The sequence below is a fragment of the Catonella sp. genome (assembly GCF_057250765.1).
Window position 1 is genome coordinate 57,672 of record NZ_DBHIEC010000001.1, and the last position, 57,671, is coordinate 115,342.

Annotated in this window: 52 protein-coding genes and 2 pseudogenes (2 of these 54 cut by a window edge); 3 read left to right on the forward strand and 51 right to left on the reverse strand. The window is 38.6% G+C overall.

The genetic code is table 11. From position 1 onward, the window contains the following. The 12 genes and pseudogenes from ACO6HM_RS00235 to ACO6HM_RS00290 form a co-directional block, all read right to left on the reverse strand. Positions 1-217, reverse strand: the start of a protein-coding gene (locus ACO6HM_RS00235) for an ROK family glucokinase (RefSeq protein WP_485389215.1). 728 nt of this gene lie to the left of the window's left edge; only the first 217 of its 945 coding nucleotides appear in the window; the start codon lies at positions 215-217; its stop codon lies off the left edge, out of view. A gap of 110 nt (positions 218-327) precedes the next feature. Continuing rightward, on the reverse strand, positions 328-1,260 hold the full coding sequence (hprK, locus tag ACO6HM_RS00240) for an HPr(Ser) kinase/phosphatase (protein ID WP_485378674.1): 933 nt from the start codon (positions 1,258-1,260) through the stop codon (positions 328-330). A 71-nt stretch (positions 1,261-1,331) separates the two neighbouring features. Beyond that, the gene (locus tag ACO6HM_RS00245; RefSeq protein WP_485389216.1) at positions 1,332-2,255 is read right to left on the reverse strand and encodes an SGNH/GDSL hydrolase family protein; all 924 of its coding nucleotides are present in this window, start codon (positions 2,253-2,255) and stop codon (positions 1,332-1,334) included. An 8-nt stretch (positions 2,256-2,263) separates the two neighbouring features. Continuing rightward, positions 2,264-3,835 (reverse strand): MBOAT family O-acyltransferase, encoded by a 1,572-nt coding sequence (locus ACO6HM_RS00250; protein WP_485389217.1) that lies wholly within the window; start codon positions 3,833-3,835, stop codon positions 2,264-2,266. A 2-nt stretch (positions 3,836-3,837) separates the two neighbouring features. Then, the gene (locus tag ACO6HM_RS00255) at positions 3,838-4,065 is read right to left on the reverse strand and encodes a phosphopantetheine-binding protein (RefSeq protein ID WP_485389218.1); all 228 of its coding nucleotides are present in this window, start codon (positions 4,063-4,065) and stop codon (positions 3,838-3,840) included. A 299-nt stretch (positions 4,066-4,364) separates the two neighbouring features. Further along, complete coding sequence (locus ACO6HM_RS00260; protein WP_485389219.1) at positions 4,365-6,062, reverse strand: AMP-binding protein; 1,698 nt, start codon at positions 6,060-6,062, stop codon at positions 4,365-4,367. A gap of 5 nt (positions 6,063-6,067) precedes the next feature. Further along, positions 6,068-6,298 carry a DUF3791 domain-containing protein gene (locus ACO6HM_RS00265; RefSeq protein WP_485389220.1) on the reverse strand — a complete coding sequence of 77 codons (231 nt, stop codon included), beginning with the start codon at positions 6,296-6,298 and terminating at the stop codon, positions 6,068-6,070. Continuing rightward, positions 6,292-6,372, reverse strand: a complete 81-nt coding sequence (locus tag ACO6HM_RS00270; protein WP_485389377.1) for a DUF3791 domain-containing protein — start codon at positions 6,370-6,372, stop codon at positions 6,292-6,294. Before ACO6HM_RS00270 ends, ACO6HM_RS00265 begins: the two co-directional genes overlap by 7 nt. A gap of 193 nt (positions 6,373-6,565) precedes the next feature. Further along, the gene (locus ACO6HM_RS00275; protein WP_485389221.1) at positions 6,566-7,636 is read right to left on the reverse strand and encodes a hypothetical protein; all 1,071 of its coding nucleotides are present in this window, start codon (positions 7,634-7,636) and stop codon (positions 6,566-6,568) included. 214 nt (positions 7,637-7,850) lie between these two features. After that, a pseudogene (locus tag ACO6HM_RS00280) lies at positions 7,851-8,203 on the reverse strand (IS1380 family transposase); the annotation flags it as partial. Positions 8,204-8,604: 401 nt separating this feature from the next. Next, positions 8,605-8,831, reverse strand: a pseudogene (locus tag ACO6HM_RS00285) (IS3-like element ISRgn1 family transposase); the annotation flags it as partial. 245 nt (positions 8,832-9,076) lie between these two features. Beyond that, positions 9,077-9,724, reverse strand: coding sequence for a HEPN domain-containing protein (locus tag ACO6HM_RS00290; protein WP_485389222.1), 648 nt, complete (start codon positions 9,722-9,724; stop codon positions 9,077-9,079). A 719-nt stretch (positions 9,725-10,443) separates the two neighbouring features. On the opposite strand from ACO6HM_RS00290, the gene ACO6HM_RS00295 reads away from it, so the two are divergent. Then, the gene (locus ACO6HM_RS00295) at positions 10,444-11,226 is read left to right on the forward strand and encodes a ZIP family metal transporter (protein ID WP_485389223.1); all 783 of its coding nucleotides are present in this window, start codon (positions 10,444-10,446) and stop codon (positions 11,224-11,226) included. A 41-nt stretch (positions 11,227-11,267) separates the two neighbouring features. On the opposite strand, the gene ACO6HM_RS00300 is transcribed toward ACO6HM_RS00295, so the two are convergent. From ACO6HM_RS00300 to ACO6HM_RS00370, 15 genes are all read right to left on the reverse strand, one after another. Then, positions 11,268-12,521: a type II toxin-antitoxin system HipA family toxin gene (locus tag ACO6HM_RS00300; protein ID WP_485389224.1), complete on the reverse strand. Its 1,254-nt coding sequence runs from the start codon at positions 12,519-12,521 to the stop codon at positions 11,268-11,270. 2 nt (positions 12,522-12,523) lie between these two features. Then, entirely contained in the window at positions 12,524-12,838 is a 315-nt protein-coding gene (locus ACO6HM_RS00305; RefSeq protein WP_485389225.1) for a helix-turn-helix domain-containing protein, read from the reverse strand. Positions 12,839-13,158: 320 nt separating this feature from the next. Continuing rightward, a complete protein-coding gene (locus tag ACO6HM_RS00310; protein WP_485389226.1) occupies positions 13,159-15,015 on the reverse strand; it encodes an ATP-dependent helicase in 1,857 nt (618 codons plus the stop codon). Positions 15,016-15,028: 13 nt separating this feature from the next. Next, a complete protein-coding gene (gltX, locus tag ACO6HM_RS00315; RefSeq protein ID WP_485389227.1) occupies positions 15,029-16,492 on the reverse strand; it encodes a glutamate--tRNA ligase in 1,464 nt (487 codons plus the stop codon). 48 nt (positions 16,493-16,540) lie between these two features. Continuing rightward, positions 16,541-16,843: a DUF1292 domain-containing protein gene (locus ACO6HM_RS00320; protein ID WP_485389228.1), complete on the reverse strand. Its 303-nt coding sequence runs from the start codon at positions 16,841-16,843 to the stop codon at positions 16,541-16,543. Positions 16,844-16,915: 72 nt separating this feature from the next. Continuing rightward, entirely contained in the window at positions 16,916-17,773 is an 858-nt protein-coding gene (locus tag ACO6HM_RS00325) for an Rpn family recombination-promoting nuclease/putative transposase (protein WP_485389229.1), read from the reverse strand. Between the two features lie 274 nt (positions 17,774-18,047). Then, positions 18,048-18,269, reverse strand: coding sequence for a hypothetical protein (locus ACO6HM_RS00330; RefSeq protein ID WP_208429521.1), 222 nt, complete (start codon positions 18,267-18,269; stop codon positions 18,048-18,050). A 9-nt stretch (positions 18,270-18,278) separates the two neighbouring features. After that, positions 18,279-19,808 carry a 4-alpha-glucanotransferase gene (gene malQ, locus ACO6HM_RS00335; protein ID WP_485389230.1) on the reverse strand — a complete coding sequence of 510 codons (1,530 nt, stop codon included), beginning with the start codon at positions 19,806-19,808 and terminating at the stop codon, positions 18,279-18,281. A 117-nt stretch (positions 19,809-19,925) separates the two neighbouring features. After that, positions 19,926-22,196 (reverse strand): glycogen/starch/alpha-glucan phosphorylase, encoded by a 2,271-nt coding sequence (locus ACO6HM_RS00340; RefSeq protein ID WP_485389231.1) that lies wholly within the window; start codon positions 22,194-22,196, stop codon positions 19,926-19,928. Continuing rightward, on the reverse strand, positions 22,196-23,905 hold the full coding sequence (locus ACO6HM_RS00345) for a GGDEF domain-containing protein (RefSeq protein ID WP_485389232.1): 1,710 nt from the start codon (positions 23,903-23,905) through the stop codon (positions 22,196-22,198). Before ACO6HM_RS00345 ends, ACO6HM_RS00340 begins: the two co-directional genes overlap by 1 nt. A gap of 157 nt (positions 23,906-24,062) precedes the next feature. Then, positions 24,063-25,190, reverse strand: a complete 1,128-nt coding sequence (locus ACO6HM_RS00350) for an FAD:protein FMN transferase (protein WP_485389233.1) — start codon at positions 25,188-25,190, stop codon at positions 24,063-24,065. Between the two features lie 188 nt (positions 25,191-25,378). Continuing rightward, the gene (locus ACO6HM_RS00355; RefSeq protein WP_485389378.1) at positions 25,379-26,407 is read right to left on the reverse strand and encodes a 3-deoxy-7-phosphoheptulonate synthase; all 1,029 of its coding nucleotides are present in this window, start codon (positions 26,405-26,407) and stop codon (positions 25,379-25,381) included. A gap of 131 nt (positions 26,408-26,538) precedes the next feature. Then, positions 26,539-27,174: a methionine ABC transporter permease gene (locus ACO6HM_RS00360; RefSeq protein WP_485389234.1), complete on the reverse strand. Its 636-nt coding sequence runs from the start codon at positions 27,172-27,174 to the stop codon at positions 26,539-26,541. Continuing rightward, entirely contained in the window at positions 27,174-28,139 is a 966-nt protein-coding gene (locus ACO6HM_RS00365; RefSeq protein ID WP_208429527.1) for a methionine ABC transporter ATP-binding protein, read from the reverse strand. The genes ACO6HM_RS00360 and ACO6HM_RS00365 overlap by 1 nt, the downstream gene beginning before the upstream one ends. Before the next feature lie 278 nt (positions 28,140-28,417). Next, positions 28,418-29,251 (reverse strand): MetQ/NlpA family ABC transporter substrate-binding protein, encoded by an 834-nt coding sequence (locus tag ACO6HM_RS00370; protein ID WP_485389235.1) that lies wholly within the window; start codon positions 29,249-29,251, stop codon positions 28,418-28,420. A gap of 327 nt (positions 29,252-29,578) precedes the next feature. Here ACO6HM_RS00370 and ACO6HM_RS00375 point away from each other — a divergent pair, with 327 nt between their 5' ends. Then, positions 29,579-30,940, forward strand: a complete 1,362-nt coding sequence (locus tag ACO6HM_RS00375) for a citrate/2-methylcitrate synthase (RefSeq protein WP_485389236.1) — start codon at positions 29,579-29,581, stop codon at positions 30,938-30,940. 112 nt (positions 30,941-31,052) lie between these two features. Here ACO6HM_RS00375 and ACO6HM_RS00380 read toward each other — a convergent pair whose 3' ends face one another. From ACO6HM_RS00380 to ACO6HM_RS00435, 12 genes are all read right to left on the reverse strand, one after another. After that, entirely contained in the window at positions 31,053-31,352 is a 300-nt protein-coding gene (locus ACO6HM_RS00380; protein WP_328706801.1) for a hypothetical protein, read from the reverse strand. A gap of 107 nt (positions 31,353-31,459) precedes the next feature. Beyond that, positions 31,460-32,908, reverse strand: coding sequence for an N-acetylglucosamine-specific PTS transporter subunit IIBC (gene nagE, locus ACO6HM_RS00385; RefSeq protein WP_485389237.1), 1,449 nt, complete (start codon positions 32,906-32,908; stop codon positions 31,460-31,462). 43 nt (positions 32,909-32,951) lie between these two features. Beyond that, complete coding sequence (locus ACO6HM_RS00390; RefSeq protein WP_485389238.1) at positions 32,952-33,215, reverse strand: HPr family phosphocarrier protein; 264 nt, start codon at positions 33,213-33,215, stop codon at positions 32,952-32,954. Between the two features lie 70 nt (positions 33,216-33,285). After that, positions 33,286-33,756 carry a PTS sugar transporter subunit IIA gene (locus ACO6HM_RS00395; RefSeq protein WP_485389239.1) on the reverse strand — a complete coding sequence of 157 codons (471 nt, stop codon included), beginning with the start codon at positions 33,754-33,756 and terminating at the stop codon, positions 33,286-33,288. 44 nt (positions 33,757-33,800) lie between these two features. Next, positions 33,801-34,637, reverse strand: a complete 837-nt coding sequence (locus ACO6HM_RS00400) for a PRD domain-containing protein (RefSeq protein WP_485389240.1) — start codon at positions 34,635-34,637, stop codon at positions 33,801-33,803. A 225-nt stretch (positions 34,638-34,862) separates the two neighbouring features. Continuing rightward, on the reverse strand, positions 34,863-34,943 hold the full coding sequence (locus tag ACO6HM_RS00405; RefSeq protein WP_408610927.1) for a DUF6219 family protein: 81 nt from the start codon (positions 34,941-34,943) through the stop codon (positions 34,863-34,865). Between the two features lie 66 nt (positions 34,944-35,009). Further along, positions 35,010-35,615, reverse strand: a complete 606-nt coding sequence (locus ACO6HM_RS00410; RefSeq protein WP_485389241.1) for an HAD family hydrolase — start codon at positions 35,613-35,615, stop codon at positions 35,010-35,012. After that, on the reverse strand, positions 35,615-36,394 hold the full coding sequence (locus ACO6HM_RS00415; RefSeq protein WP_485389242.1) for a response regulator transcription factor: 780 nt from the start codon (positions 36,392-36,394) through the stop codon (positions 35,615-35,617). Before ACO6HM_RS00415 ends, ACO6HM_RS00410 begins: the two co-directional genes overlap by 1 nt. Then, on the reverse strand, positions 36,387-38,087 hold the full coding sequence (locus tag ACO6HM_RS00420) for a cache domain-containing sensor histidine kinase (protein WP_485389243.1): 1,701 nt from the start codon (positions 38,085-38,087) through the stop codon (positions 36,387-36,389). The genes ACO6HM_RS00415 and ACO6HM_RS00420 overlap by 8 nt, the downstream gene beginning before the upstream one ends. A gap of 8 nt (positions 38,088-38,095) precedes the next feature. Beyond that, complete coding sequence (locus tag ACO6HM_RS00425) at positions 38,096-39,742, reverse strand: ABC transporter permease (protein WP_485389244.1); 1,647 nt, start codon at positions 39,740-39,742, stop codon at positions 38,096-38,098. Next, the gene (locus ACO6HM_RS00430; RefSeq protein ID WP_485389245.1) at positions 39,735-40,799 is read right to left on the reverse strand and encodes an ABC transporter ATP-binding protein; all 1,065 of its coding nucleotides are present in this window, start codon (positions 40,797-40,799) and stop codon (positions 39,735-39,737) included. The genes ACO6HM_RS00425 and ACO6HM_RS00430 overlap by 8 nt, the downstream gene beginning before the upstream one ends. Positions 40,800-40,893: 94 nt before the next feature. After that, positions 40,894-41,931, reverse strand: coding sequence for an ABC transporter substrate-binding protein (locus tag ACO6HM_RS00435; protein WP_485389246.1), 1,038 nt, complete (start codon positions 41,929-41,931; stop codon positions 40,894-40,896). A gap of 186 nt (positions 41,932-42,117) precedes the next feature. Here ACO6HM_RS00435 and ACO6HM_RS00440 point away from each other — a divergent pair, with 186 nt between their 5' ends. Continuing rightward, positions 42,118-43,533: a phosphohexomutase domain-containing protein gene (locus tag ACO6HM_RS00440; RefSeq protein WP_485389247.1), complete on the forward strand. Its 1,416-nt coding sequence runs from the start codon at positions 42,118-42,120 to the stop codon at positions 43,531-43,533. 213 nt (positions 43,534-43,746) lie between these two features. Here ACO6HM_RS00440 and ACO6HM_RS00445 read toward each other — a convergent pair whose 3' ends face one another. From ACO6HM_RS00445 to ACO6HM_RS00500, 12 genes are all read right to left on the reverse strand, one after another. Then, positions 43,747-44,550, reverse strand: a complete 804-nt coding sequence (locus tag ACO6HM_RS00445; protein WP_485389248.1) for a hypothetical protein — start codon at positions 44,548-44,550, stop codon at positions 43,747-43,749. Next, positions 44,535-45,242, reverse strand: a complete 708-nt coding sequence (locus ACO6HM_RS00450; RefSeq protein WP_485389249.1) for an ABC transporter ATP-binding protein — start codon at positions 45,240-45,242, stop codon at positions 44,535-44,537. The genes ACO6HM_RS00445 and ACO6HM_RS00450 overlap by 16 nt, the downstream gene beginning before the upstream one ends. A 16-nt stretch (positions 45,243-45,258) precedes the next feature. Beyond that, positions 45,259-45,618, reverse strand: coding sequence for a GntR family transcriptional regulator (locus ACO6HM_RS00455; protein WP_485389250.1), 360 nt, complete (start codon positions 45,616-45,618; stop codon positions 45,259-45,261). A 420-nt stretch (positions 45,619-46,038) separates the two neighbouring features. After that, positions 46,039-47,421: a glycoside hydrolase family 32 protein gene (locus ACO6HM_RS00460; protein WP_485389251.1), complete on the reverse strand. Its 1,383-nt coding sequence runs from the start codon at positions 47,419-47,421 to the stop codon at positions 46,039-46,041. A 91-nt stretch (positions 47,422-47,512) separates the two neighbouring features. After that, the gene (locus ACO6HM_RS00465; RefSeq protein ID WP_485389252.1) at positions 47,513-49,315 is read right to left on the reverse strand and encodes an extracellular solute-binding protein; all 1,803 of its coding nucleotides are present in this window, start codon (positions 49,313-49,315) and stop codon (positions 47,513-47,515) included. 74 nt (positions 49,316-49,389) lie between these two features. Continuing rightward, a complete protein-coding gene (locus tag ACO6HM_RS00470; RefSeq protein WP_485389253.1) occupies positions 49,390-50,289 on the reverse strand; it encodes a carbohydrate ABC transporter permease in 900 nt (299 codons plus the stop codon). Positions 50,290-50,304: 15 nt separating this feature from the next. Then, positions 50,305-51,279, reverse strand: a complete 975-nt coding sequence (locus tag ACO6HM_RS00475; protein WP_485389254.1) for an ABC transporter permease — start codon at positions 51,277-51,279, stop codon at positions 50,305-50,307. Between the two features lie 234 nt (positions 51,280-51,513). Further along, a complete protein-coding gene (locus ACO6HM_RS00480) occupies positions 51,514-52,485 on the reverse strand; it encodes a LacI family DNA-binding transcriptional regulator (protein ID WP_485389255.1) in 972 nt (323 codons plus the stop codon). Between the two features lie 351 nt (positions 52,486-52,836). After that, the gene (locus tag ACO6HM_RS00485) at positions 52,837-53,793 is read right to left on the reverse strand and encodes a 3-hydroxyacyl-CoA dehydrogenase (RefSeq protein ID WP_485389256.1); all 957 of its coding nucleotides are present in this window, start codon (positions 53,791-53,793) and stop codon (positions 52,837-52,839) included. A 224-nt stretch (positions 53,794-54,017) separates the two neighbouring features. Then, positions 54,018-55,043, reverse strand: a complete 1,026-nt coding sequence (locus ACO6HM_RS00490; protein WP_485389257.1) for a branched-chain amino acid aminotransferase — start codon at positions 55,041-55,043, stop codon at positions 54,018-54,020. 287 nt (positions 55,044-55,330) lie between these two features. Then, positions 55,331-56,572, reverse strand: a complete 1,242-nt coding sequence (gene hflX, locus ACO6HM_RS00495) for a GTPase HflX (RefSeq protein ID WP_485389258.1) — start codon at positions 56,570-56,572, stop codon at positions 55,331-55,333. A gap of 8 nt (positions 56,573-56,580) precedes the next feature. Continuing rightward, on the reverse strand, positions 56,581-57,671 hold the 3' portion of the coding sequence (locus tag ACO6HM_RS00500; RefSeq protein WP_485389259.1) for a tetratricopeptide repeat protein. 88 nt of this gene lie beyond the right edge of the window; 1,091 of the gene's 1,179 nt are visible here — the last part of the coding sequence; the start codon falls outside the window, past its right edge; it ends in the stop codon at positions 56,581-56,583.

Here is a 57,671-nt window from a genome sequence, read left to right on the forward strand (position 1 = left end):
CTGTTACAGGTCCCGGCACATCTATACCTATACCCTCACAGTCCTCTTTTGGATATTCATCACTAAATCGGTCTTCTATCGACCTTGCCACGTCTGAAAGCACGCTCTCAGGCAGGGTTGGGATTTCCCATTTGTTGATAAGATCCCCCTTCATGGTAAACATACCAAGTTTAACTGAGGTTCCGCCAATGTCTACTCCAAAACAAAATTTATCCATAGTTTTCTCCTTCAAGTATCTGTCTGATTTAACTGCCCATACGATTAGACTTCGCTTTGCTTATCAGAAGCCTATTTGGGGTATATGGCAGTATGTTACCATTTAATCGTCTAAATATCTCTGTTTTTCATTATATTAGATGTTACCCTGTCATAGAACTCCTTAGCCGCATTGTAGCCCATCTTCTTCTGACGGTTGTTAACAGCCGCTGCCTCACAGATGATGGCAAGGTTTCTACCCGGGCGGATAGGTATACTGTGGCTTATGAGGTTGACTCCGAGAATCTCTGTATACTGCTCCTCAAGTCCAAGTCTGTCAAACTCATAGTCCTTGTTCCACTCCATAAGCTTTACTATGAGGTCGATATTCTGGAAGTTCTTTACACTTGCAAAACCGAAAAGGGTTCTAACATCGATGATTCCTATACCTCTAAGCTCTATAAGATGCTTGGTTATCTCAGGAGCTGTACCCACAAGGGTATCCTCACTTATCTTTTTAATCTCTACCACATCATCGGACACAAGACGGTGTCCACGTTTGATAAGCTCCAGAGCAGCCTCACTCTTACCTATGCCGCTCTCTCCCATAATGAGGACACCCTCGCCATAGATATCTACAAATACACCATGTATGGATATCCTTGGAGCAAGCTGGTGGCGCATATAACGGATGGCCTCAGCCATGAAAGCAGAGGTTGCCTTGTCTGTCCAAAGTACAGGAACTCCCTTTTCTACTGCCACCTCAAGAAGCTTCTCAGGGACTTCTATTCCCCTACAGAAGATGAGGCAGGGAATCTTGTAGTCCATAAGCTTGGCAAGAACCTTAACTCCGTCATCCTCGTCCATCCTCTTAAGATAGGCATGCTCTACATTTCCAATTACCTGAATACGCTCTGAATCAAAGTAATCAAAGAAACCTGCGAGCTGAAGTGCAGGACGGTTTACGTCTATATGTTTAATCAAAATGTTCTCTGTATCTATTCCCGGTGTCAGATTATCAAGACTCATTTTCTCGATGAGTTCTGACAATGGTACACTGTACATACCTTCCATGCTTTTGCTCCTTTTTATAAGAAATATTGGTGATTTCAGTATAACATGAAGCGGGGGGTTATTCAATAAAAACCCCTCAACAACTTCCCAAAATACCTGCTCATTTTCTCTGCCCCATAGAAATTTAGATGAAGCCCTCCGTCATAGGTATCCTTGGAATAATCAATCCCCACCTCATCTTGTTTATCAAGAAAATTGATGTACTTTAAGCCATTTTCCCCTGCATAATCCCTAATCTGCTCATCCCACTCTTTGTACCAGTAAGGATAAAGAATTGGTGCCTTCATAAGGATGAGCTCTACATTGTTTTCCTTACATAGCTTCACCATCTTGTCAAGATACTCGTAAGATATGTCAGGCAGTCTGTAATCAGAAAGAGGCTTCCCTACAGGAATCTTATCCACAGGATACACCCCTTTATTCACAAGGTAGCCGTCCTCAGACACCTTTGGCTTAGTAAAAATGTACTTAAAGTCCTGACTCGAAAGCTCACTCCAGCGTGAATGGAAACGAAGCAGAGGAAAGACATAGGTAATAAACTTCTCCTCAGGAAGCATAGAAGCCTTGACTGCCTCCACCTTAGAAGCAGACCACCTCATACCGTCAAGAGTCATGCGGTTGTAGCTCTCCTTTTGAGGCCTAGCGTACTTCATAGCAAGCACATTGTAAACTACGGTCTTTGGCTTCTCATACTTAAGCATTTCTTCAAGAAGATAGTAAGACTGCCATATAAGCTGGTTGGCACTTCCCCTTATATAGGACTTGATGCCATATTCCTTCCTCAAAACCTCTGGCGAAAAGCTTTCATAGACTTCGCAGTCCCCTACAAAGAGCAGGTCGTGGTCTTTCTCCACGTCATAATACTCACTGATAAGCGCTCCTTCAGGATTGTCCTCCACATACTTAGGAAGGAGCAGTTTCTGAATAAGAAAAAGAATGACAATTGTAAGACAAACGGTAGAAATTATATATATTTTCCTCTTCATTCCTCCTCCTAAAACCTGTTGTATATGAACTGTGAGCTGTCATAGCCTATGCCATAGACTCCAAAAATCAGAACCGTTACAAAAAGCAGGGCAAGCACGGGGTACCAGACAATCTCATTTTTAGCTAATATCCTGTCTCTTATGTCAGTAGTCCTTGAGGCAAGACTTACCACAAATAAAATAACTACCCCCACAGCTAAAACGAGGTAGTCAGCTGTAGTTATTCCAAGGTCGGTAACTACCGCCTTTCCCCAATTATTTACCCAAAATATACTAAAAAATGCCTTAAAAGTCACTCCTACATCACCGTAGCAGTCAAGCATCCTGATACTGCTCATTATAAATACGGTGCGGATAGCTGAAAATGCATCATAAGTCCTAAAAGGCAGCTTCTTTATCGGAATAAGCTTATGAAAAGCCGCAAAGACAGGCTTAAGTTCGTCAGATATCAGTATGCAAAGCCCATTTAGAAGTCCCCATACCACAAAGTTCCATCCTGCTCCATGCCAAAGTCCTGTAAGGAACCAGACCATAAGTGCTGAAATGTAGACAGGCACACGCTTTCCTATGCTTTTCCCAAGGTGCTTTCTGGAGAGCTTTGACAACCTCAGCATAAATGACGATACGGAAAGTGGATAAAATACATAGTCTCTAAACCAGGCTCCCATGGTTATATGCCAACGGCGCCAGTATTCCTTAACATTTTTTGAAAAATACGGTCTGATGAAGTTCTCCTCCACCTTGATTCCAAGCATTTCCGCTATGGCTATGGTGATGTCTATTCCGCCTGAAAAGTCCGCATATATCTGCACCGCATAAAACATGATTCCCATAAGTGCAAAGGCTCCGTTATAGGTCTTATAGTCAGAAACAATGGTAAGAACTGCCGGTAAGATGCGGTCTGCGATTACCATTTTCTTAAAGTATCCCCATAACAGCCTGTAAAGCCCTCTGATAAAGTCTTTGTGATTGTAGCTATGCTCTGTAAAAAGTGACTCAGAGATATGGTCAAACCTGCTTATAGGGCCTTGGATTAGTTGTGGGAAGAATGATATATAAAGGGCAAACTTGAAAAAATTTCTCTCGGCCCTGTATTTTCTGCGGTATACATCCACAAGATAGCTGATGCTCTTAAAGGTGTAGAAAGAAATTCCCATAGGTAAAATGAGGTTAAGGAACTTAAATCCTCCACCGCCTGTAAGTGCATTTGATACTATGTTAATATTGGCAATGACAAAGTCAGCATATTTTACCACTATGAGGGTTCCAAGGCTGAAAATAAGACCGAAGTAGAGCCATTTTTTCCCCTTACCCGAGGCAGTTAATCGGTGCTTTTCCTCCGCTTTTAACTCTGAATTACTTTTAGATATATTCACATAGATGTCGTCTATTTTAAGGCTTGCAAACCAGACTCCGGCAGTAACCAGAGCCATATATATGAGATATACTTTGTCTGCATAGAAGTAAAATGAAAGGCCCGCAAAGAGCAAAAACTGCCACTGAAACCGCTTAAATACAGTATAATAGCAGATGATGAACGCTATTAAAAAGGCTATAAATCCATAAGATACGAATAGCATCTCTACTCCAATTCCTCTAAAAGGGTAATAATCGCTTCAAGTGAGTTAAAGTTGTCGGGCGTAATCTCATTGGCAGGCACCTTTATATCGAATTCTTCTGAGATTTCCGATACTAGGGTCACTATGTCAAATGAATCAAATATCCCGCTATCTATGAGGCTTTTCTCCTTTTCATAATCAACCTCAGGGTGGATGTCCTGCAAAATATCAAGTAATTCAGTCTTATTCATAAAGGCTCTCCTTAAATAACCTGTGATATGGGATTGCTATGGTTCTCCCATTTACTTTTAAAATGATGTGGGTGTCAAAAGTATTTGACACCCATTGATACAGGATTGCTACAGCTGCGCTTTTCGCAATCCTTGCAAAAATATTCGTAATCCGCTCATTTTTTACAAAAATGGCTGCTTACTCATATTTTTTTCGTGTCAAAAGTTAATAAATTCTCTTGCAAGCAAGCTTGCATCGAATTTCTATACTTTTGACACTTGTATCTTAAAATATAACTATAACACTTTAGCGAATATTTTTAAATGAGTTTTGATAAAGCCTTCCTGTCTATCTTGCCTCCTGCCATAAGCGGAAGCTTATCAAGCTTAACCACCTTGCCCGGAACCATATAGGAGGCAAGTTTATTTCTAAAATTCTCCTTTACCTTGGCTTCTTCTATTCTACCCTCGTAGAAAAATGTTATAACCTCCTTTTCAGGGTTATAAATACAGCAACCTCTGTCAACTCCCTCAAATGCACCTCCACAGGCCTCTATCTCCTCCAGTTCAATCCTATAGCCTCTGTGCTTTATCTGATTGTCCCCTCTTCCTGTAAAATAAAGCTCTCCATCCTCTCCAAAGTAGCCTATGTCGCCTGTTTTGTAAAGGAGTATAGACCTACCATCTGTTAATGGGTAGTTTACAAATTTCTCCTTTGTCCTCTCTTCATCTTTGTAGTAGCCAGAAGAAAGCCCTGTTCCACCTATGCAGATTTCGCCTCTATGCCTTAAATTCTCCATTTCAGCAGACTGTTTTACTATGTGGCTGTATTCTTTATCGCTGAGAAAAGTCTCAGCATTAGGAAGCCGTTTTCCTATTGATAAATCTATTTTGCTATGCCCAAAAATCTCCGTATCATCAGGTTTTGCTATATGGCTGTCTTCTTCATCCTTAGAAAAAATTCCTGCACCAGGATGCGGATTTGCTATAGGGTTACCTTCCTCATCCATTAGAAAAATCTCCGTATCGGAAAGCGGTTTTCCGATGGGTATGCCATTTTCCAGTTTCTCCATATCATGAACCACATAATAACAGCTCATTCCTGTACACTCAGTTGCACCGTACAGATTGATAAATCTTGCCCCAGGACAGGCTTTCATCCACTGTTTCAAGTGGCTAATAGGCAATACTTCACCGCCAAAGGCAATAACCTTTAGGTACTCAGGCTTTGCTATGTCAAAGGCTGATAGCTTGGTAAATATGGTAAGGGCAGAGGATACAAAGCAAATAGTGTTTATCTTATGTTCATTGAGGTATTCTATCAGATTAACCGGAGACATAAATAGCTTTTTAGGAATAAAATATGTAGCAGCCCCGTATTTTAGCGTGGTATAGACATCCTTTAGGCTTGCATCAAGGTAGAGTGGCGCCTGATTGCCAAATACAGTATTCTCATCACACTCTAAGACCTTGCCAAGCCCCTCTATGTAGTCAATCACATTTCTATGGCTTGCCACCACTCCCTTTGGCACCCCTGTAGAACCTGAGGTAAATACCAGGTAAATAGTGTCTGTCTCTTTCGCTTTATGGCTTATATCCCGCAATAACGCAGCATTAGTTTGCTTGCTTAGAGCTTCCTCATAGCTACAAATATCTCCACTAAATCCAAGGCTTTTAGCCTTTTCCTTAGTATGTCCGTCAACTATCATAAGCTTTGCTTTAGTCATATCTATGATGGCATCAAGCCTTGTCTCAGGCATATCAAGGTCTAGCGCCACATAAAAATTCCCCGAGCGGACTACTCCCAAAAGGGCAGAAACCTCATCAGGGGACTTCTCCATAAAGACAAGTATAGGCTCGTTATAGATATTTTTATCAGCTATGAAACTTCCTACAGCTTCGGTATTTGATTTAAGCTCCAAAAAGGTCAAGGCGGAAGCTTCTCCTATAAAGGAGGGCTTGTCGGGATAGCTGGTGGCAGTTTCATCAAGGTAAGTGAGTATATTGGTTGGTTTCATAATGTTTATTCTTTTCTAAGATTGTGGGGAGGTTTATTTTCCCTTAAAATAAGTTCTTCGACCAGATAGGCATCGCTCATACAATGCATATCGGATATTCCCTGACTCATAAGTGTGTAAACTATAGAGTGATAAAAGTAATCTAAGGCTTCTTCAACCGTTTTATTGCGCTCCTTTGCGTAGGCTACTACAATTCTTGCATATTTCTTCTGTAAAAGGATTGGGTGTGCTAGCATATTTCTCCCCCTTTTCTCTTCATAAGCTCTATTATGTCATTTACAATATAATCCTTCCCTTGGGTGTGGAGCACATCGTAACAAGCAAAGATGTATTCGTGTGAATTACCATATTCGCCAGCAAGGCAATTAAATGTTCTTCCATCTTCAAATTGCAGGCGTGCAATTCTATTCTTGAACTCTGTTCATGATGTTACTCATTTGTAGCATACTTCTATTGCCACTTAGATTATATCTTTTTAGTACGGAGTGTTATAACTATATTGGCTAATGGCGAATAATTGATTTCAGTTTTGAAATAGTTATTATACTAATGATATACGATTTTTTACATTTCTTTTTTCTCATTGTTATATTAGTCGTATACATTATTTTGTTTATTTCTCCTTCTTTATATTCAGTTATCTTTTCTTTTGTATATTCTTCAATATTCACTTTATGTTGAAGTATTTTATCATAATATAATTGATTGGATAACACACAAAATACTATTAATATAATATTGGGATAAATTTTAAAAAATAATCCATTTACGGATGCTAATTCATTCCATAGCCCATTACTTATGGTATAAATCAATACCATAACACCCCCTATTGCAAAGATAAAATTAACAATTACTCTGTAACTTTCATTTATCTTTGAATATTGAATTACATAGTAGGGTTGTTCCCCAGATATTTCAACCCATTCTCTTTGAAGGTGAAATGTCATTAATTCCTTATATTTCTCATTTATCTTCTTCTCACAATCTTTAATGCTCTGATTTAATTTTATTGATAAAAAATTTATTTCACTATGCTCAAGTTCTCCTAATACTAGATACAATATATTAACAAGTCCAACTAAAATCTGTACCACGAATATAATATTATTATTTATACTTTCACCACATAAGATATAAGGAATAAAACCAAGAGCACAAACAAATAAAGATAGTATTGCTATTAGTTTTATTATTCTATTATACTTATCATAAAATAAATCATACCTTATATATTTGCCATCAATATTAATTTCTACAGATTCTGAAATACTATTACTAGGTAATGTGATAGCATTTATTTCGTCTAAGTTTAATAATCGTTCTGTTTTTCTTTGAATTTTATATTTTTGTAGTATACGAATCATGAAGTAACTATATAAAACTAAAGAATTTATGCAGTAGGTACTATATGCCGCTCCAAACTTCATAATATCAAATAACATCACACCTGGTCCAGTTGTAAAACCAGTATATAAACTTACAATATACGTTAATACAACAATCATTAGACCTATTGCCACTAATAAAATTAAACAAATTTTATCGCATCGTTTCTTTATACATTTTTTCATAAAAACATAATCCTCCAAATCGTTATTATTTTAACCTAAATCCGTGATGTTAACTTTTAATTTAAAACCAGCACATAAAATGCAGGTTATAGACATTGAAAATATTGTTGGCAAGTTAAAATTTAAACTTTAGCATGTTATCATCATTTTTTGTAGTTATCCACAAAAAAGCGTACAGCAAACAAAGCCTGTTTAAGACTTATGTAATTATACGTTATGCATTTATGGCTACATTATCCCGACAAAAATCAGCAAAAATATGCCTCCATACATGGATTTTTCCTAAACCCATAATGAGTTGCCTGGCATGGCTGGTTATATAGCTTGCCATCATTATAAAATCACTTATTACAGTACGTAAGAGCCTGCGCTTGACATATCTCTTCTGTCTTAAGGCACGTTTTCCTATAGCGCCATGCTAAGTCTACGGAGTATGTTGTCGGATATAACAGTAAGCTCCAGCACAAGTGCATTGGTTTCAAACTTACCTGACGGAAGTCTTTCAACGTCCATATCATTCTTTACCTCGCTGTGGTACTGCTTGCATGCACCATGTGCGTGATAGAGTTAAACGATTTCATGGTCACTTTTAGCTTGCCAATGTATATAAGGATAATATCTCCATTCTTAATCTGGTGCTAGGAACAATTCTTAGTCACATCCATTTGGTTAAATTTTTTTGTAAAATTGCTCTTGCCAAGTAGTATTCCTATAACAGCAAGGCCACTATCCGGAATGATTCGCTCGTTTTTATATTTGACAATTATGTTACTGTTTTCAAGTGTAATATGACGGTTATGATTCTTGATATTTTTTCTCCTGAAAACATTGATTTGCAGGACTATTATATCATATCATGAAATGGCTTCACCTTACAGGTGAATTGTAATTAAATATAAAACTTTTAATAAGCCACGGTATTTTAGACATTTTCGTAAAAGTTAGATTTTTAACTTCACGGATTCAGGTTAAATATAAGCATGTGGTCTGGCATTGTTATAATAAACATAAGCAAATTTCTCAAGAGTAGCATAAAGCTATTTTTCAGTATGATAGCAATGCTGATAAATTAGGTCTGTTTTAGCGTATTAAAGTATCTTTTCATCGGAGCATTATCATATAGATAACCTGCTTTACTCATAATTTACGCTATTACAAGTTTTTCGCAAATTTTGGTGTACTCTTCAGAAGTGTACTAAATACTACTGTTTAAATGAAACTATAAAACTTTATCAATTTTCTTATGTATTATGCCTCCACTTTTTAAAAAAATAATTTTGCTTTTGAATCTCAGATATTTGTTTTTTAAATTACAGTTCTCCTTCATGTTCCTGTTCTTTAACTCTAGTTTATAATGTTTACTCACTCGTTACATATCTCTTTTCCTATTCGCTTATATATTTTTAGAGCGAGGTGTTGCAACAATATTATATCAAAACACTAAGCACCATATGTATGGAATATTATTGTATCGTACACAGCAATCCAGATTTTTACAACATATAAATCTAATTTGTATGAATTTGTAATATATTCCTTACCTTCTTTGTCTGTCCTATATCTAAAATCCATTGATGTGCTTCCATCGGGAAAGATAGACTTAATTATCGAGTCTATAATATCTACATCTTCTTCGTTTACTGTTTTACGCAAAATGGGCTTTGTATCATTCCACAAATCACTGATATCATGAATGTATTTTACCGTTTGATTGTTTTTTGATAATATATTTTTTAATGTTAGCTCCAAATATTGCATATAATTAAACATTACGGAGAAAAACATGTAGTCGGCGATAACATCCTTTGAATGCTCAACTAATATATCTCCCGCACGTTTAAATGACATGATATAACCTACTTCCTTCGTAGTTAAAGGAAAATTGTCTAGCCATTCTATTGAAACCATATACCCCTTATTAATATTCGTTGAATCTTTTATTAATTTCGATATATCATTTTTATTTTTATATAAAAATTCTAGAATTTTTTTATCGGTATCAAAGTCTATATCTCCAGTATACATATTAGGTTCCCATGAATTTTTCTTGATATAAGTGTCTATTAGTATTTCTAATTCTCTATCCATATATCCTTGTGCGATAACTATGAAAGTAATTATCACTTACTCCTTCCTTTTTAATATTATAGTTATATTATATCCGATACATCATGCTTCTGATTTTGTCTCTTATCTTTGCTACTTACCCAATATCCTTTGCCCAAATAAGCTATTTCATCGATATAATATTTAAAAACAGTGAAATAATCCTCTAGCAAAGTAATTCATAAATAACATTGATGGCTTCCACCCGTTATCTTTCAAACTAAAATAATCTGATACACAAGCACCATCATAAGCTTTTAATGGCACAACACTACTTTAATAACTCAGATATCTTAATATTTACTTTATAAAGTGTACACTGTAAAAGAAACACCTCCTCTTTACAATATTGTTTATGTTCAAAGGCTCATTCGTCCAAATATCAAAAAATAAAGTTCTTAAAAAACAATCAAGTTACTGAGTTTATACTGTTTTATAGTATTTTGCCATTTACAGGTGTAATTTTAACATGTTTTTTAGTCGAAATCTACTATAATTTTGTATTTATTAAATATTTATTGGGCAGTATTGGAAGTTCTTAAAATTTCAGATACGCTTCTCTTCTCATATCACATTTTTATCTGTTCAACCTACTATTCTACAAAAATTAATCTTGCAAATCTCCCACTCTTGCATTACAATTAAATTGTACAAAATACAACTGCATTAAATCAAATCATTTTCAACAAAGGAGACATTATATGTATATAAATACAATGATAGGAATACTGATACCATTCCTCGGCACCTCCCTTGGTGCTGCCATGGTATTTGTCCTAAAAGATAATATGAGCGAAAAGCTACAAAAAGCTCTAACAGGCTTTGCTGCTGGGGTGATGGTGGCAGCCTCCTTTTGGAGCCTGCTGGTGCCTGCCCTTGAGCAGTCGGAGTCTCTTGGAAAGTTCGCATTTATTCCTGCTGCCGTAGGCTTTCTAATAGGAGTTGGTTTCTTACTTCTTTTAGATGAAATCACCCCTCACATGCACCTTGACCTTACAGAAGAGGGCCCTAAAGGAAGCCATTTCAGCCGTTCTCTTAAGCTGGTCCTTGCAGTTACACTCCACAATATACCTGAGGGTATGGCGGTAGGTGTAGTCTATGCAGGCTGGCTTAATGGCAATGAATCTATTACCTACTTTGGAGCCCTGGCTCTTGCCATAGGTATTGCCATTCAGAACTTCCCTGAGGGTGCCATTGTATCTATGCCTCTTAGAGCCGAGGGCATGCCTAAGTGGAAGACCTTTGTTTACGGGGTTTTGTCAGGACTTGTAGAGCCTATCGGTTCAGTCCTAACTATTCTCTTTGCTTCACAGGTCGTGCCTTTGCTCCCATATTTCCTAAGCTTTGCAGCCGGGGCAATGATGTATGTAGTAGTTGAAGAGCTTATTCCTGAGATGTCTGAGGGAAAGCACTCCAACATAGGCACAGTCCTTTTTGCAGTGGGTTTTGTGACTATGATGATTCTTGATGTATCGCTCGGTTAAGAGGTGTTTTGTAAACAATGCAAAGCGTTTGACAAAACACCTCAATCCTCACATGCCCTAAAGGCCGCTTTCATCCTATCAATCTCACTTCTGCCTATACCATATTTTTTTGCCAACTTTTGCCAGTTGTTTCTAACTATATCTTTAATCAATGCTATAAGCCTAACAGCCTCATCTTTGTCTAAACCGTAATATTTAGCTGACTCTATCGCTAAATCAAAACTAATGTCGGCATTATAAGAGTCTACATTTAAGGACAAGTATTCTCCGTATATATCCGGATTTACATCGTAGAGCGGAGATAATTCCCAGCCATCTTCCGACAAAATAAATCCGTGATTTCTAAAATGATCATCTGTATTAGACACAGCCATGCTAAGTACAATCCTCTTCCATAGCTCTACCAAATCAGCTTGTGGCCTAACACCATTGGCTTTTAAGAAGGAGACTATTTCAAGATAACTGCTTCCATCCGCCATATCGGCACCATCTTTTTTGCCAAGCATTGTCATTGCAGAGGAAAAATGTACACGCTGACAGCCTTTTCTATCAAAGCGTTTAACAAGAAAAGTAGTTCCTAATTTTGAAAACTTTTCTATCTTAGCTTCGGGAACATTTAATCCAAACATAGCAGCCAGCTCATGTACAACCATCTCCCAAGCACCTGAGTTAAAATCATCGTGTTTAGATGGGAACTTAGCTATCCAGAGTGAGCCATCCTGAGCCATTACAGATGCCTTAGGTCTCGCTCCTCCTAAAGATGAACCAGGTGCAAGCAATTGTTTTAACCATTTTTCATTCAGACTATCAGTATCATTTTCAAATGCTATAGATGCCTGCTCCAACTCTCTAAGCGAGGTCCAGGGAGGAGTTGCAAATTCTTTATCATCTGATAAAAAATTCCCATCCAATTCTGTTTTAAATCTAAGTCCTCCCATTCGTGCTTCATCATATACCCCAAGCAGGTAGTCACTTTCTAAGAGTTTTTCAGGTTTTACTCCTTCCTTTTTTGCTCTTATCTCCTCTCTTCTTTTCATTAGCCGTCTTCCCCACCTGTCTGGGCAAGAGTCTGCAAATACTCCAAATATGTTTTTATCATCAGTTATATACTGTCTTCCTTTATACAACTGCAAATCAGGGTCAAGGAGCATTTTCTTATGTTCAAGCCAATTTTCGTTGTACTCAAAAGAATAAAACTCCTTGCCTCTAGTTTGAGAAACATACATTGTCCCTACCAACTCATTGGAAAACGATAAAAAATCTGCAAACACATATATCTTTTTTTCTTTTTCCATTCCTATCCCTTCCTCACTCTCTTATTTACCATAAGTCCCAAGTCCTGTAGTTTTCTTCCAAGTTCGTCATCTTTTGCTACCAGCAACAAGTCCTTGTCCATATAGTTAAGTGCATGGAGTACTGCTGCATAGCAGCCTATAGCTACAGATGGTGCTCCTTTTTCTATAGCGACAAGGGTTGCCCTGCTTATTCCTGCTCTTTCTGCAACCAGCGTAGCTGATATCCTTCTTCGCAGTCTTGCTAACTTTATCTGCTCTCCCATCTGAGCAAGTATATTTTCAGTTTCAGGCAATAATACTACTGATTTTTTAGGCATAACAAAACCTCCTTATGTCAATAATATTAAACATAAAGAGGTGTTTTGTCAATTTTTATTTACTTTATCCATCACTTGCAATTCTATCGATTATAATCGAAACTTTTATCTTATTTCAAAATCTGTCAGTTATAACCGATGCTTTTCTTATTTTCTAATTTTTGTCAGTTATAATCGACAGATTCAACCCATACAAATACCCGTTCCCAGCTCTAAATTCTCTCTTTACTAATCCCGCCACAGACGGCTCGCAGGCCACTCCTGCATAAGACGCAGGGAGTACGCCACTTGCACCTAGCCATTCAAGCTGCCTACACCCCTTACCTCAGATACTCCCTCAAAAACGGTGAAACCTCCTTGTCCTTTCCGTACAGGCTCTTCGGATAGGTAATCATAAGCTCCTTCTTGGCTCTGGTAATAGCTACATAGAAGAGCCTTCTCTCCTCTTCTATATCCGACTGCCTGATAGCTTTTTTGTAAGGGATAATGCCTTCCACCGCCTCAGGGATATAAACCTTCTCAAACTCCAGCCCCTTACAGCCATGCATTGTTGAGATTACTACGGCATCCCTATCGGAATTCTTATTCTTTTCAAACTCTTCCTTTTGCTTCTTATTGAACTCTTCTATGCTCTCCTTCCATTCTTTGAGGGTGGAATAAGGCTTCGCTGCCTCCTCTATTTCCTCCAATATGTCAAAGAGCTCTTCAGCATCTATATGTCTTTCATCTGCGTATTCTGTCAAGAACCTGTCATAGCCAATAGCCTTTCTTATGTAGTGAATCGCACCAAATGGAGAAAGTTCAGCTAGCTTTGCAAGATGAAACTGAAGTGTATTGATTCTTTCGGCCATCCAGTTCCTTCCCTTATAGGCATCAGTCCACCTGATAAAGCTCACATATTCAACCTTATCTCTGTTTAGGGTTACTGCATCAGCAAGGCTTTCTCTTGTCAGATAGCGGTTTGGGCGGTTCATTATATTTAAGAATCTGCTCCTTGACCTGTCTCCGTTAGCTATTTCAAGGTAGTCCATTATATTTTTAGCTATAAAATGGTTGTAAATGCTTGGAGCCATCTCCTTCATAATGAATGGAATGTTGTACTCTATAAGCTTTGTAACTACAGGCCTTGCCGCCACATTTGTCCTATATACAATGGCCATTTCAGAAAATGGTATTCCAGCCTCGTGAGACTTTATTATATCCTTTACTATGGCAGTATCCTCAGTTCTTCTATCCGGAAAGCTCTTTATCACAGGCAGACTTCCCGCCACGCCCTTTGCAGCCACTATTTTCTTGTCAAAACGCTGTTTATTTTTATGTATCACGCTCCCTGCGAAGTTAAGAATAGCTTCTGTAGAACGGTAGTTTTCATTTAATATAACCTTTTTGCAATTCGGATATATCTTCTCAAAGCCCAGCATAATCTCAGGCTTTGCACCTCTGAAGCGGTATATACTCTGGTCGTCATCTCCCACTATAAAAATGTTGTTAAGGGGCTTTGCCATCTTGCTTACAAGCTCAAATTGAAGCCTCGACACATCCTGAAATTCATCTATGAGGATGTATGTAAACTTACTCTGCCAAGCCTCAAGGATATGAGGATAATCACTAAAAAGCTTGTCACAGAGTATCATCATATCATCAAAGTCAATCAGCCCTCTCTCTTTCATGAAGGCCTCATAAGACCTGAATATATCCCTAAAGGCTTCCTCCGGACAGCTTATGGAATAATAGTTTTCTATATCCACTCCCTCTGATTTTACCCTGCTTATCTCTCCAATTACATTTTTGATAAAATCCTTTTCATCCCCTTCTTCAAGGTCCAGTGTTCTTATTTTTTCTTTTAGGAAATTCCTCGTCATTTCCTCACTAATTATCCGGTCTACTCCGTAACCATAAGAAACTCTTAATATCATAAAAAATATCGAATGAAAGGTGGCAAACTGCACTCCCTTTGACTCTCCCATTAGTTTTACAAAGCGCTCCCTCATCTCTGTAGCAGCCGCCTTTGTGAAGGTTATAACAAGGATGGTCTGAGGGGCAATCTTCATCTCTTCAAGAAGATAGCGCACCCTTCCAGTAATTACTGCTGTTTTTCCTGAGCCCGGCCCTGCAAGCACCATCATAGGGCCATCTACGTGTCTTACTGCTTCTAACTGTGGCTTACTGTACTCCACACTTCCTCCTAAATTAGCCTTCAACAGCCTTACTGAGCTTTTCTATACCTATCCTAACTCTTCTTAAACTCTCTTCTTTTCCAAGAATCTCCATTATCTCATAAGCCCCGCCAGGTGTCATCTGTTTGCCTGAAACAGCGGTTCTTATTGGCCAGAGTCCCTGACCGTTCTTGATACCTTTATCCTGTATGTAGCCCATAAGTACAGCCTCAACACCTTCTCTTGTGTAATCGTTGCTTGCCTCAAGAAGTGGAAGGAGGTCACGAAGAACTGCAAGCGAGCTCTCAGAGGTTGTCTTCATTTTCTTGTGAGTATACATAGCTATATCATAGTCTGGAAGCTCCTCAAAGAAGTCAATATGCTCCTTAAGGTCAGGCAATACTTCGATTCTTGTCTTCACAAGCTCAGCTATTTTCTTAAGGTCGAGGTCTTTTGTAATCACCTCTTTGATGTATGGAAGAGCGAGCTCATAGAACTTGTCAAGGTCCATAGCCTTAAGGTACTCTCCGTTCATCCAGCGGAGCTTAACCATATCAAATACAGCAGGCGACTTATTTATTCTGGTATAATCAAACTCTCTGATTAGACCTTCCAGGTCAAATATCTCAGTTCCGCTCTCAGCGCTCCAGCCAAGAAGTGCTATGAAGTTTACAACTGCCTCTGGTACAAAGCCCTGCTCGATAAGGTCTTCATAAGAGCTGTGTCCGCTGCGCTTTGATAGCTTCTGATGCTCTTCATTGGTAATAAGCGGGCAGTGGATGTAGGTAGGGATTTCCCAGCCAAATGCTTCGTAGAGCCTGTTGTACTTAGGCGTAGATGAAAGATACTCATTTCCACGTACTACATGTGTGATTCCCATAAGGTGGTCATCCACTACATTGGCGAAATTGTAGGTAGGGTAGCCATCAGACTTAATAAGAATCTGGTCATCAAGCTCTGAGTTTGGAGCTGTTATCTCTCCATATACCTCATCCTTAAATGTGGTAGTACCCTCTCTTGGAATATTCTGTCTGATGACATAAGGCTTGCCCTCAGCCAGGTTTTTCTCTATTTCTTCCTTAGAGAGGTGTAGGCAATGCTTGTCATAGACCATAACCTCTTTCCCGTCTATAGTCTGCTTAAGGCTTTCAAGCCTTTCCTTGTCACAGAAGCAGTAATAGGCCTCACCCTTTTCTATGAGCTCTTTGGCATACTTTAGATAGATTCCTGTAGCCTGCCTCTCACTCTGCACATAAGGACCGCAATCACCGCCTATATCCGGGCCTTCATCATGCTTTAGTCCCGTCTCCTTCATTGTCTTGTAAATGATGTCAAGGGCTCCCGGTACAAATCTTTCTCTGTCTGTATCCTCTATCCTAAGTAAAAATGAGCCTCCTGCATGCTTAGCTATGAGGAACTCATAAAGAGCTGTTCTTAGGTTACCTACGTGCATTCTTCCTGTTGGACTTGGTGCGTACCTTGTTCTTACCTGTTTCATTTTCTTATCTCCTATATATCTTAGCAATCCCTCTAGAAATTGCATATTTTACTCTTTTTCGTCTATTACAGCATCTATTTCAGCAGACTCCACCATTTTGTTAAAGGCATCCTCCACCAACTCAAATTCCTTATCGTCCTCGATATCCTCTATGTTGAATTCTTCATCCCCAACCGGGACAAATCTATACAGCCATATATCGCTGTCGTCATTGTCTTTATCAATAAGGGCGATGTACTGCTTACCCTCTACCGGAAAGATAGCAAGTACTTCACATTCTATCTGGGTTCCGTCTTCCATATCAACGGGAATCACCATATAAGGTAAGTTCTCTTCCTGCTCTATAGCCATAAACACCTCCACTTAATTTGATGCAATAATAGTATATCACAAATATTTGATTTGGAAAATAAAAATCACTTATTACAGTGCTTCTACCTGCTCCTTTGTAAGTCCCGTTGCCTTCACTATAACCTCTATGTCAACCTTACTGTCCTTAAAATTCTTTGCTATGCGGAATGTCGCCTGTTCTTCACCTTTCTCCATTCCTTGTTCTATTCCTTTTTCCATTCCTCTCTTCTCAAGTTCGTCTAAAAATTCACACATATCAACCTCTCTCCCTTCTGTTTTGATTCGTACAATTTCACTTTTCATCTGCTTAAACCTGTCATCACCTAATACCGCATCAAGTAGATCTAATACTTCCTCCGGATGCTTAACATCCACGTTGTGAGGTCTATAGTCTCTCTTCTTAGATAAAATCCCTGCGATAAACTTAAAATCATCTCTAAATTTGTCTATCTCTTCATCTGAAAGTCTTGCCATGTCTATTAGCTTAAATTTATAATCTGATACTATATCCAAAATTTCTTCGGAACATTCAATTCTTTCCTTGAGAGTTGTTGGCGCCTTCCATTCATTTTTACCCCAATATATTACAATTGTAAAGACCGGATAAATTTGCTCATTACCAATTTGATTCTTATAAGTCGCTCCATCATAGGAAATCACTCTTAATATCATATCCCTATCTAAGCTTGTTTGATTTTCTATGCCAATAAATGAAAAAATTACACCTTTTTTCTCCCATAATTTGGCAACGTCACGTATTTGCTCACGGTGGGTATTTTTATCATCCTTAAATTGCGTGACTGGATTTGCATCAGTTAATTCTTCACTTTTTACTACTTCCTTCCCTTCAAAGATAGTTCCGTTTATAACATCTGCAAATACATCATTATAGCTAAGCAGTTTCTTCTCTGTTATATCTTTCTCTTTCATTTTACCTCTTTTCCATATATTACACAATAAGTTACCCTAAATAAAAAATATTTAGGAAGTTGCTGCATCTTGGGTACAAAAAATAAGCCACGAAAATATCCCTGACATTTCATAATTAGTGTGATTTTTGATTTCTGAAACGAAATCCAAGAATTAGTCAATTAAAAACCAGAATCAAATAACAAATTAATAATATCACAGTTCATTAAAAAATACAAGAAAAAGAGGAAAAAGACTTAGGTCTCTCTCCCCTTTGGTACAATTCCAGATAGTTTTATTTTCCCTTACTCTTCCTTGCTTCATCAAAAAGCTCGATGTCTTCCCTGGTCACTTTAACATTGGTAGTCTTGGTTTCTTCACCCGGTTTGGTTATGGACACCTCTACTATAGTGCCTTCGGGAAGGCCGGTCAATATAACTCTTTTTACAAATTCTGCAGCCTTTGGGTGATTACCCTCTAGCTGTGATTTATACTTTAACATTGTGAATGGATTCATTCATTCTCCTTACTTAACTTTAGTCTCATCAGCTGCTCTGCCATAGGTTATGGCAAGCTTTTTCATTCTCTTTGCAAGCTTTGCAGTAAAGTCCTTCTTACCCATTCTCCACTCCCAGTTACCTCCAAGTGTAGAAGGAATATTAATTCTTGCTTCACTTCCGAGGCATAGGAAGTCCTGCATAGGAATGATGGCAAGGTTGCCCACACTCATATACGCACTTCTTATAATATCCCATACAATTTCATTTTCATCCTCAGTCCGGATATTAAGATACTCTCTCGTGTAATCTCTTACCTTCTTGGTTAAAGAACGGTACCAGCCAAGAGTGGTGTCATTATCGTGGGTTCCGGTATACACAACTGAATTTGCCACATGATTATGTGGGAGGTAGGTAGTTTCTCCACCACCGTAGAACGCAAAGTGGATTACCTTCATTCCCGGATACCCTGTACGCTTCACAAGCTTAATTACTGAAGGAGTAAGGTATCCAAGGTCCTCAGCTATCACATCCACCTCTCCAAGCACTTCCTTCATCCTTGCAAAGAGTGCAAAGCCCGCGCCCTTCTTCCATTTACCAACTACAGCGTCTTTTCTTCCGTAAGGAATGGAATAATAGGTATCAAAGCCTCTAAAGTGGTCTATTCTTACAGTATCGTAAAGGTCAAATGCCCTTGCCATACGCTTCATCCACCATTCGTAGCCTGTCTTCTTGTGATAATCCCAGTCATAGAGAGGATTGCCCCAGAGCTGGCCCGTTGCTGAAAATGCGTCAGGCGGGCAGCCTGCAACAGCTATAGGAGTGAATTTCTCATCAAACTGGAAAAGCTCAGGGCTTGCCCAAGCATCAGCAGAGTCAAAGGCAACATAGATAGGCACATCACCTATTATCTTAATTCCCTTTTCATTGGCATACTTTTTAAGCTTCTTCCACTGTATGTCAAACATCCACTGTATAAATGCGTAGAATTCAACTTCATCAGCGAGCTTGTCCTTATATTTCTTAAGTGTAGCAGCCTTACGAAGTCTAAGTCCTTCCTCCCATTCATTCCAAGCTATACCGCCAAGCGAGTCCTTAATAGCCATAAAAAGTGAATAGTCAGGCAGCCAAAGGCTGTTAGCCTTCTTAAATGCTTCAAAGCTCTGTCCACCTTCTATCTTTAGTTTACCTGCTTTAAGAAGCTTCTTAGCATTCTCAAAGGCTATCTTGAGTGCCTTAAATCTTGAATTATATACCTTCGCATAATCTACATACTTTGCATTCTTACCAAAGTTAAACTTTTTAAGCTCAGCTTCTTTTATAAGCCCCAGATTCTTAAGTTCTTCAAGGTCAACAAAGTAAGGATTGCCCGCATAGGTTGAGAATGACTGATATGGACTGTCTCCGTAGCTGGTTGGTCCAAGCGGCAGTATCTGCCAGTATCCCTGCCCTGCCTCAGAAAGCTTATCCACAAATTCGTATGCCTCTTTTGAAAAACAGCCAATGCCGTACTCAGATGGTAATGAACTAACCGGTAAAAGTACTCCGCAACTTCTCATAATATATCCTCTCTCCGATATTTACGTTTTATAAGGCAGGTGCCAAAATCTGAAATCCATTTTAACATAATAAAACAGTATTCAAGCTTTTGGCACCAGGTTATGTGTTACCTGAAACTATCTAAGTTTCCAAATATCTCTATTATATTCTTCTATCGTTCTGTCAGATGAGAAGAAACCGGCATTTGCAATGTTAACAACTACCATTTTCTTCCATTTCTCTCTGTCTGCATAATCCTTAAGTATCTCGTCCTTCTTAGCAATATAGGCCTCGAGATCAAGGAGAGCCATAAACCAGTCCTTATTTATAAGGTCATTATAAAGTCTTTCAAGATTCTCTTTGTTACCAACCTTCATAACCGTATCACTTACGATGAAGTCAACTGCATCTTTTACCACCTTTGACTTGTTGTAAATGTCACGAGACACATAATCAGCCTTCTTATAGTGCTCAATTACCTCATCAGACTTCGCACCAAAGATGTAGATGTTATCATCTCCTACAAAGTCGTGTATCTCTACATTGGCACCGTCATCTGTTCCAAGAGTAATAGCACCGTTAAGCATAAACTTCATGTTAGAAGTTCCACTTGCCTCCTTGGACGCAAGAGAAATCTGCTCAGATATATCGCAGGCAGGAATAATCTTCTCTGCATAGCTTACATTGTAGTTTGAAACCATAACCACCTTAAGATATGGGCTAACCTCAGGATCCTTGTTGATTATCTCAGCAAGTACAAGGATGAGGTGGATGATGTCCTTAGCTATCACATAAGCAGGGGCTGCCTTTGCACCGAAGATGCAGGTAACAGGAGTCTCAGGCTTTTTACCTGCCTTGATCTCAAGGTACTTGTGTATGATGTAGAGTGCATTCATCTGCTGACGCTTATACTCGTGAAGACGCTTTACCTGCACATCAAATACAGAGTTAGGATCAATATCCACTCCCTCCATCTTCTTTACATAGTCTGCAAGCGCCTGTTTATTGGCTTTCTTAACTTCATCAAGCTTGTCAAGGAAGTTCTGGTCATCCTTATGTTCTAAGAGCTTCTTAAGTTCAGAGGCATCCTTTCTATAGCCTGTGCCGATTGTCTCATCTAAGAGCCTCGCAAGCCCATGGTTACAGGAAAGCAACCATCTTCTAAAGGTAATACCGTTTGTTTTGTTGTTAAATCTCTCAGGATAGAGCTTATAAAAATGATTAAGCTCAGAGTCCTTAAGTATCTCTGTGTGGATGGCCGCAACACCATTGGTTGAGAAGCCAAAATGAATGTCGATATGAGCCATATGTACTCTGTTCTCGTCATCAATTATCTGAATGACAGGATCAGGATTTACTTTTCTTATTCTGTTGTTAAGCTCCTTGATAATTGGCACAAGCATAGGAACGACCTTTTCAAGATATCTTAGAGGCCATTTCTCAAGTGCCTCAGCAAGGATGGTATGGTTGGTGTAAGCACAGGTCTTGCTTACCACTTCAACTGCATCGTCCATAGTGAAATACTCTTCCTGAGTAAGGATTCTGATAAGCTCAGGAATAACCATTGTAGGGTGTGTATCGTTAATCTGAACTACTGCATACTTATTAAGGTCATGTAAATCATGTCCCGCATCCTTCATATCCTTTATGATGAGTCTTGCGGCATTACTTACCATAAAGTACTGCTGATAGATACGAAGAAGGTGTCCTGCCTCGTCTGAGTCATCCGGATAGAGGAAAAGGGTTAAGTTTTTCTCTATGTTATTTTTGTCAAAGTCAATTCCATTTCCTACAATACTCTCATCTACAGAATTCACATCGAATAGATGAAGCTTGCCGATTCCATTCTCGTATCCAACTACATCTATATCGTACATGGTAGATCTAACTGTTCTGTCACCGAATTTAACATCGAAACTTAAGTCAGTCTTTGTAAGCCAGGATTTGTCTGTAATCCACTCATTTTTATTTGCACACTGGAGGTGATTGTGAAATGACTGCTTAAATAAACCAAAGTGGTACAAAAGGCCAACACCGCAGCCGTTCAGTCCAAGGCTCGCAATTGAGTCAAGAAAGCAGGCAGCAAGTCTTCCAAGCCCGCCATTTCCAAGTGATGGCTCAGGCTCTATATCCTCTATCATTGAGAGGCTCTTGCCTGATTCCTTTAATATGCTGTCTATTTCGTCATATACGCCTAAATTTATAAGATTGTTGCTAAGCAGTTTGCCTATAAGAAATTCTGCAGAAATATAGTAGAGCTTCCTTTCTCCCGTAATCTGCTTCTTATCAGCTATAAGCTCCTTTGTAAGAACCAACAATGTATGAAAAAGCTCTGCCTCCGTACACTGTCTTATTGGCCTCCCATAAAGCTTGGCTGATAATTTTTCAAATCTATCCCTAATTTCCATTAGACTATTGCTCCTTTCTTTATCATATCTTTACATTCGTACATCTTCTTATCAGCTCCACTCACAGCTTTTTCAACAGTTCCAAATGTATCACTGTTGTAAATGACATGACCGTAGCCAATACGAAGTGGGGCAAGGAGATTCGGAGTCCTATTGAACTCTCTTTCAAGTTCCTTTAGTCTTAGAATCCCTCTCTCGTAGATATACTCAACACCATCTCCAATTACAAAGACCGCAAACTCATCACCGTCTACTCTGAAAGTATATCCGCTTTTCCCAAATGATTGATTTATAATCTCGGCACATTTTACGATGTGGCGGTCACCATAAGAATGTCCGTAATTATCATTTATTTTCCTTAGGTCGTTCATATCGAACTTGCATATAAGAAGCTCATCAATCTCGCCTTTATCAAGTTTTTCCTGTATTTCTTTTTCTTTTAACTCATACGCATTTCTATTGGCAAGTCCTGTGAGTGCATCTTTGTATTTGATTTCAAATACCTTGTTGGATAACTCTGTTTCTTTAATTCCTTCAAATAATTTGCAAAGCGAATCTACTGCAAGTATCACAACACCAATAAGAATAGCAGTTCTCATTAGAGAGCCTCCATCTCTGATGCTGTAACTCTTGTAATAACTAATCATATCCCATATTATACTTATTAAAAATACTCCAAGTGTAACAACCAAGGTTACAGTATGACCCTTGATTTTATTCTTTTTACAATACGTAACGTTGTCATAAATCGCAAGTAATATCAGTAAAATCGTAATCGCAATGCCGATATGAACTATAAACAGCGACTCGTGTGAATCCATTACTCCCATAATGCTTAGTCCGCTAATCAAAATAAGCTCAATTACAGTTAATACAAATGAAATCTTTAAAATATAATCTCTACTGTATTCCAAATCCTGATAGACATAGCTTATGAAAAAATAAGGCATGAAAATAAGCAACAAGTGGTTTATCTCATTAAACTGAGAAGAATGTCCAAACATAAACTGCGGCATCAGTGTCTCGCACATCACCCACAATCCCATACATACCGTAAACACACCTAACATCCTATTTCTTTCATTATGTCCGCTATCAAGCTTTGATAGAAATGAAATGGTTACAAGCATTACTCCAATCAAAATTGTAATTATACTAAACTGGAAACTCCAAAAATTCTCATCCAGTATCTTACCAAAGTAGTCCCAGGATCTTCCCAAATACATGCTTGTTATACGGCTGCTTCTATCTTTATAGATAGGAAAAATCTTCAGCCCTATCTCTTTACCGGCATCATCCGTCTTTATATCAATTCTGTGAAAAGTACTTCCATTGCCCCTAGAGAGAACCTGTTGGTCATCAGGCATAAAATTATATATTATTTTATCGCCAATACTAACCTGAAATTTTATATTTTTTGTTCTAAAGTTAAGTATTGTATCACTCACTAAATATGCAGGAAAAGTATGATAAAGATTAATCTCAAGTTCACCCAAAGTGTTCCTTTCAGCCTTTTCACCTACATCTTCTAAGGATACTTCTTTGCCCTTATCTGTATGCCAAGCGGTTGAAAAGTCCTCGAGACTCCTTTCATCTCTAGTCTTATAAATTGAGTTGTCTACTTTCATAAATACGACAACACCCATAAAAATAAACAAAACTATGACAAGTATGAAATCAAAGACAGCACTCTTCTCGTATTTACTCACTTTCATCCTCCAAAGTTATAATAGCACTTTCTCTGTATAGACTATAACCTAAATTTAAATATTTAGCAAGGTTTTTGGTAAATAGCTTAAAAATCTGCATTTTTTCACAAAAAATTTTTATAAATTTGCAGACTATTTCACACTATTTTCAACTAATTTATTTGTTTATTACCTCTATCTTGTAATTGTCTGATATAATCTTATCTTTAATTCCTGCACTTACAAGGAGCCTGTTATCCTTTGTCATAAGCAGAATGTCAAAATCATTGCCGTTTTCCTTCCAGTATTTGACCGCCTTCTCCTCACCCATTATAAAGAGGCTTGTAGAAAGTGCATCTGCCAAGGTCCCGTCTTTACTTATTATACTGACTGACTTTAGCCCGCTATCGCTTGGCTTGCCAGTCCTCGGGTCTAGGATGTGGTGATATATAATCCCATTTTCTTCAAAATATCTCTCATAGCCTCCCGAGGTAATAACAGCACTATCTTCAAGCCTAATTGCTGCCATGTACTTATCAGGCTCATTAGGATCCCTTATTGCGATATTCCAAAGTGAGCCATCAGGCTTTTTACGAAATCCGAATACATTGCCCCCTAAGTTGATGATGGCTGATTCAACCTTCTCATCGGTTAATATTTTAACCAGTTCATCAGTAATATAGCCCTTACCTATTCCACCGAAGTCTATCTCCATTCCTTTTCTCTTAAACGATATTTTCCTTGTCTCTTCGTTAAAGTCAATTTTATCGAAGCCAACAAGCTTAAGTTTCTCTGCTATTTCTTTTCCTGATGGAACTTTGTAATTCTTGGTAGGAAAGCCCCACAGTTCCATAAGCGGGTATATAGTTATGTCAAAGAGTCCGTCTGTCTTATTATAGATAGCTTTAGACCTCTTTATAAGATTAGCCATAGTCGGAGAAAGCACTGCCTCCCCACTCCTATTAAGCCTTGATACCTCGCTGGTTTCTTTGCCTGTACTAAGCATATCATCAAGTTCGTTGATTTTATCCTCAAGCTTCTTTAGTACCTCCACTCTTTTACTCCCATAAACCTTAAGATTTATAGCCGTATCAAGCGCAAATATTTCACTTTCTGAAGCTTCACTTTTTTCTAAATCTGAAGCTTTACTTTGGCTGCTCATCTCTTTGCTTTTAGTCTCTAATATACCGTTTCCTTCGATTTTGTCTTTCTGCTTATCGCATGAGGCTAAAACTGTGACCGCAATAAGAAGTAATAAGTACGAAATTTTTCTTGAAACCACATTCATATTAAACTTAAACTCCATTTTTTTCTTTAATCCGCTTATTTTATATAGTAAAAAAGCAGCTTGTTCATATTGTTTTGTAAAAAACTATACATTTATCTTACCTTACAAAATACTGTATACTCATATCGTTTGCGTGTAAAAAGCATGAAAACCCCTACGCACTTTGGCTCTTAAGATTTTCATGCTTTCTACGTTTGTAGTAATGTCTACCACATATCTGCTAATTCATAAATAAGTTTTTCGGTTTTCTCCCAGCCAAGGCAAGGGTCGGTGATAGACTTACCATATACATGCTCATTTTCTTTCTGGCTGCCGTCTTCAATATAGCTCTCTATCATCAGTCCCTTGACTATCTTCCTTATGTCCGCTGATACATTTCTGCTGTGAAGTACGTCCTTGCTTATACGAATCTGCTCCATATACTGCTTACCTGAGTTTGAATGATTGGTATCCACCACAATAGCAGGGTTTGCAAGGTCACGCTCTGCATAGAGCCTTATTACTTCCTGAAGGTCTTCATAGTGATAGTTAGGTATGTTTCTACCATACTTGTCTACCGCACCACGGAGTATGGTATGAGCAAGAGGATTGCCTGTTGACTCTACCTCCCAGCCTCTATACAGAAATGTATGCGCGCTATGTGCAGCTACTACAGAGTTCATCATGACGGTTAAATCACCACCTGTAGGATTCTTCATTCCTACTGCTCCTTCTATACCTGAGGCTGTAAGCCTGTGTCCCTGATTCTCCACACTCCTTGCACCTATTGCAACATAGTTTAATACATCCGAAAGATATCTGTGATTTTCAGGATAAAGCATCTCATCTGCACAGGTAAAGCCCGTATCCCGAATTGCCCTTATGTGAAGATTTCTGATAGCTATTACACCTTTTAGCATATCTTCACCCTTCTCAGGATCAGGCTGGTGGAGCATGCCCTTATAGCCTGTGCCGACCGTCCTAGGCTTGTTGGTATATATTCTTGGCACGATAAATATCTTGTCCTTTACCTTTTCCTGAACTTTGGCAAGTCTTGATATATAGTCTATAACAGGATCTTCGTGGTCAGCTGAACAAGGTCCTATCACAAGAAGCATCCTGTCATCTTCTCCTGTGATTATGTCACTTACAGCCTTATCCCTCTTCTTAACTATCTCTCCCATTTCCTCTGTAATAGGGTATTCTTCCTTAAGTTCTTTTGGTACAGGTAATTTCCTCTTAAAATTCATATTCATCTCCATATCATTTTCCTGCCATATCATAAAAATATCTCAACCCTTTGTTCATACAACGCCGAGTTGAGACTTATTCTACTATAACTTACACGAATTGTATAGTGCTTTATTATGCTAAAGCAAATCTTCTGCTATGAAAGTTTGTTATATATCTTATTACCGGCAAACTGGATAATCTGTACGAATATAACCAAAATCAAACTTGTAATAACAAGGTAATTTATATTCCAAGCCTGATAACCGTAGCGGATGGCCACGTCACCAAGTCCTCCTGCACCAAGGGCTCCTCCCATAGCAGAGTATCCTACTACTGATATGGATGTTAAGATAATTCCAGAGATTATACCTGGGATTGCTTCCTTTATGATTACCTTGGTCACTATCTGCATATCAGTCGCTCCCATACTCTTTGCAGCCTCAATAACTCCCTTGTCTACGCTTCTCATGGCTGTTTCTATTACTCTTGCTACAAAAGGTATGGTGGCTATAGTAAGAGGCACAATTGCAGCCGTTGTTCCTATCGCCTTCCCAGCTATAAACCTTGTTATGGGTATCAGAATAACCATAAGTATGATGAAAGGAAAACTTCTAAATACATTTACAACAAAATCCAGTACACCGTACACTACCTTATTGGGCTTAAGTCCATCGCCGGCAGTTAAGGTAAGGATGCCCGCCGGTATGAAGCCTAAAATCACAGCAAACAATGTGGCAAAGAAACTCATGTAAAGTGTCTCTCCACAGGCTTTAAGTATAATATCTAACATCAGATTACCTCCCATTTCACACCCTGTTCTTTAAGGAAGGCAAAGACCTTGTCCTTCTCCTCTTCCTTTATCTGAACAGTAAGACTTCCAAGCACAGTTCCCCTAAAATCGTCAAGCCTGGCCCATATAATAGAGGCTTCCACTCCTAATTCCTTTGCCATCATAGCAATCACAGGCTTATCAGCAGTTTCATTGTCAAAGAAAATATGCATATTTATGCCGCCACTTGGAAGCATATCAAGGTTTTCTCCAAGAAATGCCTTCACATTCTTGTCAGGATTAATGAAAATATCCTCAGGCCTTCCCTCTGCCACCATCTTGCCGTCTTTAAGAAATGCTACTCTCTCACATATCTGCTTAACTACGTCCATCTGATGAGTTACAACTATGATGGTAATTCCAAGCTCTTTATTTATATGCTTAAGTAAATCAAGGATTTCCCTTGTGGTCATTGGGTCTAGGGCTGAGGTTGCCTCATCACATAGAAGTACCTTGGGATTAAGGATTAGCGCCCTTGCTATGGCTACTCTCTGTTTCTGTCCACCTGAAAGTTCTGAAGGCCTCTTATAGGTTTTATCAGAAAGACCCACGAGCTCAAGCATCTTAGTAACTCTCTCCCTAACTTCAGGAGATTTTTCCTTCTTTCCCTCAAATACCAGAGGCAGAGCCACATTTTCATACACATTTTTACGTGAAAGAAGGTTGAAGTTCTGAAATATCATGCTGACTTCTTTTCTTAGGCTGTTAATCTTTGCAGTATCAAGCTCCTCTATTTTTCTGCCAAGAACCTGTACGCTTCCCGAGCTGAATTTCTCAAGACCGTTAAGGCAGCGAAGCAAGGTAGATTTCCCTGCTCCACTATGACCTATTATGCCGTAGACTGTGCCATCTTCGATGTTGAGGCTCACATCGCTAAGCACCTTCACTTCCCCGTAGTTTTTCTCCAAATGTTCAACTGTTATCATTTTCTCTCCATCTCTCTTATATAGCATAACAATATGACAAAGCCGTCAAAATCTCGTATCAATCCGTGATACAGGATTGACGTTTCTTTGCAAGGATTGCTAAAGCTACGCTGTAGCAATCCTGTATCAATGGGTGTCAAATACTTTTGACACCCACATCATAGTAAAAAGTCGTATAGATAGGTCACACCTTCCCTACATACCCCTTCCATTTGGAATAGTATACAGTGAAAGCATAACCTATCTTCATATGTACCCGGTATGGGTTTTATTTATTTTTAGAATGCAGGGATTACTGAACCCTGATACTTCTCTTCAATAAACTTCTTTACTTCATCAGAAGTAAACGCCTTCTTAAGAGCCTGAATCTTCTCTAAGTTCTCGTTTCCGCTCTTTACTACTAAGTCATTGAAGTACTGCTTGATAGATGCTGAGTCTGTGCTTTCAAGGATGAGGGAGTCACTCTTAGGATTAAGACCTGCACCAAGCGCATAGTTACCATTGATTACCGCAGCGTCAACATCACTTAAGGTAACAGGAAGACTCGCTGCTTCAACCTCTGAGAACTTGAAGTTATGAGGGTTCTCTTCAATGCTTGTAAGGTTATAAAGGTCTTCTGTCTCTTTAAGCTTTATAAGTCCATTATCAGCTAAGAGAGCAAGTGCCCTTGACTCATTTGAACCATCATTTGGTATAGCTATAGTTGCACCATCCTTTAATTCCTTGATATCTTTTATTTTCTTTGAGTAAAGTCCCATAGGCTCAAGGTGAATCTCTGCTATTGATACAAGATTGAGCTTTCTTTCCTTGTTATCATTCTCCATATATCTGGTTGTCTGATAGTAGTTGGCATCAAGCTCACCCTCCTGAACAGCTGTATTTGGCTGAACATAGTCGTTAAACTCTACTACCTTTACCTTGTATCCTTCTTTCTCAAGGATAGGTACTATAGCACCCTTAACTATCTCCTGATGAGGAACAGGGGTTACACCGATAGATATTTCCTTATCATCGCTCTTCGCACCTCCTGCTGCTCCACAACCTACAAGTGATACTGCTAAAATTCCTGAAAGAACTAAAGCACCTAATTTTTTAACACCATTCTTCTTCATATATTTTCTCCTCTTTTCTTTTAGATTAGCCTGCCAAAATATTTGACCTGCAATTATACAGCCTTACAAATACCATTTGCACTTTGACTCCCGATTTGTATTTGCTTTCTGTGTGACTTATTCTATACTAAAAGTTTTGATATTACAAATACATTAAATCAATACTTTGTTATAGATTTTAGTTATATCAAATTCATTTTCATATACATAGTTGGCGTTTTCGTGTATAATGATGAAAATTTATTATCACACATACACTTGCTACAAGCGTTTTGCTGTTCTATTTACTATTACGTTATACAGAGTTTGGGAAAAGGAGGTAGTCAATTGGCTTATAAACTAAGTATTACACCCGGAATTGAAAGACTTACCGAAGTTTGTCTTGAGAACTCAAGAATCAATGCAGATTTATACAGGGAGCTTGACATCAAGCGTGGACTTCGTGATATAAACGGTGCCGGGGTCAGGGCAGGACTTACCAAGATATCGACCATCAACTCTTTTAAGATGGTTGATGGAGTTAAAACTCCCTGTGAAGGCGAGCTGTATTACCGCGGTATAGATATACACGAGCTTACTGACGGCTTTATAGGTGAGAAGCGCTTTGGCTTTGAAGAGATGACCTATCTCCTTCTCTACGGTAAGCTTCCTACAGAAGTAGAGCTTACTGACTTTATAAAGGAGCTTGCACATCAGAGGGCACTCCCACGCAATTTCGTAAGGGACGTTATTATGAAAGCTCCAAGCAAGGACATGATGAATACTTTGGCAAGAAGTGTGCTTACCCTTTATTCTTATGACTCTCTTGCTGACGATATTTCACTGCCAAATGTAATGCGCCAATGCCTCAACCTCATAGCAGTCTTTCCTATGCTTTCGGTGTACGGCTACCATGCACACAATCACTACAATAACGGAAAGAGCCTCTACATCCATCAGCCTGAGAAGTCACTTTCTACGGCTGAGAACATACTAAGGCTCCTTCGACCTGATAAAAAATATACCTCAATAGAGGCTACTGTACTTGACCTTGCCCTTGTACTACATATGGAGCACGGCGGTGGTAACAACTCTACCTTTACTACACATGTAGTAACATCCTCAGGAACCGATACCTACTCAGCCATAGCCGCTGCCCTAGGCTCCCTTAAAGGCCCTAAGCATGGCGGTGCAAATATCAAGGTTATGGGTATGTTTGAAGACCTAAAGAAGAATGTGAAAGACCTTAAAGACGAAGAAGAGGTCGGCTTATACCTTAGAAAGCTTCTCCACAAGGAGGCCTTTGATAAAAAGGGACTTATTTATGGTATGGGACATGCGGTTTATTCAATCTCTGACCCGAGGGCAAATATCTTCAAGGGCTATGTGGAAAGGCTTGCAAAATCTAAGGGAAATGATGCTGACTATGCTCTCTACAGTATGGTTGAAAGGCTTGCACCTAAGATAATTGGTGAGGAGAGACATATCTACAAGGGAGTAAGTGCCAATATCGACTTCTACAGCGGTCTTGTATATCATATGCTTGGTCTTCCTCCTGAGCTCTATACCCCTATCTTTGCCTGTGCAAGGATAACCGGCTGGAGTGCACACAGGCTTGAGGAGCTTATAAACACCGACAAGATAATAAGACCTGCCTATGTAAGTGTTCAGGATACTAAGCCTTACGTGCTAATGAAGGACAGGTCATGAAGCACAACTTGTGTAAATGGCATACAGACACTGGGCACATCCCAAAGAAAGAGACTGTCAATCTAACCTCTGCTTGACAGCCTCTTTTTATTATTATGCTTTGATATATTGCTTAGCTAAGCTCTACCTTAACCGCCTCATAAGGCTTAAATTCATTCTTTAGGTCATAGATGTTATGGCCTGTATATTCGCCTAAAAGACGTCCATTAATTGAGTAATAACGTACAAACTTCTTGTCAGAAACTGATGTCCAGTGCTCTTCATTCCAGGTCATATATCCATCAGGATCTGTCTTTTCTGCTTTAAGAAATACATCCACCTGTCTGCCTGCGATTAAAGTATCGATAAGCCCCTGTTCATCAAGCTCTACTGTAGTTTTATTTACAGTATCATAAACCTTCAATAATTCCATTTCTCTTCTCCTTGTATAATATTAGCTTTCCTAACAATACCTGCAAGTTCATCCAAAGGTATTATAGTAATATCTAACATGATACAACTATTTATAGCTAAAGTCAATTACATAAGTCTGTTAACCTCATCAGCTACAAACTGAACCTTAGGTCCGATTACGACCTGAACGGAAGTCTTGCTAGGTCTGATGATACCTGCAACTCCTGCTGATTTAATCTTCTTCTCATCAACTGCTGTGTAGTCCTTAACCTCAATTCTAAGTCTTGTAATACAGTTATCAACTGAAGTTACATTTTCCTTTCCGCCAAGACCTTCAAGGATTACCTTTGCAACCTCTGTAAAGTCACCATTGGCAAGAACTGCCTTCATCTCTTCAGCATTGTCTGCATCATCTTCTCTACCAGGTGTCTTAAGGTTAAATGTAACAATGGCAAATCTAAATACTGCGTAGAATACGATAGCAGCAGCTATACCTAACGGAATGATAAGCCAGGTCTTTTGTGCAAGTGGAAGCTGTGAGCTAAATATAAGGTCTGTGAGGCCTGCTGAGAATGAAAAGCCTGCTCTAAATCCAACTACCACAGTAATTACCGTAAATACACCGTAAAGGATGGCGTATATTAAGTAAAGACCCGGCGCAAGGAACATAAATGCAAATTCGAAAGGCTCTGTAACACCGCAGATAAATGCACAGATTGCCGCAGCGCTTAAGAGTGACACTGCATATTTCTTCTTCTCAGGCTTAGCTGAACGAATCATCGCAAAAGCAGCCGCTGGGAGACCAAACATCATACAAGGGAAGAAGCCTGACATATACATACCTGTAGTTCCTAGTGTACCAGTATTTCCCCAGAAGTTACCAAGGTCGTTGATACCAGCCGCATCAAACCAGAATACTGAGTTAAGTGCGTGGTGAAGTCCAAATGGAATGAGGAGACGGTTAAAGAATGCGTATATACCTGCTCCTACTGCACCAAGGCTTACTATTGACTTACCAAAGCCAATGAGTCCCCCGTATATTACAGGCCAGATAAAGAAGAGTATTCCTGATGCCACTACCGATACCATGGCTGTAACTATTGCTACCGAACGCTTTCCCGAGAAAAATGCAAGTGCATCAGGAAGTTTAGTGTTCTTAAACTTGTTGTAGCAAACTGAACCTATAATACCCGCTAAAATACCTATGAACTGGTTCTGAATCTTACCAAATGCAACATTTGCTTTGGCCTGTGTCATTATGGCAATTGCATCTGATGAAAGAAGTGTAGTCATCATAAGCCAAGATACAAGACCTGCAAGTCCTGCCGTACCGTCCTTATCATCAGCCATACCAACTGCAACACCTATAGCAAAGAGCCATGACATATTGTCAATGAGGGCTGCACCTGCTTTGATTAAAAAGAAACCTAAGATTTCAACTGTTCCTGTGATATCACCACCCTGCATAACATGTGGTGAAAGTGCGTAACCTATACCCATAAGAATTCCCGCTACAGGAAGGCAGGCAACAGGTAACATCAACGAGCGGCCTAATTTTTGCAAATACTTCATCATAATATTTGTTCCCCTTTCTTTATTAACCCAAAGAAATATTTAATTAAAAGTTCTCCTTAAGGAAGGATTCAAGTACTGTATACGCCTCATCTTCATCCTCTCCCTCTACAGTAACAACAACGCTGTTGCCCTGCTTTATCCCAAGCGCCATAACCGCCATCAGCCTTTTTAAGTTAGCTTCTTTACCACTTTCTTCATTGAGTATGGTAATTTCACTCTTAAATGAAGCCGCCTGCTTTACCAAAAGCCCTGCAGGCCTTGCGTGTATTCCTGCTTCTGCTGTGACGGTATAATTTATCTTCTTCATATTCTCCTCCTTCCTTATAAATTTCTTACTGCTTTTCTAAGTAAAAGTACCTTTGTAGGAGATGCATAGATTATTTGGTGTATTTAATGATTGCATCACCCTTATTTACCGACGTAGGATCCGCATAAATAATCTTCTTACAATCATCAGGATTGCAAATGATAACAGGAGTTTCAAGTTTGTAGCCCGCCTGTTTTACTTTTTCAAAATCTACTACCACTAGCAAATCGCCTGCCTTAACCTCATCTCCTTCTTTTACCTTCACCTCAAAGCCCTCACCTTGAAGGTTTACGGTATCAAGACCTATATGTAAAAGTATATCTATGCCGTCTTTTGTGGTAAGTCCTATAGCGTGTAAGGTTGGAAACACTGTGGTTATGGTTCCATCTGCAGGGGAGCAAAGCTCGTTCTCCTCAGGTATAACTGCCACTCCCTTTCCTACCATTTCCTCGCTAAAGGTTACATCAGGCACATCTTTGATACTTATAAGTTTACCCTTTACAGGCGATACAAGCTCAAGTTCTTTTTTCTTAAAAAACATAAATTCTCCCTTCAGTGCAGGACACCTTATCCTGCCTTTACCATTTAATTAAATAAGTCGTTTATTCTCTTTAACTGAACCGCAAAGTATAGCTTCTCTTCCTCAGTAAAACGGCATTTGTGCTCTTTTATAACATAGTCATTTACCCTTTTAGCCATTTCCCATTCTTTGGGATAATTATCTTTTATAAAATCGAGAAGCTTTTTATCTCCCTTTTCCCTAATAGGATGTGCCATAGCAAGTCTATAGCAAAGAAGCTTAATTCCTGCCACAAAGCTCTCAACCTCTACACATTCAGTATTTAAGCAGTCAAACTCTGATGAAATGAGGCTAAGAATATCTCCCATCATCTTGGTGATTATCCAGGTATCTCTTACCTTGATGTTGAATTCTGCATTTACAAAATGTATGGCTAAGGCCGCAGCTTCATCCACAGGAAGCTTATAGCCAAGTCTTTCGTAAATAAGCGAAACAGCCTGAGTGCCTATTCTGTATTCAAGTGGATAAAATCGTCTTATTTCATTTTCCATAGGAATCGGAAAAACCTGTCCCTCTTCTATCCTCCTTATGGCAAAGCTTATGTGGTCAGTAAGCGTCAGATAAATATTAGGATGAAGCTCAGTATCAAGCCTTTCTTTAGCAAAAGAAATAATCTCATTTGACACCTGGAGGTATTCTAGGGGAATTCCTGTAAGGAGATTCTTAAACCGCCTAAGGGCTTCCTCATCTTCAATAGTAAATATTTTATCTGCATCAGCTTCGTTTAAAGTATCGCCTTTTTTCTTCCCAAAGCCGATTCCCTTGCCCATGACAACTACTTCTTTGCCTTCATCATCTTTTGAGCTGACCACATTATTATTAATAATTCCTTCTATAATCACATCGTTTCTCCACTGTATAAAAGGCAAAATATGCTTTAAACATCCTGATTATAAAAAAACCCAAACTTCACAGACAAATTATCATTTGTCTGTAAAATTTGGTTTTGCCCTCTCGGTAACAATCCGTCAATATTTATAAAGCGAGTATACTATGAATTTATCTCTTTGTCAATATTTTATATTTTGACGGTTTTTCCTGAGATATTTCTACAAATTTAGCTTAATTTATTTATGTTTATATCCTGTATACATAGTTAATATAAAACAAATACAGGTTGCTATTGCCCAAAACTTATGACTTTTCATATCTCTTCCTCCTTTAGTGGTTGATTTTACTCCCTTAATTATAGCAGAGAGCTGTAGTTTTGCCAACTACAATATTCCAACCCTCTCCATAAACTTTCTTAAAAGTCCTGCATTACCATTGTACTGATAGCCGTCTATTCCACATTCGTAGGCACCTTTTACATTATTTGCCAAATCATCTATGAAAAAGCATTCCTCTGCCTTTAGGTTATAGGTGTTTAGTACATAGTCAAAAAATGCCCTGTCAGGCTTTACTTCCCTGATATCGGCAGACACTATCTTTGCATCCAAAAGCTTAAAGGCTTCTATCTTATCTTCGTATTTATGAAAAGACTCAGCAGCATTTGAACAAAGATATAACTTATATCCCTTATTTTTAAGGTCTTTCATAAGTTCAAGCATCTCTTCATTCTCAGTCTTATGCACATACCAGCTTGTAAGTACATCCTTTGCAAGCGGGTGATACCTTTCCTCCAAATCCTTTATGATTTCTTCGTATACCTCTTCCTCATCAAGCACTCCCTTATCCGCATCTGCCCAGGCACGGGTATAGACGATTTTGTATTTTAAGTAATTAATCAGCTTTACGTCCTTGGTATACATAGACAAAATAAAATCAGGTGAAAAATCCATAATTACATTGCCCATATCAAACAGCATATTTTTATACATTACATTCTCTCCTTATAATAATTGGGTGTCACCCCAAAATGTTTCTTAAATATATTGCCAAAATACCTCTGGTCTCTATATCCTACCATATAAGCCACTTCTGATACTCTGGTCTGTGGGTCTTTAAGCAGCTTACAGGCTTTTTTAAGCCTTGTGAGAGTAAGTATTTCCACAAAGGTATAGCCTGTCTCCTTTTTGAATAAATGACTTAAATAGCTTTCACTTACCTTCAAATACTCTGAGGTAGATAATATGTTTATCTCCTTCATATAGTTTTCTTTAATATACTCAATTGCTTTAATGATATTGATATGCTTCGAGTTGACTGTAAGTCTCAGTTTCTTATCTATCTCTTCCATCAGAGCAGCTTTGTCCGTCTCTTTATTTACACTACAAAGTAAAATATTATTATTTACCTTTTCTATGGCCCTTTTAAGTGCCTTATCTAACTGGACATCATCAAAAGGCTTTAAGAGGTAGTCGCTTACGCTTAAATCTATTCCTCTTTTTGCATATTCAAATTCATTAAAGGCTGTAATCATGATTGTAACAGGCATATAGGTCTCATAGACCTTTTCAATCATTTGTAAACCGTCCATTACAGGCATCCTTATGTCAGTAATAACTATGTCCGGCTTCAGCTTGGTTATAAGGCTAAGACCTTCTCCACCATTTTTTGCTTCTCCTATGACCTGACAATCATAGCTCTCCCAATCTGTAGTTATTACAAGGCCTTTTCTAACTATTTCCTCATCTTCAACAACCACAATTCTATACATTATTATCCCTTATATCCTTTTTTATCTTAATTTGAATATTGGTACAGTCATCACTTATAAGACTAAGCCCATATTCCTCACCGTAATATAGCTTTATTCTTTTATTTACATTATAAAGTCCTATGCTGTTGCTGTCTATATTATTCACTATTTTATCAAAGTCTCCCACAAAGTTGTTTCCGTTATCCTTCACATTAAATATGAGATTATCTCCTTCTTTGCGGCCTGTTATTTCGACAACTCCTTTTTCTATGATAAGCTCCATCCCATGTATAATAGCATTTTCAACGATTGGCTGAAGAAGTAGCTTTGGAATATGATAGTCATACATATCCTCCGGCACATTTAGCTTGAATTCAAATCTGTCTTTATATCTCTCCATCTGAATATAGAGGTAGCTTTTTACCAGCCCCAGTTCATCTTCGACAGAGACTGTAGTTTCGTTAAAATTCATATTTGCCTTTAGTATATTGCCAAACTCAGTAACTATCTTCGCTATCTTATCCACTTTATTTAACTTTGCTTCCCACTTTATAGAGTCTAGGGTATTATACAAAAAATGCGGATTTATCTGAGACTGCAGTGCCTTAACCTCGATTTTCTCAAGCAGTTCTCTTTTTTCAATATCTTCTTTGTGGTATTTGTCTATTCTTCCAAGTAAATTATAGAAGGCATTTTCAATATTCTGTATTTCTTCTATGTCGTTACTAGTATCTGTCGGTATTGTAATCTTGTGATCCATGTCCATCACTTTTTTAGCAAGCATATTTATCGGCTCTACTATCCTGCCCGCAAGTATGCTCACGATCACAAAGGCAATCGCTAAGGTGGTCACAATGGCTGTAAGTACAGTCGCAGACACCATCTTTGTATCCGCCTTCACATATTCATTTTCCAAAAACCCCATTAAAATAACATTTTTAGTTTTATATGTAGAATAGGTATAGGTCTTCTCTATTTCCTTTTTATGTTTTTCAAAATATAAAGAATTAATCCTCACATTTTTCCCCTGAAAGTTGGTATCATTATATATCTCAGAGTCATTTTCTGAGAAAACCGCAAGCTTTAACATACCTATGTAGTTTGAATCCAAGCCCTTGAATAGCCCCTCAATATATTCTCTTGAAAAGTCCACGATGATGAAGCCTACGATTTCATTTTCATCATATATTCTTCTGGTAAGTGAAAATGCATTGGTTTTCCCGTCTTCCCACATATACATATTGGGGATTAAAACATCGTCTTTTCCTTCTCTTGCGCTCTTTAGCACACCCCACTCTCCAAAACTCTCTAAATCATACATTGCAGGGATTTCATCAGTGGAGTACTTTCTTTTACCGTCTATACTTAGTATATGTACTGCAATGTATTTATACATATTCCCCAGTCCACCATAGACTTTATCTCCTAAAACTTTAGAGCCGCTATTCCCTCCATTAACCGCCTTTTTCACATCCTCGTCATCAGCTAACATGTCAAGATAACTTTTCGACTCTGCAAAGGAGTCTTCAAACAAAGTTCCGGCTATATGTAGAATCTCCTCTATATGCTTCATTCCATACATTTTACTGGAAATGCCTGAATATAAAAGAGAAAAAATCCCAAAAAGTATTATGATGATAAAGGCAAAGATTAATATCCAAACCGTTATATATCTCCTAAAACTTTTATTTGGGATTTTTTCTCTAAACATATTTGCTCCTATACTACTGATACTTTACCCTTACTTATTATGTTGAAAAGCACGAAAGAAAGCAAAGTTGCAACTGTAAGTATACTTGCAAGAGCTGCCGCTGTTCCAAAGCTGGCCCTTACTACCTCAGTATATATGGCAACTGATATGGTAGCTGTTTTACCTGTGTAAAGCATAATACTGGAACTTAATTCATTGATGGTGCTTATCCAGCTAAGAATTGCTCCACTCACTATACCAGGCATCATTATCCTTACAGTCACCTTAAAGAAAGACTTCATTGGCGTTTCTCCAAGGCTTATGGCCGCCTCTTCCACGCTGCTGTCTATCTGCTGTAATATAGCACTTGAAGACCTTACCGTATAAGGCATCTTTCTTATTATGTATGCTATTATCAAAATCAAAGGTGTTCCTGCTATGAGGATAGGTCCTTTATTGTAGGTTATAAGCAAGCTTATACCAAGCACCGCACCCGGAATAACGTATGGGAACATTACAAGTATGTCCATGATTGTTGCAGACTTTCCACGTCTCTTTGTTATTAAAAACGCAATAAGTACGCTTAAAAGTATTATAACAAAAATTGCAATAGTTGAAAATGAAAAAGTATTTACTATATTGTGTCCAAGCTTAAAGAAAATACTCTTATAGCTCTCCAGTCCAAAGCCTTCCGTAAATACAGGTCCATTTGTGTTGATAAATGAAGTCACAATAACTACAACCTGTGGTAAAAATGTTATAAACGCAAAGACAAATAAGAGTAATGACAAAGCAATTTTCTTAGTCTTAGGCAAATCCTTCTTTGAAGGCGGTCTTAGCGCGCTCATTGTATAGTTTTTACGGCTTACAATGAATTTCTGTATTAAAAGAACCGTAAGTGAGCATAACACGATGATAATACTGAGCGCACTCGCCATGCCTGCATTGCCGCCTGTTTCACTCATGTACTCTTCATAAACCATAACCGGAAGAACCTTATATCCCTCACCTATAAGCATTGGAGTACCAAAGTCCGCAAGACTTGACATAAAAACCATGATTGCTCCGGCAAAGATGGTAGGCTTTATCACCGGAAATGTAACCGTAAATAATCTTCTAAGCCTGCCGGCTCCGAGATTTTCACTGGCTTCTTCAAGTGATGAGTCTATGCTGTTTAGGGCACCTGCCACATAGAGGAAGATATATGGGTAGAGCTTCAAAGTAAATACCAGGATTATTCCCAAAAATCCATAGATGGAAGGAAAATTAATTCCCAGTACATTGAGACCCTTTGTGATTACTCCGTTTCTACCAAGTAACATAATCCAAGAATATGCACCTATAAAAGGCGGAGACATAAGTGACATTATTATCATTACATTTATTATCTTTGAGCCATATATCTTATATCTGGAAAACGCATAAGCCAGTGGCACACCGATGATTACCGCAAAAACTGTAGTAAGCACCGATACAGTGAGTGACCTCATAAGTGTACTGTAATAATATTCATACTGAAAAAATGTAGCAAAGTTCTCTAAGGTAAAATTCCCATCAGAACCAATCACACTCTTTGAGAAAAGCGTGATAAACGGATACATAAGGAATAACGCAAACAGCACAAAGATAACGATACGGCATATAAACCAAAAATCAAATTTTATCCCTTTATCCATTTAGTCTTGCCTCCCCACTTATGTCAAATATAGAGATGTTATCTGTATCAAAGGTAACTGCTACCCTTCCTTCTTCTCTTATATTCTGCGTGTTCTCAGCATATTCATGGGCTTCTATAATCTCTCCATTGTCAAGCTGTATCTCGTAGTATACATAATCACCTAAAAATGTAGACAGAATTATATTTCCCACTATTCCCCTGCTCAAATCTTCAGATATTCTTACATGTTCAGGTCTAACGGATACCTTAACCTTACTGCTATCTGACTTAAAGCTTGCATTAAATTCATAACTGCCTATTCTAAGTGCATTCTCGCCCTTTACCTCTGCTTCTAAAATATTGGATATTCCAATAAAATCCGCAACAAAGGTATTGGCAGGCTTCTGATATATTCTGCTTGGAGTATCAAGCTGCATAATATATCCCTTGTTCATAACCGCAATCCTGTCGCTGATTGCAAGAGCCTCTTCCTGATCGTGAGTTACGTAGACAGTTGTAATATTAAGCTGTCTCTGTATTTTTTTAATTACAGTACGCATCTCCACACGAAGCTTTGCGTCCAGATTGGAAAGAGGTTCATCCATAAGCAGGATTTTAGGTTTGATTACAATAGCTCTTGCAAGAGCAACTCTCTGCTGCTGGCCACCTGAGAGCTTATCAGGCATTCTGTCCTTAAGATTCTCTATGCGGACTATTTTAAGAACTTCTTCTATCTGTTTTTCTCTCTCTGCCTTTGGTATGCCTCTTAATTTGAGTCCATACTCAACATTCTCATAAATGCTAAGATGAGGGAAAATAGCATAATTCTGAAATACCATTCCTATGTCACGTTTATTTGCAGGGGTTTTATTGATAATCTTATCGTTAAAATATATATTACCCGCTTCTATGGTATTAAAGCCCGCTATCATCCTAAGGAGGGTGGTCTTGCCGCAGCCTGAAGGCCCAAGAAGTGTAAAGAATTCACCATCCTTTATGGTAAAATTCATATTATCAATGGCTGTGAAATCTCCATACTTTTTAGTTACATCTTCAATTTTAACAGTTGTACTCATGCATTTCTCCTCTTTAAAATTGCTGCCGTAAAATATCTTGTCAGACATCCTACAGCAGCTTAAATTATCTCATATAATAAAAAGCTAATTCTATTTACTTTCCAATAAGTACGTCTTTCCACTTATTAAGTATATCTTCTTTATTGGCAGATGCCCAGTCAAAGTCGTAGTCAACAAGCTTAATGTCTGATAAAGGTCCAAGTCCCTTAGGTGCTTCAACGTCATTTCTTATAGATCTTCTGCTAAGCTGGGTGCTCATAATGGACTGTGTTTCCTTGCTTAACGCAAAGTCTACGAATTTCTTCGCATTTTCAATATTCTTTGAACCCTTAATAATAGCTACACCATCAGGAACTGCAGATGTTCCTTCACTTGGATAAACCATCTTAACCGGTGAGCCTGCATTTACATACTTTATAGCTTCTTTTTCAAGTGTAAGTCCTACAGCGTATTCTCCGTCTGCAACTCCCTTATATACACCTGATGAACTTGACAAAATCTTGCCGTCAAGATTGTTATAGAATTCTTTAATAAAATCCCAGCCGTCATTCTCAGCCTTGTATGCTGTAAGCATTGTCGCAAGAATTGTATAAGCTGAACCACTCTTTGCAGGATCTGCCATCGCTATCTTGCCCTTAAATTCAGGCTTAAGTATATCCTTCCAAGACGTTATGGCATTCTCATCGGATACAAGGTTAGTGTTGTAAAGAAGAACCATTGGAAGAGGACTCTCTCCTGTCCAGGTATTGTCCTTTGCATAATACTTAGGGTCAATAGCTGATAACTCACCTGACTTGTAAGGCTCAAAGTATTGTGCATAAGCCTGTAAAGACTCAGCTCCTCCGCCCCAGAGCACATCACCTAAAGGATTGTCTTTTTCTGATTCAACTCTTTTAAGGAGTTCTCCTGTACCTGCTGCAACTATATCCACCTTAATTCCGGTCTTGTTTTCAAATTCCTGAACTAAAAGGTTGATTGTTTCTGCAGGGTGAGGTGAATATACGGTGATTGAGTTACCTGAGCCGGCACTGCCTGAAGCTGTCTGGCTACTCTTACCTGCTGAACTGCCTGAGCAAGCTGTGAGTGAAGCAACGAGTGCAAGGCTCATTAAAGATGTAAAAATTTTTTTCATTTTTCTTCCTCCGTTTGTGCATTTTTTATATTTTCAGCTTATCAAAATATTATCTATCTAACAAGTATTTAAATTTGCATTTTTGTTTAAAATTCTGCAATCTCTTGAAAATCAATATCTTTCTGATATAAATTAATTACATACATAAATCAAAGCTTTAGTAATAATATACAAGGAGGATGGAAAATGATTCAGTTTGGAACAGGCGGTTGGCGCGAAATAATAGGTGATAAGTTTACCAGAGAAAATATACATAGAGTAGCGCATGCCTTAAGTTCTATGAAGGAAGTTAAAAAAGTAGTTATAGGTTATGATAGAAGATTCTTGTCTAAGGAGGCCTGTTTTTGGTTCATAGAGGCTTTAGCAAGCCACAATATTAAATCTTTATTCATTGACGGCTCTTCACCTACCCCTCTCATTATGTTTGCTACCAAGCTAATGGGAGCAGATTTTGGAGTTGCCATAACTGCAAGTCACAATCCTGCCATTTACAATGGAATTAAGATTTTTACAGCTGATGGCAACGACGCCCCCTTAGAAACAACTGACAGATTATCAGAAATTGCAAACAACATTTCAAAGGAAGAACTAAAAAATACCAAGAATTTTTATGAAATCGAGCACAGTGATTTGTTTGAAAAAATCCATCCTTTCAATGATTATATTGATTCCATCTTAAATTCGTTAAATGTGGATGCTATAAGAAATGCCCATCTAAGGATAGCTATAGACCCTATGTATGGAGTATCTGAAAGTGCACTTATAACATTGCTTTCAAGCGTAAGATGTGAAACCACTATAATAAACGGACAGCACGACACTCTCTTTGGCGGAAGGCTGCCAAGCCCCGCTTCAGCTTCTCTCCACAGGCTTATGGACCTTGTACTACAAAAGCAGTACAACCTTGGAGTAGCTACAGACGGTGATGCCGACCGCATAGGAATAATTGATGAGCTGGGCAATTTCATCCACCCTAACACTTTACTTTGCTTACTATACTACTATCTTCTCGAGTTTAAGCATTGGAAGGGTGCTGTGGTAAGGAATATAGCAACCACTCACATGCTTGATAGAATTGCTGAAAAATATGGCGAAAAATGTATAGAAACCAATGTAGGTTTTAAGTATATATCTGAAAACATGAGAAAGTACGATGCCATAATAGGTGGAGAATCAAGCGGAGGCCTAACTGTAAAGGGACATATAGGCGGTAAAGACGGTATATATGCAGCTGCATTGCTCATTGAGATGATATGTGTGACAAAGAAGAGCATTCATACCCTTGCTAAAGAACTTGAAGAAATGTTTGGCACCTTTTATTTTAGCGAGAATGACTACAGATTCACTCCTGAAAAAAAGGCTAAATTAGTTAAGATGCTTTTTGAAGAAGAAAAAATACCTGCATACGAAAATATAGAAAAAGCTTATTATGCAGACGGGCTTAAGGTGTTATTTAAGGATGGTTCCTGGATTATAGCACGATTCTCCGGTACAGAGCCTGTTCTTAGAATATTTGCAGAAGCAGGCAGCCGTGCTAAGACAGACGAATATGTAAAAATAATGGAAGACTTGCTTGATATTAAGGAAGATGAAAAGATATAAATAAAAATAGTTTATTAGAGTTCAAAGCCCCCTATGCGAAAGTGCATAGAGGGCTTTATTCTTATTTGACAGGAAATTTCTCCGAAATTTCCTGTCAAATAAAAATCTCTCCGAGGGATCGCACTGCGGCGGATATGTAAATGTCGCTCACACGACCCGCCGCAGGCGGTGAATCCTGCGAAGCAGGATTCTTTCTTGTTATCTAATTAATAACTACTGTAAATCAAGTTTTTTCTTCATAATAACTATACTGATAACAGACATAATTGCTGTTCCGATTAGTTCGCAGCCAATTCCTAAGTATGTCAATATGGTTACTGAACCCTTGAAGAATTCTTCCATACTAAATAATGTATTTGCAAGCTCTGAGTTTGCAAGTAATACAAACGCTATCACACTAAGTACCTGAAGAATGGTTGTAATCGCCCAGTAAGCAAGGATGGAGCCTAGCACCGGATGAGCCTTCCAGTTCTGTCCTATGGATACACAGAGGAAGATGAGGGAGAAGGCATAAAACAGTGAAAGTACTGCTCCAACTCCCATAAGGAAGAGATTGTAGCCTGTTATATTAAATCTCGCTAGGAAGTTCATAGCATCACGAATACTTAAACTGTTGGAAACAAGCATCTCATTTACAAGTCTTAAGATAGGATAGCCCGTACTTATCACTGAAGTAATGAGGGTTCCAATACTTGATGACACAAGGATTGCAGCGTAAATAGCTGATTTCTTCACGGGAAGTGTATGTGTGAGGTAGCCTTCAACAGAGTACACCTTCCTGTAGAATCTTGCCGCAAAAATTATAACTATGATTATATTTACCGCAATTATAGAAAATGTATATATTAAACCAAATACTCCAAATATTCCCTGTAATACTGTTCCCTTAAATACTCCCGAATTGTACACCTGCTCAAAGACTATCGAAAGCAGGTGCATACCTAGAACGATAGTGTTAATCACCAAAAGTAATCTACCGATATTTCTAAATTCATTTTTAACTAGTTTGCCAAACATGAGAACACCTCCCTAAATAATCCGTCTATGGACTTGCCTTCTTTTTCTCTTATATTCTCTGCACTGTCATTAAGCACTATATTCCCTTCCTTGATAAATATAACATCATCTAAAATTTTTTCTATTTCTGAGATAAGGTGGGTAGCTATAATAACAGTTGCACCGGGATTTATGTTATTAAGTATTGTTCTAATGATGTAGTCTCTTGCCGCAGGATCCACACCTGCTATAGGCTCATCAAGTACATATACCTTTGCAGCCCTGCTCATAACGAGGATTAGCTGTGCCTTTTCTCTGTTTCCCTTTGATAAGAACTTAAACTTCTGATTAGGATCTATATTTAAGCTTGCAAGCATTGAATGTGCTTTTTCCCTGTCAAAGTCAGCATAAAAGTCTGCAAAAAGCTTTGTACACTCATTAAAACTCATTTCATCTCCCAGATAATCTTTGTCAGGAAGATATGAAACCACTGACTTTGTGTGTATTCCCGGTAAATCCCCATCTATTCTTAGTTCTCCTGAAGTCGGAGTGAGGAGGCCGTTTAGAAGCTTAATTAAAGTAGTTTTGCCGCTTCCGTTAGGCCCAAGGAGACCTACTATCCTTCCTTCTTCAAAGTTTAGGTTGATTTCATTAAGAGCAATCTTCCTCCCATATCTCTTTGTAAGTGATTTACATTCTATTAGATTTCCCATTTTACATTCCTTTCTCTTAAGCCTTGTATTCAGCTATTAAGCTTTGTATTTCATCCATGCTGTAGCCAAGTTCCTTCATATAGGTCATACACCTTGATATCTCACTCTCCGCCATAGCCTTCTTAGTACTCTTTATCTTCTCTACATCTTCTGTAACTGTTCTTCCTGTGCTTCTCATAGTAACTAAGAGTTCCTCTCTTTCAAGTTCACTAAGTGCCTTCTGCATAGTATTTGCATTTACTTCTGCCTCCGCAGCCAACTCCCTCACCGAGGGAATTCTATCTCCTGCCTTATACTTTTCAGTGACTATCCTACGCCTTATTTCATTCATAAGCTGAGGGTAAATAGGCAGACCTTCATCTAATGCCCATCCCATATGGTTCTCCTTTCTATTACAACTGTATTTTTGTCTTGTTGTATTATGTACTTAATACACTATCACAGTCACACATTTCTGTCAAGAGGTTTTTAATATATTTTTTCAAATCTTTCTGACAAGTGCCTACTCACTGTGTCAAACCACTAAACTCATCTTTATACTTTTATATCTGCATCATACGATGATGTGGGTAAAAAAGCATTTGACACCCATTGATACAGGATTGCTACAGCTTCTCTTTTTGCGTGTCAAAAGATAAAAAGACTTACAGTTTTTCTTCAAGTAACAAGCCAGGCTTCCCCGTGTTAAACAAAAAAAGATACCACATCATAGACATGGTATCTTTTTACTACCCGGTTATTTAATTATTTTACACAGATACAGACATCAAATGCCATCGATACCCGCTCCATAATCTTAATCAATCTCATAAAACTCTGCTCTTAAACCACCCTCTAACACTATCTTTTCATAAGGATTCTTAGGATATACAGATGCTGACATAGGTATGAGTCCACCGTCAGCAAAGACTTCAATGAAAGCTGTATCAAATATTATTTCAGTCTTATTATTAGTACAGTCTAATCTTCTTGTCCTTAATATACTATATTCTTCGCTAGCAAAAACACTATTGAAATCTTTCAATCCTGCACTTGATCTATCAAGGATAATCTCTTCCTCTGTAATCTCAACAGTCACTTCTTCACCGCCTTCATTACAAAGCCTTATCTTGCCCTCACCTTCTATCACAACTCCAAAGCACTCTGTACAAAGCCTAAAATTCTTTTCTATCTCACGTCTAGCGGTTTTATACTTATCGATGCCCTGAGGAATGGATATAAGTCTTAATCCTTCAGAAGTCTTTACCAACTCAACCTTTCTGGCTATAGTCATCTTACCTCTAAATTCCGTACTAGGCGTTTCATTTGCATAAGCCCAATTATCTGCCCAACCCATTATCACCTTTTCTTCAAGGTTCTGGAAGGTGACAGGGGCATAATTGTCTGTTCCGAAGTCAATAATTAAAGGCTCCTTGTGTTTTTCGGTGTCTACAAATGTAGAGCCATTAAAATCACCAATATAATACTGAGTTGCGTGGCTCATAAAGTGTCCACATTCTGCCAAAGGCTTACCTTTCTTATCTTCAGTAATAATCATACTTATAATAAGCACCCACTTTGTACCATCTTCTGTCTCTAAAGGGAAGCAGTCAGGGCATTCACAGATACCTCCAAGACCATTGACTCCAGCCTTAAAGGAACCGGTCTTCTTCCAATCTATCAGATTGTGGCTAAAGTAAAAATCTACCTCTTCTCCACCTGCAACAGCGAAGCTATAACCTTTCTTCACAGGATTGTAAAATACCTTAGGATCTCTGAAATCATTTTTCTCATCATTTACTACAACAGGATTCCCATAGTATTTTTCAAAATGCTCATAATCTGTGCTATAGGCTATACTCTGAACTTCCTTTCCTTCTATGGAATGGTTTGTATAAACTGCAATCAACGGCGGTTTCCCTTCACTCCCAAAGCCGGAGACATTCTCCTTATCAAATACTGTGGACCCTGAGAAAATGAAGCCAAGTTCATCAGGATAAAGTCCTATAGGCTTATGCTCCCAGTGTATCAAGTCTTTGGAGACTGCATGTCCCCAGTGCATAGGTCCCCAGTTGGCTGCATCAGGATAATGTTGGTAAAAGAGGTGATACTCACCGTTTAGATATACCATTCCATTCGGATCATTAATCCAGTTTTTTGGTGCAGTAAAATGAACTTTCGGTCTAAAATCCTTTCCCATAGATATTCCTTTCTTAAAAAAGGGTTATCAGACAAGTTTTACCTGACAACCCTTAATTATTACAATAATGATATTTTACATCAGTCTGACACTACTTGCTTGTTCTGTCTACAGCTGTCTGGTAGATGCTTACAAGCTCTTCAACACCAGCAGCCTTAAGTTCTTCAAGATATGAATTCCAATTATCATCAGTAACACCGCCAGTTACCCACTGGTTGATATATCTGTCAACTATATCTGAGATAGTAGGCTGAATCTGTGCAAGTCTCGAAAGCTCTTCGGTAGTCATCAGTACTCTTGGAATAGTCTCGTATTCCTTCATTATTTCCTCTTTACCGTTTACCTTCTGATTCTCAAGGAGCTGAACAGCATCATAAGCATATCCTGCTACTTTATCATAGTACTCATTAAGAACAACCATAGATCCACGGCAAGGTGTTGAATTTACACGAGCCTCACCGAAGTTTTTATACTCTGTCTGAGCAACATATCTTCCCTTATCATCAAGAGGTGTTCTAAGAACTCCCTTATCATCTTTCTTGTAGTTGTAGCCTTCTGCTCCCCAGTTAGACTGAATGGATATTGCAGGATCTCCTACCATATAATCAACAAATCTCGCAACTACGTGAGGGAATTTACAACTTGTTGTAATCGCTGTATCAGAAGAATCCTGAAGCTCTGAATAATTATTTTCAAAGCCTGTGCTGCCCTTTGTTCCCTTAAGTCTAGGAACAGCCACATACTCATCATGTACGTCAAGATTGGTTATTTCCTGATCTGTCCAGGTACCAAAGCATCCTATCCTTGCTACATCTTCCTTGATGAGAGATGACTGATAAGCTGCACTTGCATCTGATTCAAAAGAGCCATTCCAAATAAGCTTCTCCTTATTTAACATATTGAAGAAGGCTGCTGTATCCTTAAATGCAGGATCCATAGCAGTAAATGTAACCTTACCGTCTATGAGTCTTAAGTGGTCGGCATAAGCATTACCACCACAGTATGAGTCTGCCTGACCAAATGCACCCGTAAAGCGATAGAACATGTTGTAAGAACCGAAGGTATCATTTGCACCAAACCAAGTAGCCATAGGAATCTCATCAGCTTTACCGTTGCCATTAAGATCGCCACCATCTCTAAAAGCCTTGAGGCAGTCTACCCACTCATCAACGGTAGTAGGTACCTTTTTACCCACCTTATCAAGCCAGTTCTTGTTAATAAGAAGAGGTCCACCTGTAAGTACAAGTCCATACATTTCCTCTATATAAGGGAATCCGTAAGTATGCCCATCAGGAGCCTTAATCTCCGTCCAGTAAGTAGGATGGGCGTCAAGTATCTTCTTTACACTAGGCATATAGTTGTTTATAAGATTCTCAGTAGGAATGAAAATATCCTGGTCTGCATACTGAACTACAATATTGCCAGACTTACCATCACCAAAATTCCAGAACACATCCGGAAGGTCATCACCTGAAGCTAACATAAGGTTTATCTTCTCCTGTGCTCCCTCACCGGGAATAGGCTTCCAGTCAAATTCTACACCTGTATCCTCAGCCCACTTTTTAACCATCGCAAGCTCGCCCGGAGCAACTACTCTGTCAGCTGAGTTAACAAGAAGCATGGATATCTTGCCATATTTTTCTTCAAAAGCCTTAGGATCCTTGATTATAGGCAGAGTCCCATCCAAGTTGATGATACCTGCATCCACAGCTTCTTTTTCTTCAGCTGTAAGCTCACCTGACGCTGTGCTTCCTGATGCTGTACTTCCCGAAGCTGCACTTTTAGCGGCACTTCCCGAGTCCTTTTTACTCTCAGCGTTGTCACCACAACCTGATAACAAGCTTACTACAAGTGTCATACAGGTTAACATTGATAATAATTTCTTTCCTTTCATTCTTCTCTCCTTTTTACTCTACTAAATATAGTTTTATACTTGAACCCTTTCCGGGTTAAATATACAGAATTTTCTTAGCCCTTTACCGCACCGATTGTTACTCCTTTTGCAAAGTATTTCTGTAAAAATGGATAAGCTGCAAGCAAAGGCAGTGCTGATGCCACTACAATACAGTATTTAAGCTGTTCAGCAAGTTTTTGTTTGGTAACCATCGCATCACCTGATGAACCCATCTGATTTGCCTGATTCATGAGCACAAGGTTACGCAGTACTACTTGAAGAGGCATTTTATTATCATCTTGCAGATACATCAGTGCATTAAAGAACTGATTCCACATTGCAGTAGCATAGAAGAGACACATAACTGCAATTATAGTTGTGGAAATAGGTATGGCTATTTCAAAAAAGAATCTAAAGTCAGAGCAGCCATCTACTTTTGCTGCTTCAAGAAGTTCTCCAGGTATACCTGCTTCGAAGAAAGAACGGCATACAATGAGGTTATAAGCAGATACCGCCACAGGCAGCACCATTGCCCAGATACTGTTGTATATGCCAAGGTTCTTTATGGTAAGATATAGAGGTATAATTCCACCACTAAAAAACATTGTAAATGTAAATACAAAGATAAGTCCTCTTCTTCCCGGTAAGTCCTTTCTGGATAATGCATATCCGGCAGGAATCGTCGTTATCAACGAAGTAATCGAGCCAACAACAGTGTAGAGAATTGTATTCCCATATGCAGTCCAAAGCGGCTTATACTTTAATGTTGTCTCATAACCCTTGAGGTAGAGTTTCTCTATAAACAACAATGGCTTTCCGGAATTAACAATAACCGGGTCTGTCATAGATGCAATTACAACATAGTAAATAGGATAAATAATAACCAGGCAGATTGTAATCATAATAATAGCATTCACTATTCCAAATACTTTCTCACCTGTAGACATCTTCATTCTTGTCTTAACAGTACTCATTTAAGCTCTCCTCTCTTAGAATATACTTATACTGCTTACCTTTTTAGCTATTTTATTAGCTAAAACCAAAATGATAAAGTTTACAACTGAGTTAAACAAACCAACCGCAGTTGCAAAACTGTACTGTGCAGTCTGCAAGCCGACCTTATACACATAGGTTGAAATAAGCTCGCTCACAATTGTGTTAGAACCATTCTGCATAAGAAAAGCTTTTTCATAGCCTACATTCATTATGTTACCAACCTGAAGTATTAACATCAGGATGATTGTAGGCAATATCATTGGTATATCTATGAAAAGAATTCTTTGAAATCTTGATGCCCCATCTATCTTGGCAGCCTCGTAAAAATCAGGACTTATTGCAGTAAGTGCTGCAATAAAAATAACTGCGTTAAAGCCCATAGTCTGCCAGATATTTGAGCCTATAAAGAGTGTCCTGAACCATTCAGGGAGTGATGTAAATAAAGTTTCCTTACCTCCTGCACTCTTGATAAGATTATTTACTACTCCGTTTGCAGAAAAGAATACAGTTATGATACTTACAATAACTACGTTTGACATAAAGTAAGGTGCGTAGCTGATTGTCTGTATGGTCTTTTTAACCTTATCTCTCTGTATCTGGTTTAAAAGAAGTGCAAATATAATAGGTATAGGAAAGGCAATAATAAGACTTTCCAAGCTTATAAGTACGGTATTCTTAATAGCATTTACCGCTATAGACGTACTGAAAAACTGAGTAAAATACTTGAATATAGGATTGGCCCAAGGACTACCTACAATTCCAAGCCTTCCCTTATATTCCTTAAAGGCAATAATAAGTCCATACATAGGATAATAGGCAAATACTACCGCCCATATCAAAGCAGGAAGCAGCAAAATATACAACTGCCATGCTTTCAGTACATTTTTGAAGTCAGCTGCTCTCTCTTTTGAGGTCTTACGTCTTTTTTTACCAGCATTAGAAGCTTCTTCTTTTGGACTTTTTTCCATTCCCTCTCTCCTTTTCTTTTGTTGTGGAAACCTTTTCATAGTTTTATCATAGTCAAAATACCCAAAAATGTCAATATGTTTTTATTATTTTTTCATTAATCCATTAATTATATTTATTGTACATCTATTAATTGTGTGCATTGTTTTAATTTTTATATCATTTTACACAATTAGTTTGTGTATAAAAAAAGCAAGAGATTTACTCCTGCTTTTATATGGAAATATATGGAACGATTATGTTGTTCCTCTTTCTATAAGCCTCACCGGTATCAGTTCCAGCTCAGGCACTTTTCCTCCGTCAACCATTTTTAATACTGATTCCACACATTTTCTAGCTATCTCTGCACAATCCTGCTGTATTACCGTAAGCTCAGGATATGACAGTTCGGTGATTTCAGTCCCGTCATATGCCACAATACATAAATCATCAGGTATACTAAGTCCCTTTTGCTGCGCAACAGAAAGACAGCTAAGCGCTCCTATATCTGTTGTCATTATCCCGTCAACATTCTCTATAATATCCCAGTATTGGTGCACCATATCTTTGTTATAGCTATAGCTAAGTGCATCCCATGCAGTTTTAATAGAGATGACCTCAACCCCGGCCTCTTCCAGAACCTCTTTCATTACTTCATGCCTTATATTGGCTGTTCTTTTTTTATCAAATCCGGATGCAAACTGACAGACTTTCTTGCATCCTTTTTTTATAAAAAGTTCTGCCACCAGCCTTCCACCCATTTCGTGATCGGACCTTACAATAGGTACTCCCGCTTCTGAGTTCCTATCAAAACTTACAATGGCACCTTTTAAGTTGTTACTGAAATCAGGCAGTTCATCCACACAGGAAATAATGCCGTCTACAGCCCTGCTGTCAAGCATATCGATGAACGACTTCTGCCTGTTAACTATGTCAAGCGTATTGCATATAAGGCACTTATAGCCTTGTTTATAAAGCTCAATTTCCATGTGCTTCATTATTTTAGCAAAAAAAGGATGTTCCTGGTTTGGCACCATTACACCTATAATTCCCGTACGTTTCTTAACCATATTGGTTGCAATTGCGCTAGGTCTATACCCTGTTTCTTCGACAGCTTTCATTATCCTAAGCCTTGTTTCTTCGGATACATATCCACTGTTATTCAACGTTCTCGACACAGTGCCAATGCCTACCCCGGCTCTGACAGCCACATCTCTAATGCTTGCCATTTTCTACCTTTTCTTTCTTGTGTTCCACATGTTTTCATATTCTTAGATGGAATTATACAGCATTATTCAGTTTTTGAATAGAGTTTTGTACAATTTTTATTTTTAACATGTTTATTTATAAAACAAATTGGAATCCTTCTAAATCATGAGAAAGTTCAGGTTTTTAGTTTTTGAAATTAAATTGTATTTGTATTTAGATTAAATATGTCGGATGCACTTTAATATACCAAAAATTAATTACTGTTCTACAAAAAAGATACCACATCATTGACATGGTATCTGGTTATTAAATTATGTGGGTGGCAAAATCATTTGATGACACCCTATGATATGGATTAAAAAACTGACGCACTACTTATACTTGTAGAAGCCCTCTCCCGCATTTATACCGGTCTTACCCTCATCTATGTATTTCTTAAGGATAGCCCCTATCTTGGCAGGAATAGAATCAGGGTCTGAAGTAGCAAGCGGATCCATCATGTTTATATTGTACGCAGTAGTAAGTCCTACAATGTCTAATATCTGGAAAGGTCCTAGAGGAGAACCTGTGCCGAGTCTCCAGGTGAGGTCTATGGTAGCAGGATCAGCTACTTCTTTAGCTAAAAGCATCTCGCCTGACTTAAGGAAAGGAACCAGCATCGAGTTAAGTATATACCCCGGCTGCTCTTTCCGGAGCTTGAGTGGAACCATTGCTATGTCCTCTGCAAATTTAGCTACCTCATCGTAAGCTGCCTTATCGGTTCCGTCATGTCCCATAATCTCCGCAGTATTGCTCTTCCATATATTGTTTGCAAAATGAATGGCAAGATACTTTTCAGGCCTTGTAAAGCAGTGTCTAAACTGGCTTGGAATCATTGTTGATGAGTTGGTAGCAACAATCGTTTTATCCTCAAGTACTGCATTTAACTTGGTATAGAAATCCACTTTAGCCTCAGGATTTTCCGCCATCGATTCAATAACTAAGTCGCAATCCTTCACTGCTTTTGCCAAGTCAGTTTCATACTTCAGGTTCTTATAAGCCTCTTCCACCTTATTCTTTAACTCTTCTATACTCTCTGCGGTAGCATTTTCAATATCAGGAATCAGTCCTCTTGAAACCATCGCTCCTTTTACGCCTGCTTTAGCCTTTGCAGCTTCAAGCTCAGTTAGATAAATACCACGCAAACGCTCAATCTTTGGCTTGGTTCTTTCAATTGACTCTGCACTTCTAAGCCATAGGGTTACATTGAAGCCTCTGTATGCTGTCTGAAAAGCAATCTGGCTTCCAAGTACTCCTCCACCTGCAACTACTACATTTTTGATACCCATATACATCCTCCTTACATGTTTGTTAATCGCTTCACAAATTCAAAGCTATGCTTTGGTATAATAATACTCTTAAAGCATTTTGCTGTCAATTATGTAATTTATTAATCTTTTTCATATTTTATTGTAATAATTATATAATTGTCAAAATATTATCAAAGAATAGAGCATGACCTTTTTCGATATAACTATCACTATGAAATAACAGAACATGTAAGTACGGTATATCATTTTATCTCATATATCCATCCCTCAGGAGCAGGTATTCTTCCAAGCTGGATGCCTGTAAGGGTATCATAAAGCTTCTTAATAACAGGGCCCATCTCTTCTGCACCGTACTTAAAGGCTATCTCTTTGCCGTGGTCTACCACCCTTGCGACAGGACTTATTACAGCTGCAGTTCCACAAAGACCACATTCTACAAAGTCACTAACCTCGCTAAGATATACTTCTCTTTCCTCTACCCTTAGTCCAAGCATATGCTCTGCAACATAGATAAGGGAACGCCTTGTAATAGAAGGAAGAATTGTGCTTGACTTAGGTGTAACCACAGTTCCATCCTTTGTTACAAAGAGGAAGTTAGCTCCACCAGTCTCCTCAACCTTGGTTCTGGTTGCTGCATCAAGGTACATGTTTTCTGCATAGCCCTCATTGTGAGCCACAACTATAGGATGTAAGCTCATCGCATAGTTAAGGCCTGCCTTTATATCGCCTGTCCCTCTTGGAGCGGCCCTGTCAAAATCGCTTACCTTTATGGATATTCCTTTGGTTCCTCCCTTAAAATAAGGGCCTACAGGTGTAGTAAATACTCTAAACTGATACTCATCAGCAGGCCTTACTCCAATAACAGGGCTGATACCAAAGGCATAAGGTCTTACATAAAGCGAAGCACCATAGCCAAAAGGAGGTACATAGACTTCATTCGCCTTAACTGTCTTTAACACAGCATCTACAAATCTATCCTTGGTAAATACAGGGATTTCCATTCTCTTGCAGGATGCCTCAAATCTTTCACCATTTAAGTCAGGTCTGAAGGTAACTATCCTTCCATCTTCTGTGGTATATGCCTTCAGTCCTTCAAAGCAGGTCTGTGCATACTGAAGCACTCCAGCACATTCACTCATCACTATCTGGTCATCAGAAGTAAGCTCTCCCTCATCCCAGACACCGTTTTTATAGTTTGATACATATCTTTTATCTGTCTTCATATATCCAAAGCCGATATTGCCCCAGTCTATACTTGCCTTTTCCATGTCATCCTCCAGATTTTACAATTATTCACAACCACTCATTTATTGAAACAGCCATTTATGCATATTGTAAGCCCGCAAAAAGATAGTAAATTATCTTGCAATCAAGCCTCAATCAGATTTATATGATTCATCACTTTTCGTATAATAGCCAGTTCAAGTCTAACACCGCCACTTTTTGCTGTCAACAAGGCTCATGATTTGTTATAGCTGACATAACTTAGAAAAATGACTCCCATCTCAAGCGCACTACACCAGTAGAATACCGTAATATCCCTATCTTTTATACTTTATAAAAGTCCCAACTGTCCTGCTACAGCCTTAGGTACATAGGCCTTTACTTTGATGCCATCGCTCTCATACTCCTCCGCTAAGAGCTGGCCTTTCTTTCTGATTACAGATATTTTGGAGGTATCTGCATAGGAAAGAACAGTATCAATAAGCACCTTGCCTTCCCTTAAAATCTCCGTAATCTTACTTAAAAGTTCATCTATTCCTTCCCCTGTCTTAGCTGAACCCTTTACTATAGCATCCGCTTTGATATCCTTTATTATCCTTTCTTTTTCAAGCTTATCCTGCTTGTTTAAGAATGTAATAACAGGCTTTCCCGTCACCTTTAGTTCTTCAAGAGTCCTATACACTACCTTCATCTGCTCATCCACCTCAGGATTTGAAGCATCAGCCACATGGAGAATCAGGTCTGCATACTTTGCCTCTTCAAGTGTACTCTTAAAGGCATCTACCAGATTGTGAGGAAGTTTGCTGATGAAACCTACGGTATCGGTAAATAATACTTCTTCTCCATCAGGGATTTTGAGGTTTCTGGTGGTAGGGTCAAGGGTTGCAAACAGCTTGTCTTCTGCAAGTATGCCTGCATCTGTAATCTTGTTAAGAAAGGTTGATTTCCCTGCATTGGTATAGCCTACAATGGCTATCACAGGTATACCGTCCGACATCCTGTGCTTTCTAAGTGTTTCTCTTGAGCTTTCAACCTTTTCTATCTCGCTTCTTAGCTGGCTTACTCTCTCTCTTATAGCTCTTCTGTCAGACTCGAGCTTTGACTCACCTGGGCCTCTTGTACCTATACCTCCTCCAAGTCTTGAAAGGTTCTTACCAAGCCCTGTAAGCCTTGAGGAACGGTATTTTAATTGGGCCAGCTCTACCTGTAGCTTACCCTCACTGGTCTGAGCGTGAGCAGCAAATATATCAAGGATAACCAAAGTTCTATCAAGCACCTTTATGTCCAGTTCGTCTTTTAGATTGGAAAGTTGAGCAGGAGAGAGTTCATCGTCACAGACTATCCCATCTGCGCCCAGTTCCTCTGCAAGTTCTCTTATCTCGTCCACCTTTCCCTTTCCTACATAAGTAGCCTTGTTGATGGACTCGAGATTCTGTATCACCCTGCCGACCGTCTCTCCACCAGCTGTTTCAAGCAGTTCTTCAAGCTCTGTAAGGCTTTCTTCCATCCTGTCCTTGCCGGTTTCAACACCTACAAGGATGAATTTTTCTTTTATTTCTGATGTTGGTATCATATATTCTCCTACTTGGACTTCCTTGTTGAAAGGAAGATGATTTCACGTGCCATTTCCTTATCCTCAGGATAAAGCTTGCCATACTCAAGAGCTGCTTCATAAGCCTTGTTATAGTCGGTAAGCTTTTCATTTAGCACTACCTTCTTTTGCATAAGCCGCCTCATAGCTGATATATCCTCTAAGGCAAGGCCTTTGGTTACATAGTTTAAGGCCTCTTCATATTTTTCTTCTTTCATAAGACAGTCAGCCATGCCATCATACCAGCCTGAAAGAGTCACTCTACCCTTGTCTTCTGCGTATTTTTCAAATAATTCAAGGGCTCCTTTGTAGTCTCCTTCATCCATAGCAATTTTAGCAAGGTAATAAGAGCTTTCGAGGATTCCCTTTGTATAGGCTGTATTTAAATATTCTTTTGCCTTGTCATTATTGCCCCTCAAATATTCTAAAATGCCCGCATTGTAGCCACTTAGAGCATCTGTTATCTTAATACCCGCTGCCCTGTTAAGCACTTCCGCAGCCTTCTCATTTTCGCCCTTTGCAACCAATACTTCATATTTTCCAAAATACGCACTGAAGTTAGATGCATCTCTCTCAATCGCATAATCATAGTTTGTCACTGCCTTGACAGCATCTCCCATTGCAGCATAAACCTCTGCAAGCTGACTATACAGGCTTACATCAGGCTTTTTCACATTTAGCATCTCTTCATATATATCCGCAGCAGCCTGATACTCACCAAGCTTTATATCTGTAAGCGCGATGTATTTTTTGATGTCATTATCAAGTGAAGAAGCTTCTTTGATTGCAGCAGCACTTGCAAACTGAGCTAAGGCTTCGTTATATTTTCCAAGCTTAAGATAGGCAATGCCCTTGCCCCTGTACAGGGATTTGTTATTCTCTCTTACTATCTGATTGTCTTTTGGCGAATAGCCCTTGTCAAAATAATTGATAGCTGCCTCGTACTTTTCAAGACCTATGTCGGCAAAGCCTGCCGCTATATAGAATTCCGCCCTGTCAGAGCTCTTCCTTATAGCCTCCTCGTATGCTTCAAGGGCATCTTCATACTGTTGCTTTTCCATCAGCTTATTACCTGTTTTAT

Bases quoted from the DNA above. Each gene is read 5' to 3' on its own strand.
- ACO6HM_RS00420 (WP_485389243.1), bottom strand. From the start codon at position 38,087: ATGTTTAGAGAAAAAATCCCAAATAAAAGTTTTAGGAGATATATAACG.
- ACO6HM_RS00390 (WP_485389238.1), bottom strand. From the start codon at position 33,215: ATGAAGAAGATAAATTATACCGTCACAGCAGAAGCAGGAATACACGCA.
- ACO6HM_RS00380 (WP_328706801.1), bottom strand. From the start codon at position 31,352: ATGGAATTATTGAAGGTTTATGATACTGTAAATAAAACTACAGTAGAG.
- ACO6HM_RS00480 (WP_485389255.1), bottom strand. From the start codon at position 52,485: ATGGCAAGCATTAGAGATGTGGCTGTCAGAGCCGGGGTAGGCATTGGC.
- ACO6HM_RS00490 (WP_485389257.1), bottom strand. From the start codon at position 55,043: ATGGAAAAGGCAAGTATAGACTGGGGCAATATCGGCTTTGGATATATG.
- ACO6HM_RS00430 (WP_485389245.1), bottom strand. From the start codon at position 40,799: ATGAGTACAACTGTTAAAATTGAAGATGTAACTAAAAAGTATGGAGAT.
- ACO6HM_RS00465 (WP_485389252.1), bottom strand. From the start codon at position 49,315: ATGAAAGGAAAGAAATTATTATCAATGTTAACCTGTATGACACTTGTA.
- ACO6HM_RS00395 (WP_485389239.1), bottom strand. From the start codon at position 33,756: ATGTTTTTTAAGAAAAAAGAACTTGAGCTTGTATCGCCTGTAAAGGGT.
- ACO6HM_RS00330 (WP_208429521.1), bottom strand. From the start codon at position 18,269: ATGAATCCATTCACAATGTTAAAGTATAAATCACAGCTAGAGGGTAAT.
- ACO6HM_RS00320 (WP_485389228.1), bottom strand. From the start codon at position 16,843: ATGGCTATAGAGCAGGAAGAGAACTTACCTTATATGGTGATTCCCGTT.
- ACO6HM_RS00485 (WP_485389256.1), bottom strand. From the start codon at position 53,793: ATGGGTATCAAAAATGTAGTAGTTGCAGGTGGAGGAGTACTTGGAAGC.
- ACO6HM_RS00260 (WP_485389219.1), bottom strand. From the start codon at position 6,062: ATGAAACCAACCAATATACTCACTTACCTTGATGAAACTGCCACCAGC.
- ACO6HM_RS00405 (WP_408610927.1), bottom strand. From the start codon at position 34,943: ATGAAAAGTCATAAGTTTTGGGCAATAGCAACCTGTATTTGTTTTATA.
- ACO6HM_RS00445 (WP_485389248.1), bottom strand. From the start codon at position 44,550: ATGTTTGGCAAACTAGTTAAAAATGAATTTAGAAATATCGGTAGATTA.
- ACO6HM_RS00300 (WP_485389224.1), bottom strand. From the start codon at position 12,521: ATGGAAAAAGAAAAAAAGATATATGTGTTTGCAGATTTTTTATCGTTT.
- ACO6HM_RS00290 (WP_485389222.1), bottom strand. From the start codon at position 9,724: ATGGATAGAGAATTAGAAATACTAATAGACACTTATATCAAGAAAAAT.
- ACO6HM_RS00350 (WP_485389233.1), bottom strand. From the start codon at position 25,190: ATGGAGTTTAAGTTTAATATGAATGTGGTTTCAAGAAAAATTTCGTAC.
- ACO6HM_RS00305 (WP_485389225.1), bottom strand. From the start codon at position 12,838: ATGCCTAAAAAATCAGTAGTATTATTGCCTGAAACTGAAAATATACTT.
- hprK (WP_485378674.1), bottom strand. From the start codon at position 1,260: ATGTACAGTGTACCATTGTCAGAACTCATCGAGAAAATGAGTCTTGAT.
- ACO6HM_RS00355 (WP_485389378.1), bottom strand. From the start codon at position 26,407: ATGAATATGAATTTTAAGAGGAAATTACCTGTACCAAAAGAACTTAAG.
- ACO6HM_RS00460 (WP_485389251.1), bottom strand. From the start codon at position 47,421: ATGGGAAAGGATTTTAGACCGAAAGTTCATTTTACTGCACCAAAAAAC.
- nagE (WP_485389237.1), bottom strand. From the start codon at position 32,908: ATGATGAAGTATTTGCAAAAATTAGGCCGCTCGTTGATGTTACCTGTT.
- ACO6HM_RS00250 (WP_485389217.1), bottom strand. From the start codon at position 3,835: ATGCTATTCGTATCTTATGGATTTATAGCCTTTTTAATAGCGTTCATC.
- ACO6HM_RS00360 (WP_485389234.1), bottom strand. From the start codon at position 27,174: ATGTTAGATATTATACTTAAAGCCTGTGGAGAGACACTTTACATGAGT.
- ACO6HM_RS00440 (WP_485389247.1), top strand. From the start codon at position 42,118: ATGATTCAGTTTGGAACAGGCGGTTGGCGCGAAATAATAGGTGATAAG.
- ACO6HM_RS00295 (WP_485389223.1), top strand. From the start codon at position 10,444: ATGTATATAAATACAATGATAGGAATACTGATACCATTCCTCGGCACC.
- ACO6HM_RS00410 (WP_485389241.1), bottom strand. From the start codon at position 35,615: ATGTATAAAAATATGCTGTTTGATATGGGCAATGTAATTATGGATTTT.
- ACO6HM_RS00275 (WP_485389221.1), bottom strand. From the start codon at position 7,636: ATGAAAAAATGTATAAAGAAACGATGCGATAAAATTTGTTTAATTTTA.
- ACO6HM_RS00245 (WP_485389216.1), bottom strand. From the start codon at position 2,255: ATGAAGAGGAAAATATATATAATTTCTACCGTTTGTCTTACAATTGTC.
- hflX (WP_485389258.1), bottom strand. From the start codon at position 56,572: ATGATACCAACATCAGAAATAAAAGAAAAATTCATCCTTGTAGGTGTT.
- ACO6HM_RS00255 (WP_485389218.1), bottom strand. From the start codon at position 4,065: ATGAATAAGACTGAATTACTTGATATTTTGCAGGACATCCACCCTGAG.
- ACO6HM_RS00470 (WP_485389253.1), bottom strand. From the start codon at position 50,289: ATGAGTACTGTTAAGACAAGAATGAAGATGTCTACAGGTGAGAAAGTA.
- ACO6HM_RS00450 (WP_485389249.1), bottom strand. From the start codon at position 45,242: ATGGGAAATCTAATAGAATGTAAATCACTTACAAAGAGATATGGGAGG.
- ACO6HM_RS00455 (WP_485389250.1), bottom strand. From the start codon at position 45,618: ATGGGATGGGCATTAGATGAAGGTCTGCCTATTTACCCTCAGCTTATG.
- ACO6HM_RS00325 (WP_485389229.1), bottom strand. From the start codon at position 17,773: ATGAAAGAGAAAGATATAACAGAGAAGAAACTGCTTAGCTATAATGAT.
- ACO6HM_RS00365 (WP_208429527.1), bottom strand. From the start codon at position 28,139: ATGATAACAGTTGAACATTTGGAGAAAAACTACGGGGAAGTGAAGGTG.
- ACO6HM_RS00340 (WP_485389231.1), bottom strand. From the start codon at position 22,196: ATGGAAATTAGGGATAGATTTGAAAAATTATCAGCCAAGCTTTATGGG.
- ACO6HM_RS00370 (WP_485389235.1), bottom strand. From the start codon at position 29,251: ATGAAGAAGAATGGTGTTAAAAAATTAGGTGCTTTAGTTCTTTCAGGA.
- ACO6HM_RS00265 (WP_485389220.1), bottom strand. From the start codon at position 6,298: ATGCTAGCACACCCAATCCTTTTACAGAAGAAATATGCAAGAATTGTA.
- ACO6HM_RS00435 (WP_485389246.1), bottom strand. From the start codon at position 41,931: ATGAAAAAAATTTTTACATCTTTAATGAGCCTTGCACTCGTTGCTTCA.
- malQ (WP_485389230.1), bottom strand. From the start codon at position 19,808: ATGAGAAGTTGCGGAGTACTTTTACCGGTTAGTTCATTACCATCTGAG.
- ACO6HM_RS00475 (WP_485389254.1), bottom strand. From the start codon at position 51,279: ATGGAAAAAAGTCCAAAAGAAGAAGCTTCTAATGCTGGTAAAAAAAGA.
- gltX (WP_485389227.1), bottom strand. From the start codon at position 16,492: ATGAAACAGGTAAGAACAAGGTACGCACCAAGTCCAACAGGAAGAATG.
- ACO6HM_RS00425 (WP_485389244.1), bottom strand. From the start codon at position 39,742: ATGGATAAAGGGATAAAATTTGATTTTTGGTTTATATGCCGTATCGTT.
- ACO6HM_RS00415 (WP_485389242.1), bottom strand. From the start codon at position 36,394: ATGTATAGAATTGTGGTTGTTGAAGATGAGGAAATAGTTAGAAAAGGC.